Origin of the sequence: Streptomyces sp. NPDC059371 (assembly GCF_042751995.1) — a bacterium.
In the GTDB taxonomy this organism is placed as follows: Bacteria; Actinomycetota; Actinomycetes; order Streptomycetales; family Streptomycetaceae; genus Streptomyces.
In genome coordinates this window covers 6,156-47,517 of sequence record NZ_JBHYXD010000028.1, presented here as the reverse complement: position 1 = coordinate 47,517, position 41,362 = coordinate 6,156, and the positions used below count along the sequence as shown (strand labels likewise).

General features: G+C 68.2%; 38 protein-coding genes. 15 read left to right on the top strand and 23 right to left on the bottom strand.

The annotated features are described in order from the left end of the window. Positions 1-278: 278 nt before the first annotated feature. From ACFXGX_RS18315 to ACFXGX_RS18245, 15 genes are all read right to left on the bottom strand, one after another. On the bottom strand, positions 279-1,655 hold the full coding sequence (locus ACFXGX_RS18315; protein ID WP_384791789.1) for a CpaF family protein: 1,377 nt from the start codon (positions 1,653-1,655) through the stop codon (positions 279-281). Positions 1,656-1,743: 88 nt separating this feature from the next. Further along, positions 1,744-2,565: a hypothetical protein gene (locus tag ACFXGX_RS18310; RefSeq protein ID WP_384791786.1), complete on the bottom strand. Its 822-nt coding sequence runs from the start codon at positions 2,563-2,565 to the stop codon at positions 1,744-1,746. After that, on the bottom strand, positions 2,565-3,155 hold the full coding sequence (locus tag ACFXGX_RS18305) for an SAF domain-containing protein (protein ID WP_384791950.1): 591 nt from the start codon (positions 3,153-3,155) through the stop codon (positions 2,565-2,567). The genes ACFXGX_RS18310 and ACFXGX_RS18305 overlap by 1 nt, the downstream gene beginning before the upstream one ends. A 1,005-nt stretch (positions 3,156-4,160) precedes the next feature. Next, complete coding sequence (locus ACFXGX_RS18300) at positions 4,161-4,769, bottom strand: hypothetical protein (RefSeq protein WP_384791783.1); 609 nt, start codon at positions 4,767-4,769, stop codon at positions 4,161-4,163. A gap of 208 nt (positions 4,770-4,977) precedes the next feature. After that, a complete protein-coding gene (locus ACFXGX_RS18295) occupies positions 4,978-5,904 on the bottom strand; it encodes a replication-relaxation family protein (protein WP_384791780.1) in 927 nt (308 codons plus the stop codon). Beyond that, positions 5,901-8,534 carry an ATP/GTP-binding protein gene (locus tag ACFXGX_RS18290; RefSeq protein ID WP_384791777.1) on the bottom strand — a complete coding sequence of 878 codons (2,634 nt, stop codon included), beginning with the start codon at positions 8,532-8,534 and terminating at the stop codon, positions 5,901-5,903. Before ACFXGX_RS18290 ends, ACFXGX_RS18295 begins: the two co-directional genes overlap by 4 nt. Beyond that, entirely contained in the window at positions 8,510-9,136 is a 627-nt protein-coding gene (locus ACFXGX_RS18285; protein WP_384791774.1) for a hypothetical protein, read from the bottom strand. Before ACFXGX_RS18285 ends, ACFXGX_RS18290 begins: the two co-directional genes overlap by 25 nt. Next, positions 9,133-10,230: a C40 family peptidase gene (locus ACFXGX_RS18280; RefSeq protein ID WP_384791947.1), complete on the bottom strand. Its 1,098-nt coding sequence runs from the start codon at positions 10,228-10,230 to the stop codon at positions 9,133-9,135. The genes ACFXGX_RS18285 and ACFXGX_RS18280 overlap by 4 nt, the downstream gene beginning before the upstream one ends. A gap of 50 nt (positions 10,231-10,280) precedes the next feature. Further along, the gene (locus tag ACFXGX_RS18275; RefSeq protein WP_384791771.1) at positions 10,281-13,055 is read right to left on the bottom strand and encodes a hypothetical protein; all 2,775 of its coding nucleotides are present in this window, start codon (positions 13,053-13,055) and stop codon (positions 10,281-10,283) included. 1 nt (position 13,056) lies between these two features. Further along, positions 13,057-13,410, bottom strand: a complete 354-nt coding sequence (locus ACFXGX_RS18270; RefSeq protein ID WP_384791768.1) for a hypothetical protein — start codon at positions 13,408-13,410, stop codon at positions 13,057-13,059. Then, positions 13,407-16,091, bottom strand: coding sequence for an ATP-binding protein (locus tag ACFXGX_RS18265; protein WP_384791765.1), 2,685 nt, complete (start codon positions 16,089-16,091; stop codon positions 13,407-13,409). The genes ACFXGX_RS18270 and ACFXGX_RS18265 overlap by 4 nt, the downstream gene beginning before the upstream one ends. Beyond that, positions 16,088-16,600, bottom strand: coding sequence for a hypothetical protein (locus ACFXGX_RS18260; RefSeq protein WP_384791762.1), 513 nt, complete (start codon positions 16,598-16,600; stop codon positions 16,088-16,090). Before ACFXGX_RS18260 ends, ACFXGX_RS18265 begins: the two co-directional genes overlap by 4 nt. A 62-nt stretch (positions 16,601-16,662) precedes the next feature. Continuing rightward, positions 16,663-17,001: a hypothetical protein gene (locus ACFXGX_RS18255; protein ID WP_384791759.1), complete on the bottom strand. Its 339-nt coding sequence runs from the start codon at positions 16,999-17,001 to the stop codon at positions 16,663-16,665. Next, the gene (locus ACFXGX_RS18250) at positions 16,998-17,939 is read right to left on the bottom strand and encodes a conjugal transfer protein (protein ID WP_384791755.1); all 942 of its coding nucleotides are present in this window, start codon (positions 17,937-17,939) and stop codon (positions 16,998-17,000) included. Before ACFXGX_RS18250 ends, ACFXGX_RS18255 begins: the two co-directional genes overlap by 4 nt. Before the next feature lie 1,059 nt (positions 17,940-18,998). Continuing rightward, positions 18,999-20,309 carry an XRE family transcriptional regulator gene (locus ACFXGX_RS18245; RefSeq protein WP_384791752.1) on the bottom strand — a complete coding sequence of 437 codons (1,311 nt, stop codon included), beginning with the start codon at positions 20,307-20,309 and terminating at the stop codon, positions 18,999-19,001. A gap of 343 nt (positions 20,310-20,652) precedes the next feature. On the opposite strand from ACFXGX_RS18245, the gene rfbB reads away from it, so the two are divergent. The 4 genes from rfbB to ACFXGX_RS18225 are packed head-to-tail and all read left to right on the top strand — an operon-like array spanning position 20,653 to position 24,236. Next, positions 20,653-21,675, top strand: coding sequence for a dTDP-glucose 4,6-dehydratase (gene rfbB / locus ACFXGX_RS18240; RefSeq protein WP_384791944.1), 1,023 nt, complete (start codon positions 20,653-20,655; stop codon positions 21,673-21,675). Beyond that, on the top strand, positions 21,665-22,678 hold the full coding sequence (locus ACFXGX_RS18235) for an ATP-grasp domain-containing protein (RefSeq protein ID WP_384791749.1): 1,014 nt from the start codon (positions 21,665-21,667) through the stop codon (positions 22,676-22,678). The genes rfbB and ACFXGX_RS18235 overlap by 11 nt, the downstream gene beginning before the upstream one ends. Further along, positions 22,675-23,808, top strand: a complete 1,134-nt coding sequence (locus ACFXGX_RS18230) for a DegT/DnrJ/EryC1/StrS family aminotransferase (protein ID WP_384791746.1) — start codon at positions 22,675-22,677, stop codon at positions 23,806-23,808. Before ACFXGX_RS18235 ends, ACFXGX_RS18230 begins: the two co-directional genes overlap by 4 nt. Next, positions 23,808-24,236 (top strand): low molecular weight phosphotyrosine protein phosphatase, encoded by a 429-nt coding sequence (locus ACFXGX_RS18225; RefSeq protein WP_384791743.1) that lies wholly within the window; start codon positions 23,808-23,810, stop codon positions 24,234-24,236. The genes ACFXGX_RS18230 and ACFXGX_RS18225 overlap by 1 nt, the downstream gene beginning before the upstream one ends. Before the next feature lie 13 nt (positions 24,237-24,249). On the opposite strand, the gene ACFXGX_RS18220 is transcribed toward ACFXGX_RS18225, so the two are convergent. Both ACFXGX_RS18220 and ACFXGX_RS18215 read right to left on the bottom strand, forming a co-directional pair. Further along, on the bottom strand, positions 24,250-25,425 hold the full coding sequence (locus tag ACFXGX_RS18220; RefSeq protein WP_384791739.1) for a glycosyltransferase: 1,176 nt from the start codon (positions 25,423-25,425) through the stop codon (positions 24,250-24,252). A 206-nt stretch (positions 25,426-25,631) separates the two neighbouring features. After that, positions 25,632-26,072 (bottom strand): hypothetical protein, encoded by a 441-nt coding sequence (locus tag ACFXGX_RS18215; RefSeq protein ID WP_384791736.1) that lies wholly within the window; start codon positions 26,070-26,072, stop codon positions 25,632-25,634. A gap of 215 nt (positions 26,073-26,287) precedes the next feature. Between ACFXGX_RS18215 and ACFXGX_RS18210 the strand changes: the two genes are divergently transcribed. The 3 genes from ACFXGX_RS18210 (at position 26,288) to ACFXGX_RS18200 (ending at position 29,312) form a co-directional block, all read left to right on the top strand. Further along, positions 26,288-26,773, top strand: a complete 486-nt coding sequence (locus tag ACFXGX_RS18210) for a transposase family protein (RefSeq protein WP_384791733.1) — start codon at positions 26,288-26,290, stop codon at positions 26,771-26,773. Further along, the gene (locus ACFXGX_RS18205) at positions 26,763-27,884 is read left to right on the top strand and encodes a hypothetical protein (RefSeq protein WP_384791730.1); all 1,122 of its coding nucleotides are present in this window, start codon (positions 26,763-26,765) and stop codon (positions 27,882-27,884) included. Before ACFXGX_RS18210 ends, ACFXGX_RS18205 begins: the two co-directional genes overlap by 11 nt. A gap of 270 nt (positions 27,885-28,154) precedes the next feature. Then, positions 28,155-29,312 carry an ISAs1 family transposase gene (locus ACFXGX_RS18200; RefSeq protein WP_384791727.1) on the top strand — a complete coding sequence of 386 codons (1,158 nt, stop codon included), beginning with the start codon at positions 28,155-28,157 and terminating at the stop codon, positions 29,310-29,312. Positions 29,313-29,329: 17 nt separating this feature from the next. Here the strand turns inward: ACFXGX_RS18200 and ACFXGX_RS18195 are convergent, their stop codons facing one another. Continuing rightward, positions 29,330-29,761, bottom strand: coding sequence for a hypothetical protein (locus ACFXGX_RS18195; protein WP_384791724.1), 432 nt, complete (start codon positions 29,759-29,761; stop codon positions 29,330-29,332). 482 nt (positions 29,762-30,243) lie between these two features. On the opposite strand from ACFXGX_RS18195, the gene ACFXGX_RS18190 reads away from it, so the two are divergent. The 3 genes from ACFXGX_RS18190 to ACFXGX_RS18180 all read left to right on the top strand — a co-directional run bounded on the left by ACFXGX_RS18190 (position 30,244) and on the right by ACFXGX_RS18180 (position 32,805). Continuing rightward, positions 30,244-30,555, top strand: a complete 312-nt coding sequence (locus ACFXGX_RS18190; RefSeq protein ID WP_382796441.1) for a CU044_2847 family protein — start codon at positions 30,244-30,246, stop codon at positions 30,553-30,555. Further along, complete coding sequence (locus tag ACFXGX_RS18185; protein ID WP_384791721.1) at positions 30,552-31,379, top strand: serine protease; 828 nt, start codon at positions 30,552-30,554, stop codon at positions 31,377-31,379. Before ACFXGX_RS18190 ends, ACFXGX_RS18185 begins: the two co-directional genes overlap by 4 nt. Before the next feature lie 970 nt (positions 31,380-32,349). After that, positions 32,350-32,805, top strand: a complete 456-nt coding sequence (locus tag ACFXGX_RS18180) for a DUF742 domain-containing protein (protein WP_384791941.1) — start codon at positions 32,350-32,352, stop codon at positions 32,803-32,805. A gap of 168 nt (positions 32,806-32,973) precedes the next feature. Here ACFXGX_RS18180 and ACFXGX_RS18175 read toward each other — a convergent pair whose 3' ends face one another. The 3 genes from ACFXGX_RS18175 to ACFXGX_RS18165 form a co-directional block, all read right to left on the bottom strand. After that, the gene (locus ACFXGX_RS18175; protein WP_384791718.1) at positions 32,974-33,696 is read right to left on the bottom strand and encodes a hypothetical protein; all 723 of its coding nucleotides are present in this window, start codon (positions 33,694-33,696) and stop codon (positions 32,974-32,976) included. Beyond that, complete coding sequence (locus ACFXGX_RS18170) at positions 33,693-34,046, bottom strand: DUF6415 family natural product biosynthesis protein (RefSeq protein WP_384791715.1); 354 nt, start codon at positions 34,044-34,046, stop codon at positions 33,693-33,695. Before ACFXGX_RS18170 ends, ACFXGX_RS18175 begins: the two co-directional genes overlap by 4 nt. A gap of 68 nt (positions 34,047-34,114) precedes the next feature. After that, a complete protein-coding gene (locus ACFXGX_RS18165; protein WP_384791712.1) occupies positions 34,115-34,558 on the bottom strand; it encodes an ATP-binding protein in 444 nt (147 codons plus the stop codon). Positions 34,559-34,783: 225 nt separating this feature from the next. On the opposite strand from ACFXGX_RS18165, the gene ACFXGX_RS18160 reads away from it, so the two are divergent. After that, positions 34,784-36,067: an XRE family transcriptional regulator gene (locus ACFXGX_RS18160; RefSeq protein ID WP_384791709.1), complete on the top strand. Its 1,284-nt coding sequence runs from the start codon at positions 34,784-34,786 to the stop codon at positions 36,065-36,067. Continuing rightward, on the top strand, positions 36,064-36,603 hold the full coding sequence (locus ACFXGX_RS18155; RefSeq protein WP_384791706.1) for a GNAT family N-acetyltransferase: 540 nt from the start codon (positions 36,064-36,066) through the stop codon (positions 36,601-36,603). The genes ACFXGX_RS18160 and ACFXGX_RS18155 overlap by 4 nt, the downstream gene beginning before the upstream one ends. Positions 36,604-37,014: 411 nt before the next feature. Here the strand turns inward: ACFXGX_RS18155 and ACFXGX_RS18150 are convergent, their stop codons facing one another. Beyond that, positions 37,015-38,424 carry a hypothetical protein gene (locus tag ACFXGX_RS18150; RefSeq protein WP_384791703.1) on the bottom strand — a complete coding sequence of 470 codons (1,410 nt, stop codon included), beginning with the start codon at positions 38,422-38,424 and terminating at the stop codon, positions 37,015-37,017. Between the two features lie 172 nt (positions 38,425-38,596). On the opposite strand from ACFXGX_RS18150, the gene ACFXGX_RS18145 reads away from it, so the two are divergent. Both ACFXGX_RS18145 and ACFXGX_RS18140 read left to right on the top strand, forming a co-directional pair. Beyond that, the gene (locus tag ACFXGX_RS18145; protein WP_384791700.1) at positions 38,597-39,181 is read left to right on the top strand and encodes a transposase; all 585 of its coding nucleotides are present in this window, start codon (positions 38,597-38,599) and stop codon (positions 39,179-39,181) included. After that, on the top strand, positions 39,067-39,675 hold the full coding sequence (locus ACFXGX_RS18140) for a transposase (protein ID WP_384791938.1): 609 nt from the start codon (positions 39,067-39,069) through the stop codon (positions 39,673-39,675). The genes ACFXGX_RS18145 and ACFXGX_RS18140 overlap by 115 nt, the downstream gene beginning before the upstream one ends. Here the strand turns inward: ACFXGX_RS18140 and ACFXGX_RS18135 are convergent. Beyond that, positions 39,600-40,007, bottom strand: a complete 408-nt coding sequence (locus ACFXGX_RS18135) for a hypothetical protein (protein WP_384791697.1) — start codon at positions 40,005-40,007, stop codon at positions 39,600-39,602. The genes ACFXGX_RS18140 and ACFXGX_RS18135 overlap by 76 nt on opposite strands. Before the next feature lie 401 nt (positions 40,008-40,408). Here ACFXGX_RS18135 and ACFXGX_RS18130 point away from each other — a divergent pair, with 401 nt between their 5' ends. Further along, on the top strand, positions 40,409-40,918 hold the full coding sequence (locus ACFXGX_RS18130) for a hypothetical protein (RefSeq protein ID WP_384791694.1): 510 nt from the start codon (positions 40,409-40,411) through the stop codon (positions 40,916-40,918). The last annotated feature ends 444 nt before the right edge of the window (positions 40,919-41,362 follow it).

Sequence of the window (41,362 nt, the reverse complement as noted above, 5' to 3'; positions counted from 1 at the left end):
ATCGGCCCGGGGGGGTGTCGCCCGGGGGGTTGTCCCCCCCCGCGCGCCTGGTGGCGGCGGGCGGGGCGCCCCCCCCCCCCCCGGGCGGCCCCCCACGCTGCCCGAAGCCATGACCAGTTCGACTTCTGCACGCTCGACGCGGACCCCAACGCCGAGCCCTTCCACCGTGCGATCGGCGCCCTGCGCACGGCAGACGCCCCGTCGGGCTCCATCCCCGGAAGAGTGCTGCCGCAGATGACCCTCACCATCCAGCGCTGAAACAGCACCACCCGACCACCTCATCGGACCGCCCCCATCTTCAGCGGCAACGGCGCCGCCCACGCCCCGTACGGCTGCTGCAGCAGAGCAGAGTCGAAGCCGACCCGACGCAGGTCATCGATGCAGCCCGGGTCCATCCGCGGCACGGCCCGCAGCTCACCGAACTCACGGCCGGGGGAGAAGACCTCATTCGTCGCCGGCCGGCCGTTCTCACCGATCCCGGTCAGCTCCAGAACATGCGAGACGTAGCGGTGACGGCGGCCGCCGATCTGCGTCTCGTCCGTCATATCGACGTACACGACAAAGTCCAGACCGTTCGCGGTCTGCCGATACGCCAGAGCCTCGGACAGATTCCCCTGGGCGAGCGCATACAGCTCGGCGATCCGGTCGAAGACGATGTCCGCCCGCCGGGCATGGATCGTGCACAGATTCCCGCCGGAGCCGTTCGTCAGCGCCTGCATCATCGCCACGACCTCCGGCCCGCGGACCTCACCGACCACGATCCGCTCCAACGACATCCGCAACGCCGGATGCATCAAATCCAGCAGACTCACCTCGCCTGCGCTGCGCCCAGAGCCGTCGCGTTCCCCGTTGGACTCGCGGCCGACCAGGGAGACGACCTGGCGGTGGTAGCCGTTGGCATGGGCGAACAACTCATCCTCGGTCTGGATGGTCGCGAACCGGCACTCTGGATCGAACTCGCGCAGCATCGCCCGCAGCAGCGTCGTCTTCCCCGCCTTCTGCTTCCCCGCGATCATGATGTTCTTCTCCGCCCGCACACACGCGCCGAGGAACTCCCGAAGGACCGGATCGATCGCCCCCAGACGGACCAGATCGTCCAGGCCGGCGTGGGAGACCCGGTGCCGGCGGATCACGGCGTACGTCATCGGCCCCAGGCCCGTGATCGCCTGCAGCCGGGACCCGTCCTGCAAAGACAACGCCAGCGTCGGACTCGCCGTCGAGATCGTGCGCTCGCCGTGCCCCGATCCACGAGCCAACTCCCTCAACAGCTCCAGGAGTTCTTCCTCCGAATCGGCGACCGGGCCCACCCGCCGGCGCTCACCATCGCCGTAGTCCAACCACACTTCACCCGGCCCCTGGATGATGATGTCCTCGACCCGCTCGTCATCCAGGTACGGCTGCAACCGCCCAGCACGGAACAGCAGGTCATAAACGCCGCGCCGCAGCGCCTCGTCCTGCTGCGGCGTCATCGCCTGAGCATCCGACCACAGCGCAACCGCCTCGTTGATCCAGTCCAGACAGCGCTGCTCCTCACTCGCACGGTCCATGCCCGGCGTGGTCTTCAGCAGTTCCTCACGCTGCTTGGCCACCTGCGCAGCGATATGCCGGGCCACCCGATAGTCGACGGTGACCTGCGGCGCGGAGCGGCCCAGCACGTGAGGAGCTGAAGCAGCACCGGCAGGCACCGCCGTCCCTGGACGGGGACCAGGCGGCGGCGCCACCGTCGGATCGGCGTGCAGAGGCCTACCGCGCACGACGCACCCCCGTAGCCAGCACCGCACGCGGATCGAGACGAGCACGCCGCACAGCAGCCCGCTGCACCAGCAGCGCACCAGCAGTCCGTGCGGTCTTCATCAGCTTCGACTTGGTGAAATGCCGCGGCTGCTCATCACCGTCGGACAGGACACGGGCATCCTTCGGCGCATACGGGAGGGTCGCTACGACCGGTACCTGGAGCACGCGCTGGACTTCGCCTGCTGGGTAGGGGCCTTCATCGATCACCAACAGCCCGACGTCCCCGACTCGTTCGTCCAGTTGACGCACCCGTGCCTGCGCGGACTGCAGACACCGCAGGGTGTTGCGCACCACGACGATCACGGCGTCGGCCCGGTCGGCTAGGACGGCGGAAGGGTCGAACGCACCGCGGCGCCCGAGATCGAGCAGGACATCGTGACCGTGGTCGGCCTCGATGCCCCGGAACATCTGCGACAGGGCCTTCCATACCGAGCCAAGACTCGCGGCCTGCGCGGGATCGGTGATGCCCGGCAGCAACAGCCGATCCGGCGCCGAGTCACGCGGCCCGTCCTCGCCGTTCAGGTCGATCAACTGCCGCCAGAACGCCTCACCGAACTCGCCCTTGCGAGCCGCAACCGACAGATTCGGCAGCCCGTACCGGTCACCAAGAGTGCCCTGCAGCAAACCGTGCAGCACAGCTCCACCATCCGGGTCGCACTCGGCGAGAATCATCCGCCGCCCCGGCTCCAACGGCCAGCCCAGCAGCAACGCGAGCGCACTCGTCGTTACGCCGGGCGAACCGCTGCACCCGGCTAATGCGATCACTGCCATCAGTGGCCGCCGGGGGCCGCGAGAACCAGACGAAGGGTGCCAGCCGATACCCACGCCGCGGCGGTCGGCCCGTCCTCGGCGGACGTGGCGACATCGACGACCACGACACCGGTGCCCGGTGCAGCGTCGGAAGCCTTCACCACGCGTCCGGGCAGCGTCCGGGGCAAGGAGTTGGACGCCTTGTCCGTTTCGGTCTCACCCTGCACAGGGACGTGCACGAGCTGAACCTTCTGACCAGGTACGAGAGCTGTAGCGGGTACCTGGTCAGGCTTGAGCCCGATCGGCACCAGCTGTTCGCCTGCCTTGACGAGATTGTTTCGGGTCACCTGCGAGGGGGCCAGCAACGAGCCGGGCCGCAGCTCCACAGCCGCCCGCTTGCCCACCACCTGGCCCAGGTCATCGGCGTTGACGGCCTTCACCGTTGGGTCCAAGGCGACGGACGCCTTGCCCAGATCCTTCGCGGTGAGGACCTGGCCGACCTGCACGTCGCGGACCACGGTGACAACCTGCGTGCGGTGTCCGACTTGGAGCAGCAGGACTGCCACACCGGCACCACCGGCCGCGATCAGCCCCAGCGACAAGGCGATCATGCCTGGCCGGCGGCGCCGGGCTGACACCCGCGGCGGGCTGACGGAGCCAGCCACGTCGGTCAGCGGCAACCCACGCTCGGCGACCGCTGTCGATTCCTTCCTCTTACTCAATGTGGTGATCCTTCCAGCGGTCCTACCGGACGACCTGAACCTCGCCGATCCTTACCTGCGTCTGCGACTGCCGTGTCTCGGTGAACTGGCCTGTCTCACCAGCGCCGTTGACCTGCCAGTCGACCGTCCAAGTGGCGACGGCGGCCACGGAGTACCTCCCGCCCCTTTGATCGGCCGATGTACGCGTGTAGGTGTGGCCGCAGGTCGGTGACTCCTGCCTGCCGTAAGAGGCCGCGTACCTTGTGCCGGGCCCGTCGCAGATCACTGCGGATCCGTCCCCCATCGCCCAGTTGATGCGGGTGACCTTGGCGGTAGCCGTGACTGTTACGCCAGCCAGACTCGCGGATGCGGAGTTGGGTCCGTATGTGGTGGGGGACTGGCGGACCCACATCCACATCGGCATGCCAACCACGTAGCGGCCTGCGGCGCGTGGGCTGGCGACGTCTGGGCCCGTCAACAGCATCCGATCGACGGCCTCGCGCGCCAGTTGCTCAGGATCCACGTTCGCAGCGGGGTTTCCGGCCGCCCAGAACACCTGAGGGACAATCTGGGCGCCAACCGCGCCCCCGAGAGCGTCGCTGATACATACTCGTGTGTAGATGGCGCCGTCGCCCGGCTTATGCCCCTTCCACACGGGATCGCTCGCGGGGGGTTGGGGGTTGAGGCGTTCCACCGCGCAGATCTGCGGTTTGGGATTTGTACCCTTTGCGGGGTGGCTGCCAGGTCTGCTGTGGTGAGTGCTTCCTGGTGAGCGTGGTTGCTCTCGACACACGGTCACGTACTGGCCCACGCCCTCGCACTCGCCGCCGATGACAGGGTCGTCGCTTGCGGCGCTGGGGGTGATGCAGACGGTGGTCGCGGCAGCTGCCAGGAGCATTGCTGAAACGGGGTGCCTCAGCATGTCTGCTTCCCATCAGGGATGATCTCTGTGATCCGCCACTGCTTTCCCCACTTTTCCGCCTTGGCTGTGGTGATGTAGCGCAGCGGCTGCGCTGATGGGAACGGTTTTACCTGCCCCGTCTTCTTCTTGATCGTGTTCCAGTGGGAGATGTCCAGGCAGTCTCGCACTGTCGCCTTCGGGACCGCTCCGTTCAGGGTCAGGGATGTGACCTCGGCCCGGTGTGTAGGAGCCCCTTCTGTGGCGGTGCCTGCCCGCTGCATGACCAGGACGTCGGCCATCGCTTGGCCAAGTGCCTTCTTGGTGGCGTACTTCTTGAGATCAGTGCCTTTGATGTCCGCCTGGCTGTAAGCCTTCACCTGCTCGACCCAGAACGCGCTGTAAGCCGCCAGTACATCCGTGCGTCCAGCGGTCTGCGGATCTGAGTTGGGGGACGTCGAGGAGCGCGGCGAACTGCTGCTGGCTGACGGCTGTTCTGCGGCACCGTCGGAGTCTCCGCCGCTACTGCATGCGGAGAGCGTCATCAGGCCGCTTGCGACGAACAGGGCCGTTGCGGGCTTCCAGCGAAGAGTGGTGCGCCCTTGTAGGCGTGGTGCTCGTGTCACGGTGTCTCCCCCGTACGGCATGGTGCGAGCTGGTGCGCTGGCGATGCCGACGTCCGCAGAGTGCAGTGCGGTGCAGTCGGCCGGACTGTCTTGCTCTGTTTGCGGAGTTGAAAGACTACGCATATGCACGTCCCTTTTCGGCTTGGCTGACGCGCCACAGGCGCTACTTGGCTTAAATGCAGTCACAATTTGTCTTTGCGTAAGCGAATCATGGGTTGAGGGTGTGCCAGGGGCGGGGTTCGGGGCTGCCGGCGAGCGGGATCCATACGGGTGCGCTGGGGGAGTGGGCCTCGAGATCGTCGAGTGTGGCGGCACCCAGGGGTACCTCGCGGGCGAGGGCGGCGACGTGGGGGTGCTGGGCGGTCATGTCCTGCAGGTCTTCGATCCGGCGGGTAAGCCGCTGGGGTGAGGCGCCGGTGAGGATGAACAGGATGCGGGGGTAGAGCGGATACCAGCGCTGCCACAGCGGGCCGGCCTCGGTACGCGGGCCGGGGTGTCGTCGGTTGGCGGCCGGGGGGTGGTGGGACCAGAGCCGGGCGTAGTCGATCAGCTTTGCTGCGAGGCGTTCGCTGCTCATGGTGGTGCGGTCGATTTCGATGAACGCGCGTAGTTTTCGGCGCTGTCGGCCGTCGTTGAGGGTGTAGTGCAGGACGGCGTCGGCGATGACGCGTTCACGGTCACCGAGAGGGTGGGCCACCTCGGGGGTCCAGTCGAGAGGGCCGTGTTCATCACCGCGGCGGCGGGCGTCGGCCGCGAAGGCGAGGTGGGCGCGGAGCGTCGTCAGAGTGTGTGGGGTCTTCATCGACGCTGCGGTGGCCGAGGTGATCGGGTAGGGCGGGCGCCCGCGCATACCGGGCCAGTCCCGGGTGAGGCGGGCCCCCTCGGATGTGAGGTACCAGGCACGGGTGCGGTTCGAGTTGGGCAGCACGACGTGGTCGAGCAGGCCGCGGCCTCGGAGCTGGTTCAGGGGGCGGGAGACGGTCTGGCGACTCGCGTCGGGGCGCAGCATCAGATGGAGCTGGCTGGTGGTGGCCATGCGGTGCTGGGCGAGGGCGGCCAGCAGCTGGTGGGGGAGCGGCTCGAGGGGACTGGGTGTGAACCGGGACGGTCCGGCTGCTGCTGGCGCGCTGGTCACTGGTATCCCTTCTGGGCGTTGGGACGCGCGGACGATCTCGTGGCCTGCTGGGCGAGGAAGGCGCTGACGCGGTCGAGATGGTCGGCCGTGCGGCGGGTGAGCTGATCGAGCGGCAGAGCATGGGCCGCAGTGCGGGCGGCGTGCTCGAGGGCAGGGACGTTGCGGGGGCGGGCCTGGTCGGTGAATACGTCGTCGAGGTGGGGGCCGCGCAGCTGAAGGGGGCCGATACGCCGGCCGTGGACGGTCAGCGTCGTGTAGTGCTCGTAGCGGTCCAGAGCGGCGACCTGCTCGGGGCTGGGGTGGTCGCCCCACTCGGCGGTGATCGCAGCGACCGCGGTCCGTGATCCAGCGGTGGTCGCCAGACTCGAGGCGTTCTGGGTCAGCGACATCCGCACCGGGCCGGGCAGCCGGGCCAGCAGCTGCGTCATGCCGTGGACGTGCACCTTGTATTTGCGGAAGTCCTCGAACATGGCGGCGATCGTCTCGGGCGCGGCGCCGGTCAGGGCGATCAGCTCGTCGAAGTAGGCGCGGAACGGCACCCGCCGGGCGGCGGGGGTGTCACGGCGGGAGCGCACGGCGCGCAGCAGGTCGTGGGCGAGCAGCGCGGTCAGGAGCCGGTCGGTGGGCCCGTTGCCGCCGGGGCACACCCACACGATCATGCGCCGGTCCATGGCGGTGCGAATGTCGTAGACGCCGGCCGGCTGGCCGAGGAAGGCGCGGGTGACCGGGTTGGCGGCCAGGCGGCCCAGGGGATTGAGAACGACGGCGAACGCATCGGTGGGAAAGGTCGGAAAGACGTTCTGCCACCAGGAGCGGATCTCCTCATCGAGCCGGTCCGCTACAGCGGCCAGTGCCGCGGCCCGAAAGGCGGGGTCGGTGAGCAGGGACCGCACCTGGAAGAGGGTGGCCTGGTCCTCGGGCCGGCCGGCCTGGCAGGCGGCCTGGTTGACGGCCACAAGGACGGACAGCGCAGCGGTCAGGATGGTCAGCGCGCGCGGGGCTGCGGCATCGTCCCAGCCCAGCGCCGCGGCGAAACCGTCGGCAACCGCCTCCACGACCTCATGCGCAGCCGGGCCCTGCCCCTGGTGCACGCCGAGCGGATTCCACGAGCCGACCCGGGGCGTGGAGCCGACCGCGTTGAGATCGACCAAGGCGATGCGATCCATCAGCGCAGCGTGCGCGAGATACGGTGCAGCACGCGGCCAGGAGTCACGATGCGGATCCAGGAACATCAGCCCGCCGCCGGCATGCGCCCAGCCGATCGCCTGGGCCAGGGCACGCTCGGTCTTCCCGCCGCCCGCCTTGCCGACCGCACACTCGAACAAGGTCTCTTCCGCGTAGGTGGCCACCAGCCGACGGCGCCCGTCGGGCGCCCGGTGGATGCCCTGCAGCAGCAGAGCAGGATTGCCGAACTCGAAGGACGGCAACTCCGGCGCCAGCAGCGGCAGACGGCAGTGCACGGTCGGGGGCTTGAGCAGACCCGTGACCTCCTCCAGCCGCACCCAGTTCGCCCGAGGCGGCTGACAGTGCCCGTACCTCCAACGCCGCTCGAAGGCACGGCGGCTGGGCCACCGGTCGGCACCCGCCCGCCACGGCCCGAGCCGCAGACCGCGCATCGCCCATCGCGACTGCGCACCGAACACGTCGAAGGCGGCCTGGAGTTGGCCCAGTCGCGCCTCGGACCGCCCCTCGATGTCGGAGGCGCAGGTGACCAGCAGCTGCACCCGCACCAGTTGATCGTCATGCGCGAGCTTGCCCAGTGCCTCGTCGGGATCGATACGACGCGGCACCGGCGGCATTACCAGCCGCTGCCCCGCCCCCGCCGACCCGCCCCGTGCACCCACCACTTGCCAGAACTGACGGGCCAGCGAGTCATCGATCCCTGCAGCATCCCGGCGCATCCAGTGAACGGAACGCCGGACCTCACGGCGCTCCGTGCGGCGCGCTGCCTGCATCAGATGCAACCGCCGCGCCCGCAAGGCCCATTTCGGAGCCCGCTGGATGTCCAGGCGGACCTCGGCGAGGTCACCGAGATCTGCACGCAGATCACAGACCGCGTCCACCAGAGGCTGGAGCGGGTCGGGTTGCAGCGGCACCTCCCGCAACGGGGCGATCGGCTTGCCCCGCAGCACGAACTCGGCCCGCACCGTGTGCTTGCGCGGCTTGTCGGTGATCGGACGGGCCCGGGTGACGGTGACGGCCGGGCCGAACGGAGTGATGGACAGCAGCCGTTCACCACCGACCGGCCCCTCGATCCGGTAGCGCAAAGGACGCGAGCCATCGGCACGCAGCCTGATCTGCACCGCCTTGGTACGACGCGGCGCCCACCACGGCATGCTGGTCGAGGCGCGGGCCAGCTGGACCCCGCGGCGGAAGATCTCCTCAAGACCCGGGTCGAAATGCCGGGCCGCCTCCAGCTCGAGCGCCATCCGCTCGGCAGATGCCTTCAACGCAAGGCGCCGCACGAGGACTTCACCCGCAGCCCACAGTGCAGCGGTGGCCAACGGGAGCAGATACCAGTGGGTGCAGAGCCAGCCGGCGGCCTCGACCAGGCCGCCCCACAGGCCAAGAAGTCGGCCCGCTGCCATGCCGCCGGGTTGGCTGGTCAGATACGGGGCTGAGGCATCCATACGGTCTCTCCTTTCGTTGACGTGCGGACGAAATGCCAGTCGGCCAGGCGCCGGTCGGTGTCGGTGCCGCCGCGGTCGGCGCCGGCCCACACCAGGTGCACCACCGCCCGATCCGGACCTCCGTCGCGGCGGGCGATCGCAGCCTGGACGCGGAACCGGCTGAACGCCGGTGCGATGGCCCGGTTCTCGTCGCCGAAGATCTGCGGCCAGCGGCTGCGGCCGATGCCGGTGGCGTCGGCCCGCAACAGCGAGCGGCCGGCTGCGAGCAGCTGGGCCTCATCGCGGGCGGGCAGGTCGGCGGGCCAGGCGGTCTCCAGCGACTGCTGGATGACCCGGTCGCCGGCCACCCCTTCCCCGTACGGCGGGAGCTCTGACGCGAGTGCGCTCCTCGCCGGTGCGACAGCCCCTGTCGTCGGTGGCGGAGACGATGCGGGGCGCAGACCGGGGGAGAAGGGGACAGCTGGTCGGGAAGCCTCCGCGGTCACGCCGGACGACTGGGGTGTTCCGTGCGGCATGTCGAGCACGACCAGCCCCACCCAGGCCAGGACCGCGGTGGCGATCAGGAGCAGGCGGGGTGAGCACGAACGGCGGGATGCGGTCATAGCAGGCGGGCCCCTCCCGCATAGCCGGACATGGTGGTGACCGGGTCCAGGCGCACGACAGTGTGCGGCCGTGGCGCGTTGACCATCTGGCCGTCACCGAGGTAGATCCCGACGTGATAGATCGTGGAGTCCCGGCCGGGGACATCAGCGAAGAAGACCAGGTCACCAGGCTTCAACGCGTTCACGCCGAGACCGGCAGGGATCCGCCTGCCCACCTGGGACTGTGCCGCTGCGGTACGAGGCAGCCGGATGCCGGCCTTGGCGAACGCGTACACCGTCAGCCCCGAGCAGTCGAAACCCCTGATGCCCGCACCGCTGCTCCCGCTCGGCGAGCAGCACAAGCCATACGACGGGCCACCGGCGTTGCCGCCTCCCCACGAGTACGGGACACCCCGCTGGGAGAGCGCGGCCTCGATGGCTGCCCGGACCTTCCCCGGCACGTTCTTCAGGTCCGGAGCCTTGGCAGCCGCCGTGTAGTGGTCGATCCAGTCCAGCACGTTCGCGACGTACGCACCCGAGCGGTTGTACTGCAAAACCGCGGTCCGAAGCTGCGAACGCTTGGCCAAGTCCCGTCCGCTGCCGCACAGATAGACTGCGGCGCCCAGGGCTGCGTCGTCGGCGTTGTGCGGATCGGCCCTCCCGTCGCTGTTCGCGTCTTCTCCCGTGCTTGCCCATGTGGAGGGCAGGAACTGGAACGGGCCCACAGCGCGCTCCCCGTCGGCGGCGCCGTCCCACCTCCCGCCGTCGCTGTCTGCGACAACGGTGGTGTTCCCGCCGGCGCCGGAGCCGTTCAGGAGCACCCCATAAATGCGCGGGCGGATGTCACCGTTGGCCGCAATGCTGTGACCGATGGCGTGGTTCGACTCGACCTTGGCGATCCCGGCCAGGACCGGCCAGCGCATCCCCCGGCACGTGGGACGGTACTGTCCGACCTGCTGGACAGCCCTCTTGTAGGCAGTCAGCATCCGGGCTGGGATGTCCGCCGCGCTACCGCCTTCGGTGATGGCGCCGGCGTCCCGCAGACCGGTCCGCAGCGCCACGTAGGCGCTGATCGCATTCGACACCGGTGCGGCACAGCAGACGGCAGCGAACATCAGCACGGCAAGCAGACACACCCATCGCCTCATGCGGCGCCCAGGCGGCCTCACCCGTCCTCACCGCCCACGTCCCGCTGCCGGGCCTGCTCCCGCTTGTGCCGCAGCCGTTCAGCCTCGGGCGCCGTCCGTCGCATCAGCTCCTGCATTCGGATTCGCGCTTCATTACGCGCCGCGGTGCCCGCGCTTCCGATTCCGGGGAGGGCCGGCCCGCTGGGCGAGCTGCCAGCCAGCGGTTGCGGTGCACCACCTTGCTGCCGCGGTGGTGCACCGGCAGACGGAGCCCGCGAAGCACCACTGATCCCGGAGGCCGATGCACGGCCTGGTGGGGCCGACGGGACAGGGCCGCCGCTAGATCCACCAGACCTGGCAGGCCGTGCGGGCCCCGGTGAACGAGTGGACGCGGCGACCGGCAGGCGACGTCCAACGAACGGACCCCTCCCGCCGCTGTCGCTGTTCTCCCGCACGACACCGGCCACATGACGCCCCGCATCTGCCCAGGCCCGGCCATCCTCACGGACCGTGTTGCCCCACACCTGCACCTGCTGGCGCGCATCCTGCGCATACCGCGATCCGGCCGAACGCGTCCGCTCGGCACTGGCCGGCAGACCGGCCGTCGCCCCATAGGCGACCCGTCCGCCCCGATGCAGGATGCGATACCCGCGAAAACGCACCAGCCGGTTGTGCGCCCGCGTCGACAGCAGCGTGCGGTCGGTGCTCTGATCGTGCAGCACCTGCCCCGAGCGCCGGTCCACAATCAGGCCGTCCTTGCCGCGGAAGCGGTCAGGCGGCCCACCCGGCCCAAGCGGCCCCGCACCGCCTAGACCACCACCGGACCCGCCAGGCGACGTCCCAGGCGGACCGCCAGCCTGGGCGCCGTCGTCGGCGGTGGGCTTGCGCCACTTGGCCAGCTGCTCCCGGTCCGGGCGGCGGCCGATCAGCAGCCAGTGCCCGCCCTTCACCCCCAGCCGCGTACCCAGCCCGCCCACGGCCGCCGCCGCGGCCAGCGGGGCAAGCCCACGCCGCGCCTCAGCACGCGCATCGGCCAGCATCCCTCCCGTGTCGACGGGCATGCCCGCGCCGTCGGTGAACGAGGCAAGGGCGCCCATCAGGCGCTGGCGGGTGCCCAGCAGCCCGAATCGGCCGCCGCCCCCGCCGCCGGTGAACGCCCGCAGGCCCCCGCCGTAACCGCCGCCCGCGGCGGGGGAGTTCATGGCCAGCGCGGCGCCGAGTTCGCTGGTGTCGCCGGGCAGGTGGGTGCCGCCGACCTTGGCGTACCGCATCCGCATCGCCGCACGCCGGCCGAAGGAGGTGATGCTGGCCAGCAGGCGCCGGTGCCCGGCGGCACCGGCGATGGCCAGCACATCGATCAGCAGGATCCGCTCGACCATCAGGTCGGGCCCGTTGGTGATGGTGGCGTCGACGGCGATGCCGAAGAACGGTACGAACGCGCAGACGGCGACCACGGCCACGACGGAGATCCCCCACAGCGACAGCCACTTCCACACCGACTGCCGGGCGGGCCCGGGCAGCATGCCCGCGACGAAGGTGACGGCGCCGGCGGCCGCCGCGGCTGCGCAGATGCCCTGGGTGCCCAGCAGCACGATCGCGGACGACAGGAGCATGCCGCAGATGAACCCGGCGGCGACCAGCAGCAGGGCGGCGCCGCCGATCCGCCACCAGGTGGGTTTTTCGGCGTAGGCGGCGCAGGACTTGCCGACGGCGCCGGACCGCTTCATGTCCTGCACGAAGCTGTAGAACTCGCGGTCCTCGTCGTCGACGAGCGCGCTGGAAGCGTCCAGGAGCTGACCGCCGGGAGTGAATGCCGGCAGGCCCCCGCTCTCCTCGTCCGCTTTCGGGATGCCTTCGGCGTAGCCGCTTTCGCAGTGCTTCTTGGCCGGACCGTGGACCTTCTTGCAGGCGGCCCGTCCCTCGTCGGTGACGTGGGCGCCGACCTTGTACCCGCCGGTGATCCATTTCAGGTGGACGGCATAAGCCTTGCGCTCGGACGGCTTGGCGGGATCGAGGATGCGCCCGTACTGCAGCAGCATGTACGGCTTGACGATCAGCGCGTTCGTGATCGAGTCCTGCAGGGGCCGGGCCACCTCCGCCGCGGACACGGGCCCCTCTCCCTCACGCTGCAGACACTTGATCTCGGCGCCGCCGGCCAGGCCGTCACACGGATCAGTGCTGGCGAGCTTTCCTCCCCAGTCGTAGGAGGCGACGCTTTGCCGGGCGACTTCGGCGGCCACCTGCTGGGACTGGCCCAAAGGGCCGTTGGTGCCGAGCAGGGTGTCGGGGCGGATGAGAGTCGAGGAGGCGAGCGCCCCGATGAGCAGCGTGAGGAAGATTTCGCCCAGACCGCGGCCCACCCTTCCGCGCACGATCATGAACCCGGCGAAGACGAACGCCCATGCCAGCAGCAGGCCCTTCAGCCCGAGCGTTTCGACGACCACGCTCGTGTAGGTGTCGGCTACCTTCTGCGCCGGGCGGGCAAGGATCTTCAGCAGCGGGAACCGGAACGCCAGCTCAACAGCCCACCCCGCCAGTCCGACCAGGAGCCGGATCAGGGTGAAGAGGCCGGACAAGGCAAAAGCCAGGGCCTGCGTCTTGAACGCGACGATAGAACCCCCGGAAGCGTTCAGCTCATACCCGCTGATCGGCACTCCCTCGGAGGAGGCGATATCCAACGGGGACAGCAGATCTCCGCTCTCGCCTGTGTTGCCAGCCGCGTAGACGACCTGGCTGTTGACCACGACGAACACACCAGTGAGCAGCACGACGAAACCGGCCGAACGCAAGGCCGCGCGATCTGGACGGAACACGTCAGCGCCGCCTCTGCCCAGAAGCGTGCCGCAGCCGCCACAGCAGCAGGGCAGCCGCACCCGCACTGACGGACCCCAGCCGCCGCCATACCGCCCCGGCCCCGCCCAGCCCGTCGTCGGCGCGGGTGATGCCGCGCTCGCAGTACCCCTTGGCCGGGCCGATGATCAAGGCGCAGCGATCGTGGTGCGTGCTGCGGGTACCGGCGGCGAAGGCCTCTCCGGTGCGCGGCCACCACGGTTCCGGCAGGCTCACCCCAAGGGCCAGGATCACCGCGCAGACGACCACGCCGGTCACGGTGATCGCACTCACCACTGCGGAGATACGCCGGGAACGGTCCCAGGAAGACGTGATCATCCGGCGTTCTCCTTCGGGCAGGGGGCCGCGGCCTCATCGGGCACAGGCGCGGCGGGCGGGGCAGTGCCCGCGCGGCGTCCTGGGGTGGTGGTGATGGAGGCGGTGATCCGCTCGATACGGGGGATGGCGACCTTGATGCGGCCGGTGTTCTGCCGCGGGCAGGTCAGCAGGAACTCGCCCTCTCGGCCCTTGCGCCCGACGGGGGACAGCCCGGTGGTCACCAGCCGCAGCAGTTCGCCGTCGTCCGGGTCGAGTCCGACGAACTCCAGGCCGCGCCGCGCCCGTTCGCGGTCGGTGGTGCGGGCGAGCGCCCGGTAGGCCATCAATCCGCGGTCGGGGCCGAGTTCGACGGCGTCGTGCGAGCCGGCCAGCAGCCCTGCGCCGTGTTTGCGGCCGTCGTGGAGGATCTCGTGGACCAGGGCGGTGCCCTCGGCCGAGGAGGTCAGCCAGTACAGCTCGTCCAGGACCACGGCGGTGAACCGTTCCGGATCCTCGAACGCGGTCTGCCGGGCGATCGCCGCGATCAGATAGAGCACCGCACGGCCGATCAACGCCTCCAGCGGCTGCTGGCGCAGGACTTCGGGCTTGTCGAATGCGGCCGTGGGCGGCAGCGTCAGTCCGGTCGTGGTGATGACGATCATGTCGGTGGTGCTGGAGGCGTCCAGCCGTACCGGCGCCAGCGCCGGATCGAACACCATCCGCGCCAAGGGGCTGGTGGCGACGACCCGGATGAGGCCGGCGAGAGTGGAAGCCGCGTCCTTCCGCTGGCCCGCCTCGGTCGTGGCCATCTCCTCGAGGACCTCAAGGACGCGGTGCATCGACGGGTTGCTGCCCGCGGCGGCCCGGCCGACGGCGTGGTGGAGGACTTCCCCGCTGGTACTCATGGGGCCGATGCCGAGCTGCAGGGTGAGGTAGGACAAGGCGTAGTGGCGGGCTTCGGGCCCGTCGAACATACGCAGCGGATCGATGGACACCTCGGCTTGGGCAGCGTCGATGATCTGCACGCGGCCTGCGGCTGCGGTGCGGGCGAAGGCCGCCCACTCGCGGACCGGAGTGCGGTCGATGCAGATCGCGCAGCCGCCACGTGCCCAGACCGCCTCCGCGATCAGTTTTTGCAGCACGCTCTTGCCTGCACCGAGATCCCCGACGATGCCCATGGAAGCCGAGGCATCAGCCTTGGGCGCGTCCGCCACGTTGATCATCACAGGGCGGGTCGTGCCGCTGTCGAGGTCGATGCCGAGGAGCATGCCGTTCGGGTCGCCGACCTCCGGCGCAGTGAAGGCGCCGTTCAGCGACCAGTCCTCGCTGACCTGGTGCTGGGTGAACTCCCGCACCACGCCTGGCCGGACAGTTCCGGGCAGTCCCAGGGTGAACAGGGACTCCTGCAGGCCAGCTGGGCGCACCGCCCGGTAGTCGGTGCCGCCGAGCAGCGCGGCCAAAGTGCGGGCCCGGGCGTCACAGGCGGCCGCGGTCGGCCCCCACACGGTCAGCACGCTCACCGACTGCACCTCGACCTCCACGCTGGTGCGCGACAGCCGGGCGTCGAGCTCGCCCAGGTCGCGGGCAGCATCAGTGAGCGAGGCAGGCATGCCGGTCGGCCGGGCGTCGTACTGGTCGGCCTGGTCGATCAGTTCGTTCTTCTTGCGCCGCACCTGAGCGCGCGCCTTCTCCGCAGACACGAGGGTGAGGTCGACGGTGTAGTCGACGGGGAAGTCCAGGCTCTCCAGCTGGGCGAACAGATCCGCGGCATCCTGGCTCACCGCGGGCGGGCACTCGGCCAGCACCAGGTGCGCCTGGTAGCCGATCCCGGCGTCGGACTCGACCTGCAGCCAGCGCCGTCCCAGCGGCGAACCCGCCTTCAGCCGCCACCATGCCGTGCGGCCCGACCTGGTGATCCGGCCCGCGCTCTTGAGCTCCTCGACGTCGTCCAGACCAGGTTCGAGGCCGCCTTCCTGCAGACGGACCTGGCCGAGGTCGGCGTAGCTGGGAGAGCGCAGCACACCGTTACGGACCTGTCCTGCGTACAGATCGGAGGTCTCTGCCTCAGCCAGCAAAGGCTCCGCGAGACCGCGGTGCAGGGCGTGCTGGACCATCCACACGATCTCCGCCGGATGGGCCGGGCGGAAGACGACACCGCCGGCGAGTGCGGCCTCCACCCGGGACGCCTGCTCACGGCAGACGCTCACCTCACGCCGTGCCACGGGCACCGGCCGGACGCCCAGCAGCGGCGCGATCTCGGCCCACGCCGCGCCGAGCGACGCAGGCACCCGCACACCCGCGGTCTGGGTCTGCAGGGGTACGGCCAGCCACAGGGTGCGGCGGTGCATCTCCTGGCCGTCCAGCAGATCCAAGGCGGCCTCGACGTTCTCCACCCACGGGTGCCGGCCCGCACCGGGCGCTGGCTCGGCCGGCTCGATGCCCTCGATCATCCGCAGGGCGATCTCACCCGGGTCGATCTGGGCACACAAACCGAACAGTCGCGCCCCGGGCAGTGACCGCACCAAGTGGGTTACCTTCGCCAGCTGTTCGTCCCGGACAGCTGCGGGCACGTAAGTGCCCTGGATGGTCTCCTCGCGCTGCCCCTGAGCGTCCGGCCCCGGATGCAGGCGGTAGAGGGCCCACACGCTGCCCTGCGTCGACCACACCAGGTGCCCGGAGATGTGACGGATCGGAACCCTCACCGCACACCCCCCGTCTGTTGGGCGAGTGCGACCAGCTGCTGCACACCCGACACCGGCCCTGCCAGAACCGCGGGAGCAGCCGGTTGCGTGTGGTGGCGCGCGGACGAGCGGCCGGCGGCCGGTTGGGGGAGCGGTGCCCGAAGGGCGCTGAGCCGAGCCGCCGGGGCCGATACAGCGAGGTCCGGCGCGGGCGCACCCTCGATGGTGAATGCCCCCAGCAGCGGCCGTGGCCCACGGTCGCGCGCCGCCCTGCCGCCGATCCGCCCTCCCCGCGGCTGCCAGCCCAGCAGCACCCAGCCCACGGCAGCCTGCACTGGTGCCCGGCCGGCGATCTTCGGCCGGCGTACCGCCCAGATCGCCAGCACCCACGCGACGATCGGCACCGGCCCCATCCACGACCACCAGTGGATGGTCTTCACCAGCAGGAAGCCGCCGCCGACTGCAACCGCGATCTGCGCAGGCGTGTAGGGGCCAAGAGGGATCCTCCAGTCAGCGACCTTGCCCAGCACCCAGGGATGGCGTCGAGCAGCGGTGTAGAAGCGCCCCACTCGACCCGCTGTTCCAGCGGCGCTCACAGCCGGCCCCCGTCGTCCGGCGGGTGGCTACGGGAGAAGGGGAGTTCGGACTGGACGATGCCGGGGGCAGCGGGTGCGCTCTTCGACGGGTTCTTCACCTCGTCCTCGAACATGCTCGCCAAGTCGTTGCGCGAGTTGTACAGACCCAGCGCGATCACCATCAGGAGCAGGGCACCGATACCGGCCTTGAGACTGAACTTCTGGATCATGATCGTGACGACGAGGCAGACGAGACCGGCCTGCAGCCCCTTGGTCGCCCACTGGCGGAACATGTTGATCCATGAGTCACCGAGGTCGTTGAGCTGCCCGGCGAGCAGAATGTGCACAGTGGTCACCGGGCACCTCCGTCCTGGGCGGTCCCGGACTCAAGCGCAGCAACATCCCAACGGCCCGAGCGGGCCTGGAGCGTGAGCTCGTACGCCAGCGGCCACCGACCCGCGGCATCCCGGGCCTCCACCTGGGCGAGGACTCGCAATTTGGTGCCGTCGGCCGGCACCTTCTCGTCCGCCGCAGCCTCCTCGGTGCCCGATACATCCTGAACGGTGACCGCGGTGTACGCAGCGGGAGAGACGGGTGACAGCCGAACCCCGGGCGCCAGATAGCGGTCCACCTCCCCGGACCCGGTCAGATACGCCCCCAAGAACTCGCCGATGGCTGAGGCTAGGTCACCCTCGGACGGCACACTCACCCGATACGGCGACCGGCTCACCGCCGCGCGCGCCGGACCGGCCACGACACCGGGGGCGCCGGTCACAGTGAAAGAGCCACTGCCCGCGTCGGCGGTCACCGGGACCACGAAGTAGCGCAACCGTCCACCTACGTACTGCGCAGCCACCGTCACCGCCCACACGCCGACACCACGCTGCACACTGCGCACCGCAGTCACCGACGCCAGCTCCGCTTGCGCACCGGCGATGTGATCCGGCAGACCGACGCCAGGCGCGAGAGACTGCACAAGCCGCGCCTGCGCACTGCTCGCATTGTCGGCGCTGCTGCGCAGCCACGCGTCGACGAACAGCTGCGCATAGCCCGCAGGGTCGGCCCCGGGGGCCGCAGTGCCCACAGAGACCGAGGCCCTCTCATCCGACGGGGCGGCAGCCACGGTGGCCTGCCTGGACATCACTGCGACACCCAGGGCGACGGGGCCAGCTGCGATCGCAGTGAACAGGATCAGGCGCGACACACGCACGCGGCGCCTCATCTTCTCCAGCTCTACGCCTGCGACCCGTGATGGGGAACCGCCATGCCGTAGCGCCTGCTTGCCAGGAGACATAGTCAAACCCCCAGGTCAGATCACGTATTTGCTGACCTCGAGGAAACCCGCAGGCCTCGACCCGACCGCCGACCAAGCGGCCCCGACCACGGACACGATGGGGACACAAAACCCATGGTTGTTTCATGGTCGGGCCGACCACAGACCCGACCAAGGCACCGGTAGGCGCTGGCTCCAGGGACGGTCCAAATGCTTGCCCCCGGGACGCAGATGGAGAGACTGCCCGGCACGTCGGGTGCGCGCCGCCTCCAGAAAGAAGCTGAGACGGTCCTGCTTCGTACCGCCGGGTTGAACGTGCAGTTGAAGGCCGAGGGCTTCTCAACGTGGGTAGCGGCCTGAGTGCACCAGCTGCGCAGGACCTGGTGCTCGCCTCTGCACAATCCGGAATTCCGCATTGCTGCCGAGCACTTGGGGACGTCCGTGGTTGGCCCAACCACGAGTCCGACCGCGGCAGTCCAGCGTGCAGTCTGCTGGAGTATTACCGGTAGTAGGGGCACCCTCTCGTAGACTCGGTGATGGATGTAGATCTGCAAGCGAGACTGCACACGGGGGCGTTTTGGCTGATTTGCCGAGATCGGTGAAAGTCAATGGAAACGCTCTGCTGACCCGATAACGTCGCAGGTCGCGCAGTCTGCTCCCCGCACCCGCGGGGATGGTCCCCTGTGGCGTGACAAGTTGGTCAACTGTTGGACCTGCTCCCCGCACCCGCGGGGATGGTCCCCACTTGACGTACGCTCCGCCCCACGGGCACAACTGCTCCCCGCACCCACGGGGATGGTCCCGACCTGATCCGCAAGCAACTGATGCAGGGCGTCTACTCCCTGCACCTGCGGGGATGGTCCCTTGTAGTGCTTCGGGGTGCCGCCGCCACCGGCCTGCTCCCCGCACCCGGGGGGATGATCCCGAGGCCGTGTACAGGAAGGTCGGCTCCTTCGGCTGCTCCCCGCGCCCGCAGGGATGAATCCGGATTGTTCCCGGCGGCCTGCGGGGGAGCGGGCGCGGTTGCGTGAGCGACTGCATGCAAAACGCCGCCATTTTGGGGCGATGCGGTCAACCGCGCTACGCCGCGGCGAGGTGAAGGAATTCAGGAACGCCCGAGGCATGAGAGTAGGGCTGGAATCGCGGCAGGAGGTCGTCAACGAGCTTGACGCAGCGGGGGGCTCCAATACGGCGGGCGAGGAGGAGGGCTTCGGCTGCGGCGGCAGCGGCCGGTTCGGGTTCCTTCTGGTCCAGGTAGCTTGCGGCTCGGTAGGTGAGAAAGACACCGCGGGTCTTGTCCCGGGCGCCGGGCAGCATCTGCTCGCCTTCGGAGATCAGTTGGTGGGCGCGGCGTGTGTCGCCGAGGTCGAGGAGGGTTTGTCCGGAGTCGACGGCGAGGTCGGCTTCGGACATCCAGGCGCACCAGGCGGGCCGGTCGGTGCTGGCGTCGTTCAGGTGTTGTTCGGCTGCGGCCAGGGCGCGGAGGATCGCGTTTCGTTCGCTGGGGCCGTGGCGTGCTGCGAGGGTGCGGGCGAGTCGTAGTTGGAGGAGGCTGCGGGCGGCGGGGTTCTGGGCACGGGTGAGGGCGTGTTCGAGGATGCGGGCTGCGGTGGTGTGATCGCCTTGCCAGGCGGCTTGGTAGGCGAGGTCGCCCAGAAGGCCTGCACCCAGGTTGTGGTCGCTGGCGGCGTGGGCGTTGTGCAGGCCGGCGATCCAGTGCTGGCTGGCGTGGGTGTGGTGGCCTTGGTCGAAGCGGTGCCAGGCGATGGTCTGGGACAGGGATGCCGCGAGGGTGTGAAGGCGCAGGGCGATGCCGGGTGTGTAGCGACCGTGTTCGAGCAGGTCGGTCACGGTGGCCAAGTGGGCGTCCAGCAGTGCGGGTGTGTGCTGCCGTTGCTCGGTGGGCAGGTCGGCGAGGTGCGTGGTGGAGTTTTCCAGGTAGGTGACGAGATCCTCGCCGATCGGTTTGCCGTCGTTGATGGTCCGGGTGAGGGCGTCGGGAGAGCCGGTTGCCCAGTCTGCTGCCAGGGCGGTGACGGCGGCGCCGCTGATTGTCAGGAAGGTTCGGCGTTCCATTGCTGTTCGCAGGGCCTCTCGAAGGGCGGGCACGGAGCTGCGGGGGCCGAGGGTGATCAGCCCGTTCGGCAGCCAGTTCGGCCAGTCGTCGGCACGGACGATGTCTGGTGACCAGCCGAGCGCTTCGGCGATGTAGATCTGGGATTCCTCGCTGGGTGTGACACCGCGCTGCCATTTGCGCACCCGTGCCTCGTCCGTGCCTGAGCGCAGACCGCGCCGGGCGGCAGCGTCATGGATGCCGGAGACGAATGCATCCATCGTCTGGCCGGCTGCAAGGCGCGCAACTGCGAGTGGGTGCTGGGGCGTTGCTTCCACGCCTTCAGTGAATCACTCGGTGGATAACGGCGGTGACTCCTTGGCAAGGGGGACCCCCTGGGGGACCCCCTTCAACTGGTCGACGGACTCGAACGGCTGAGCCCATCCTCGTGGCCAGACGCCGGTACCGGCCGGGCGATGCGCGAGGTGACCGATCGACGCGAGCCGTCGCTGGCCCGGGAGCGCCGAGCGGATTCGTTCATGCCAACTCTTCTCCAGTGAGGTCAGACGTGACAGATGTCCTGGGCATCGCACCGCAGCCGGACCCGCCATCCGGTACATCACTCAGCGCACGGGGGAGGACCCCGTGACCGACAACCCGCGCACCTTCGCGGAGGCATCCCTGGAAAGGGTGCTCGTGACGGGCGGGGCCGGGTTTATCGGCTCGCACTTCGTCAAGCGCATCCTGCAGGCCGACGACGTTGCCCAGGTGACCGTTCTGGACGCCCTCACGTACGCGGGGCACATCGAGAACCTGGGTGAGGCGTTCCTCAGTCCGAAGCTGGCGCTCGTCCACGGCAACATCCTCGACGCCGACCTCGTCGACTCCCTCGTGCAGGAGCACACGGCGATCGTCCATTTCGCCGCCGAGTCCCACGTGGACCGCTCGTTCCTCGCCGCTGGCGCCTTCCTGGCGACGAACGTGCTCGGCACCCAGACCCTCGCGGACGCGGCTATGCGGCACGGCATCGGCAAGTTTGTGCACGTCTCGACGGACGAGGTCTACGGACCGCTGCTGCAGGGCTCGGCGCACGAGACCGACCCGCCGCGCCCGACTGTGCCCTACGCCGCGTCGAAGGCGGCCAGCGACCTGGTCGCGCTGAGCTACTTCCACACCTACGGCGTCCCGGTGTGTGTGACGCGCAGTTCGAACAACTACGGTCCCCACCAGCACCCCGAGAAGATCATCCCGCTGTTCGCCACCCGGCTCCTTCGAGGCCAGCAGATCACGCTCCACGGCCAGGGCCAGCACATGCGGAACTGGCTGCACGTGGAGGACAACTGCGCCGGCGTCGACCTCGTCCTGCGCGCCGGTGTCCCAGGCGAGGTCTACAACATCGGCGGCGGTACCGACTTCACGAACAAAGAGCTGACCGACCACATCCTGCGTCTGACCGGCGCCAGCTGGGACTCGGTCATCTACGTACCCGACCGGCGGTCGAACGACCTGCGGTACTCCATGACCTGCACGAAACTCGCCGACCTCGGCTACCGGCCGGAGCGCGACTTCGAGGAAGGTCTCGCCGAGACCATCGACTGGTACCGGCGCAACCCCGACCGGTGGGCACCGCTGACGCGCAACCCGCACGCGGCCAGCGCCACCGCCGTGTCGGCACCCGCGGGGGAGGAAGCTCGTGCCCACTGACCCGCACGTCCCGCGCCGCATCCTGGTCACCGGTGTCGGAGCCAACCCGGGCTTCGGACTGACCCGCAGCCTGACCCGGCTGGGCCACACGGTCATCGCCGCCGACGCGAACCCTCTCGCCCGCGGGTTCCTGCTGCCCGCCACCGTGCCCCAGGTCATTCCCCTTGCCCACGATCCCGGCTACCGCGACGTCATGACCGGCCTGTGCCGGGACTTGTCCGTCGATGCGGTGGTGGCCGGAATCGAGAACGACATCCCGCCGCTGCTGGCCATGGCACCCCAGCTGGACGCCGACGGCGTGCGTCTGTGGCTCCCGGACGCAGCATCGGTGCACGCCTGCATCGACAAGGCTGCCTTCCACGACGTGCTGACCGGGCACGGCATCACGACGCCGCGCATCTGGCGGCCCGAGGCGATCGGCCAGGTCCCCGACGGGGCGGAGCTGGTCGTCAAACCCCGGTGTGGCCACGGGGCGCAGCACGTTCACTTCGTCGAGCGGCGCGAGCACGCACGCGTCCTGTGTGAGCTCATCCCTCAGCCCATGGTGCAGGAGCGGGTCTATGGCACCGAGTTCACCGCGGACTGCCTGGTGGACCGCAACGGGCGAGCCTCGGTGATCCTGCGCCGCCGGGACCTGGTGAAGGCAGGCCTCGCCGCGGTCTCCACCACCTTCGATGCCCCCGCCGTGCGTGACCTCGTCGCGAGAGTGCTGGCCGCCGTCCGCGCGCAAGGAGTCTGCTGCGTCCAGGGCTTCATCCGCGACGACGGCACGGTCAGCATCACGGAACTCAACGTCCGCATCGCCGGCGGCTTCCCCCTGACAGAAGCCGCCGGAGCCGATCTCGTCGGGCAGATGGTCAACGGCCTGTTCGGCCTCCCGGTCGATCATGGCTGCCTCGCCTACCGGACGGGGGTGTTCTTGACCAACTACGTCGAGACCCTGGCCGTCGGCGACGCCGCCGACCTCGCCCTCTTCGCCGCTCCCAGGAAAGGACCGTCGTGACCCTTTCATCGAAGCCGGGCATCGCACGCAACGCCAGCCCCTACCTCTACGGGCAGGAGGCCGCGGCGGTCGCCCGGACCCTGGCGTCTGGACAGTACGGACACACCGACGTCACCGAGGAGTTCGAGCGGCAGATCGCCGCCTTCCTCGGCGTTCCCGACGCCGTGGCGGTCGCCTCCGGCACCGCTGCCCTGCACAGCGCCCTGCTCGCCGCCGGAGTGGGCCCTGGCAATGAAGTCGTCGTCCCGTCCATGACGTTCTGCGCCACGATCCAGTCGATCCTTGCCACCGGCGCCACCCCGCGGTTCGCCGACATCGACCCCGCCACGCTGTGCGTGAGCGACCAGCTCGTCATGGAGGCGCTCAGCCCTGCCACTGCCGCCGTGGTCCCTGTCCTGTTCGGGGGCAGGGCCATCGACCTCTCCGCCGTCCAGGGTGAGTTGGATGCACGCGGAATCGCTGTCGTCGAGGACGCCGCGCACGCCTTCGGATCCTGTACAGGTACCCGCCGGGTGGGCGCGACCGGGGCCCTGACCTGCTTCTCCTTCGGGCCCATCAAGAACCTCACCTGCGGCCAGGGCGGCATGGTCATCCCCCGCACACCACAGGAAGCCGACACGATCCGCCGCCTGCGGCTCCTCGGCGTCACCCAGTCCCAGAACGAGCGCGCAAACACCACCACCTACCGCGTGGACGGCTTCGGCCTGCGCTACCAGCTCTCGGGCATCAACGCCGCCATCGGCCTGGCCCAGCTCGATCACTTCACCACCACCGAGCACACCCGGCGCAGCCTGTGGCACACCTACCGCGACGCCCTCGCCCCGCTGGACGGCGTGAGGCTCGTCGACGTCGACGCCGACCACGCGGTACCGCACCTCTGCCAGATCCGCGTGGCCCGCCGGGACCGGGTATTCGCCGAACTGCGTTCCCGGAACATCGCCGTAGGCGTCCACTACCCGCCCAACCACCTCCAGCCCGCCTTCGCCGCCTGGCGACGACCCCTCCCGGCCACCGAGCAGGCAGGCGCACAGATCCTGAGCCTGCCCTTCCACCAGCACCTCACCGAGACGGACATCGACCAAGTGGCCGCCGCTCTCGGACAGGCCATCAAGTCCGCCGGAGACACGTGATGCACAAACTGCTGACCGTGTGCCTGGGAAACCACTGCCGCAGCCCCTTCGCCCAAGTCGCGCTCGCCCGCAGGGGCGGCACGGCCGTGACGGTCCGCTCCGCCGGCCTGATCGGCAAATGGCAGGACCACCCCGCCCACCCGTCCATGGTCAACGCCGCCCGCCGCCTCGGACACGACCTCACCCACCACCGCGGTCAGCAGATCACCCTGGACATGCTGCACTGGGCAGATACGGTCCTGGCGATGGACGCCACCGTCCTCGCCACGCTCCAAGCCATCTGCGGCGAGCAGAACGCCCGCAAAATCGGCCTCTACCTCGGCGACCGCGACATCCCCGACCCGATGGGCCACAGCGATGAAGCCTTCAACGACTGCGCCGTACTGATCGAGGCAGGCACGGCGCTGCACATCCGCAGCCGCCCATAGCCTTCGGCGCGTGTCAGCCGGATGCGGCGGACAAGATGACGTCCACGAGTCGGTCCGCCGCATCCGGCCTCCCGTGCTCCCGCGACCTGTCGGCCATCGCTGCGCGCCGCGCGGGGTCGGTGAGCAGGACCCCCACGGCATCCTTGAGCCGGTCGGCGGTGACGTCACCGAGCAGGGCGACGGCGGCTCCGGCCTCCTCCAGGTGGCGGGCGTTGTGCGCCTGCTCGTTGCCAGCGGAGGTGGCGAGCGGGATGAACACGGCGGGCTTTCCGAGTGCGGTCAGCTCGGACAGCGTGCCGGCCCCGCTGCGGGAGATCACGACATCGGCGAGCGCCAGGACGTCGGGCAGTTCCGGTCCGACGAACCCGGCCAGACAGTACCGGCCAGCCAACTCTGCAGACAGGCCGGCCGCGTGGGCCTGCAGGCCAGCGACGTTGTCGGGGCCGCACTGATGGATCACGTTCGCGCGTTCCAGCAGCCACGGGAGCGCATCACCGACGACTCCGTTGATCTGCTGGGCGCCCTGGGCCCCACCCGTGACGTAGACCGTCGGCAGCTGCCGGTCGAAGCCGTGAAGCCCCAGTGCCTCGACTGCTTTGTCCGCGTGCCCGGTCAGTACCTGCGGGCGCACCGGATTCCCGGTGACGACCGCAAGACCGCGTACTGCCTCCGGAAGCAGCGCCACCGTCGACTGTGAAGCGACCGCAATGCGCGTCGCGGAGCCTGCCAGCTTCCGGTTCGCGAGCCCCAGACGCACGGTCTGCTCGTGCAGCACCAGCGGGCGACGGCACAGGCGGGCGGCCAGGCCGGCGGGCACGGCCACGTACCCGCCGGTGGCCAGGACGACGTCCGGCCTGAAGTCAGCCACCAGCTTCCTCGCCTGCGCCACGCCGAGCGGGACCCGGGCCATGTCCTTCATGTTCGCCGTCGACATCATCTTGAGCGGGTTGCTGGACCGGCGGATCTTGCCCGTGGCGACGGTGGCGAACGCGATCCCCTCGGCCGGGGCGATACGCGCCTCCAGGCCGTCAGCCGTGCCGATCCACAGGACGTCAAGAGTCCTGTCCTCGCCCGCCAGCCGCTCCTGAAGGGTGCGGATCGCGGTGAGTGCGGGATAGGTATGGCCCCCGGTACCTCCCCCCGTGACGATCAGGCGGAAGGTGCTGGCAGCTCGGGGTGCATGGTTCACCCGGCGCAGCCTACTGACTTCGCGTGGCGTTTGCGGTGACGTGAAGGCCGCGGCCGGACGGCTGCTCCTCGAGTACGGGCCGTAGCCTGCGATGCCGCTTCTGAGGGCCCAGGTGACGTGACGCCGGGACATGATGAGCCCCCGCGTCACGTCACTTCACGGGCTGCGCTGCGCCCGGCCCGCTACCGGCGCAGGCCGCTCGCCGATCAGAGCGGCAGAGCCTGTTGAGCCTCGCTTTTGGCGGCGCTCTTCTGTTGGGCGAGGAACTCTTTGACGGCCGGGCGGCCCAGCAGCAGTGTCACCGTGCGTGGTTTGGGCCGGTGCCCGCCAGTGAGTTCGGTGAGGAAGTCCGTGACGAGGATTCGGCGTGCCGGTGCGTCGTGGACGTCGTCCAGGATGCCTTGGTTGAGCAGGCGGGCGGCAGTGTCGTCCAGAGCGTTCTCGATAGTGCGGTAGATGTCGGCCGCGTCCTTTTGGATGGCCTGCTGCGCAAGGGCGAGGGCCTGTTGGAGCAGGCGGCGGTGACGCCAGTCGTCGTTGCCGTTCAGGGGAGGGAAGGCCTCCTCGGCAGCGGCGCATCGCAGGCTGTGTGAACCGGCTGAGATGACGGCCGGCATCTGTTGGAGAAGGCCCGCAATCCGTTTCACTTCGAGAGGGTCAGGTTCGTCCGACCCGGACTGCTCGTGGTGTGCCTGCTGTAGTTCGTCTGTGAGCGATGCATGCTGGGCGTGTAGGTCATCAGCCCAGGCGGCCGACACAGGGGCATTGCGTGATTGGGATTGGTCCGGTTCGCCGGTCTCGTGAGTGACGTAGCGTCATGTCCTTTGTGCGCCAAGGGGCCCAGGAGAGCAGAGCAGGCACGGTGCTGGTGATCATGTGGTTGTTGAGACCCATTGATCCCCTCACCTCAAGCGATGTTGCTGACCTGCGGCGTTTCCTGATCCTGGTCGCCGATCCTCGCGATGCGCGAGGACTGCGGTATCCGGCCCTCGCGCTGCTGTGCGCAGCCGTCTCGGCGGTGCTGACCGGGGCTCGCTCGCTCATCGCGATCAGCGAGTGGATCACCGATACCCCGCAGCATGTGCTGGGCGTCCTCGGCTTCGCCGCCGATCCACCACAACCGCGCTGCCCATCCAGCCGCCCGGGCCACCGTGCACCCAGAAGGACAGCGGTTCTCCCACGGCGGCGGATCACCGCCACCGCCGCGGCTAGCGCGGCGAGAACCCGGAGACCGCCTCTGGCATATGCCCTGTCTCGGCTCAGTTACATTGAGCGGTTCACGCGCGGCTGGGCGACAAGCATGAAAAAGTTGAGCAATTGCACCGACTGGGGGAAATATGGAAAATAGCGGACTGATTTCTACGGTAGTCGAAATATTCGTCGGGGCGGCAAGTGGTGCAGCGAGCACAATCGGGCAGGGTGCTGGCACTGCAGTGGTCGACCTGGTCCGCCGGCAGTTGGGCGACTCCGAGGAGGGCGAGACCGCTCTGACGAATGTCACGAGCAATCCCACGGATCCGGCCTCAGCAAATGCGCTTCGTTCCCTGCTCGCACATGAGTTGGATTCCAACAGTGATTTCCACGATAAGATAGTACGCGCGCTGGCCGATCCGCAGTCATCCGATTCACCCCAGTCCTACTCGCACAGCGTAGTAATCGGTGGTTCCTCCCGGGTTCGCAACAGTCATATTTCACTCGGACCGCTGACGATCAACAACACGCGGGGAAGTCGAATCTCACTGGCTGTTTTAGGCGCCGTAGCGGTTGCGCTCATTTCACTGGGAGGCTACGGCGCCGTGCGACTCATTTCCGACAGCGGAAATAAATCCACCGATTCTGGAAATTCTTCAGTTACTAGCAGCGGTCGAGCCGAAAAAACCCCTCCACGGGCGACACCAAAAAGCGGTTCAAAAGCTTCAGATCCGTGCATTGCTGCAGGTGGTACGCCTCCGCATAAGCCGTCTTTGGGTGCGGGTAATATCCGCTCCGGCAGCTATCCTTGCATTCTTGATGCAGGGAAATCTTACGCCTACAGCGATGGGCTCACGCTTAAAGTCGATCCGTTCAAGCGATTTTACGGGACATCGCTCGATGGGCAGCCAATTTCAATCAGGACCAGTCAGGTCGTAATCTCCGTGAGAGTGACCGTTTTGAACGCCAGCAGTAAACATCTCGTGCTTGGGGAAGATTTTTCCTCCGACGGTTACAAATTCGTTTCCGTCGAAGCTGGCGACAATGAATACATCGGAGACTACGTCGGTGGCAGCAACCACCTGGATTCATCCAGTGGAACGCTGGCTCCCGGACAATCCAAGACCTTCGAATATTTCCAAGCCATCGATCCCGAAAAAGACGGAAAGTTGATAAGGCTCGTCCTTACCCGCTCCTGGACACCTCCCAGTGGCTCGGAATTCGAAAATGACGTTGCATGGGACAGTTCGATTCCTGGAGTGAACTGACCGCACTGCCAAGCGATGCCACGAGCCGCGGCGTACGAGAGGTAGAGAGCGGTCCTGCCGGTGTAATTCCGCTCTGCGTTCGAGGCAGGGTCGTTGCGTGAAGGTGCTGCGTTCTGATCTTTCGCTGACGTCCGGTGATGTGACGTCATGTACTGCTTTTGGCTGGCGGGTTGACCCGGGTACAGATACAGGCACGGTGCCGGTGATCATGTGAGTGTCGAAGTCCCATGAGTACCGAGCGAGCCCGTGCCTGCACCCGTATCTTCTCCCATGTCCTGCGCGCTGGACCAACTGGCCCGCGCGAACCGGACTCCACCCCTGGCCGCGGCGGTGGATCTGTTCCAGTTCCTGGCGATCGTCCCGGACCCGCGTGATCCCCGCGGACTGCGGTACCCCCTGGCGGCTCTGCTGTCGGCGGCGTCCGCAGCCGTCCTGACCGGTGCCCGGTCGCTGGCGGCCATCGGGGAGTGGATCACCGACGCTCCCCGCTGGGCGCTTCGGGCGCTCGGCTTCCCTCCAGATCCGCTCACGGGGTCGGTTCCGGTCCCGCATCCCGGGACTGTCCGCCGCCTGCTGGCACGACTGGACGGTGACACCTTCGACCGGGCCGTCGGCAGCTTCCTCGCCACCCGCAGCCCCGCTGGCGAACGGAGGGTGATTGCGGTCGACGGCAAGGCCGTGAGAGGTTCCCGCACCCGTGACCGGCCGGCGGTCACCCTGCTCGCCGCGATGGACCAGCACGGCAACGTCCTGGTCCAGCGGCAGATCGCCGACAAGAGCAACGAGATACCCGCCTTCGCCCCACTGCTGGACACGATCGACCTGAACGGTGCTGTGATCACTGCGGACGCCCTGCACACCCAGCACGACCACGCCCGCTACCTCCGTGGCCGCGGCGCCCACTACATCTCGGTCGTCAAGCCCAACCATCCGACGCTTCACGACCGGATCCGCTGCCTGCCCTGGACCGAGATCAGCCTGGACCACATCGAACGCACCCGGGCCCACCACCGGCACGAGATCCGCCGCCTGAAGACCGCCGCGTTCCGCCACATCGCCTACCCGGGAGCCCGTCAAGCCCTCCAAGTCGTGCGCTGGAGGCGAGACCTTACCGCCGGAAAGCTTACGATCGAACGGGTCTACCTGGTCACCAGCCTGAAGCCCGGCGAAGCGAGCGGAGCACAGATCGCCTCCTGGATCCGCGGGCACTGGGGCATCGAGAACAAGATCCACCATGTCAGGGACCGAACCTTCCGCGAGGACGACTCCAAGGTCCGCACCGACGGTCTGCCCCGCATCATGGCCAGCCTCCGAAACCTCGCGATCGGTCTCCACCGCCAGATGGGCCACCGGAACATCGCAGCAGCCCTCCGCCACACGGCCCGCGACTACCGCCGGCCCTTGACCGCCCTCGGCATCACCGGATGAACCCCGACAAGATCACTTCACGCAAAGAACCTGGCGGCCGACAGCTGCCACTCGTGCACCACGCCCTCCACGACGAAGGCGATCCGTACGGCCTCCAATGCATCCGCACGGCGCCGCGCGTCAGCCAGCAGTTTGTCCGCTCGCTGACGCAGTGCGGCGGGGACGCTGCCTTGCACGCCATCGCCTGTCGGCAGTATCGGCTCGTCCTCCTCGTCGGCGAAAAGGACGTCGAACTCGTTCGCGTCGAAATGGTCGAGGTCCATGTAAAGAATGCGGGCCCCGCAGGCGGCAGCCAGCCGCACCACAGCGTCGACGTCGTAGCGGTCCGGGCTGAGAAAGGCCTGCAGTCCGGTTTCCCCGCCCACCGATGCTGAGATCAGCTGCAACCCGTTTCGGGAAGCCGATCCAGGCAACGCATCGGCCACCTTGCGCAGGTCACGAACCACCATGAAGGCATCCTCTGTTTGTCGACAACATCGAGGACGGCGAATGTAGTCGGCTCCCCTGCTCGTAAGGGCGGGTTCCAGGGAATCCCGTTCACAGGGGTGTTGGGGGTTGGAGAATATGGTGCACCTACCGCGGTGCTGAAACGATTGGCCATCTCAATCGGATTGCCCTCGAGAGCGCGGCTTTGGCCCGTGGGCCGCATCTACCGCTCCGCCCCAGGCCGGCCGATGCCAGTGCGTGTACTGGCCCTCTTCTCTTGGGACGTGCTCGATGCCCGTTTGTGACCGGGTCTCGCTGAGGTGCATCTGGCAGACATCGTCGGCGCTCTTGCCGCCGACTGCTGCTTCAGCCCCTCGGACCTCGCTTTGGCGATGCCGCCAGTTCTCCATGAAGTAGGAGCGGCGGAAGCCTTCGCAGACGATGCGTAGCACGGCTACGCTCCCTGGGAGGTGATCCGCGCGTCGTGGTCGGGGGAAGCGAATCCATGGCCGAAGTCAGAGTTGAGACCGTTGTTCTCGATGCGTCAGGAAGTCGGCAGATCGGCACACGCACGCGTTCGACGGCTGCTCTCGCCGAGCGCGCAACGGAGGTTGAGGAAGCCATCGTTGAGGCGTCTGCCATTACGCAACGAGCGCTGGCGCAGGTGCCGGTGCATCACGGCTGGCAGGTCAGCAGTGTGGACGTGACGTTCGGGCTGACGTTGGCCGCAGAGGCGGGCGTCATTCTCTCCAAGGCGTCCGCAGAGGCATCGTTCGAGGTGACCCTCACCGTGGAGCGCGTTGCGGACCAGCCATGAAGAGCGAGGGCTACTGGGTCGAGCTATACCAGGGTCAGCAGCGGTTGGGGGGCGGCTTTTTGGTGACGCGCCGCTTCGTCCTCACGGCGCTCCACTGCCTGCGCGGACTGAATGCAGTCGAGGAGGAACTGAACATCGTGCTGGCGGACGGCACCCAAGTACGGGGTGAGGTTCGTCGGCGGGACAAAGATGCCGACCTCGCACTGATCGAAATCGACGCCGGTCACGACGTCAGACAGCCGGTACCTGCCGCCGGCGTCGCGCGCGCCGGAATGCACTGGCGCGGTCCGTACCGGCCGGCTGAAAACGACGTCGAACTCACGGGCCAGGTAGACCATGCAGGCGTGAGCTATCTGTGCGAGGGCGGTGCGCTGATCGAAGCACTCCAATTGACGACCGATCAGTACCTCGGTGACTACTCCGGCTACTCGGGTGGGCCCATTGAGACAGGAGACAGGAAACGAAAACCGGTTGTCGCAGGCATTCTGCTGGAGCAGGTTCCCGATCGTTGCGATGCGGGCCGCAACACCAACGTTCTCTTCGCCGCCACTCTGAGAGAGGCGATGCAGCGTTTCGACCATTTCGACGTTGTGCATCTCCTTGACGTACTGCGACCACCCCAGGTCAGGTCCGATGCGTCCCCAGCGTTGCAGCCTGCACCGTCACCGGCACGTCACCAGTCGGACCGAGTCGAGGCGGTGATCCAGGCATTTCAGCAACTCGCAGACGGCAACGTCCTTGATCCCGTGCGCATTGCCGAGCTGCGGTACCTCGCGTTGAAGGAAGTCTTCATGGACGACAGCCGTGCGGTCAGTCATGAATGACGTCCTCAAAGATGCGATCCGTTCCGCCGAGAGAGCGTTACGCGGCGTGGATGCTGAGCGTTCCGTCGTGGAGCGCAAGATGGCGGGCGCGCAAGCCGCCCTGGAACTCCTCAGCCGTCCGTCGGCCGGCGAAGATCTCGCTTACCTAGTCAGCCTGGCGGACGGACTAGGCCTGCACGATGCAGCCGATGATCTCCTGGATCGGGTGTCGCTTCACCTGCGAGGAGATGCCTTTTCGCTGTCAGGCATGGATGCTTCCCAACGCAATCAACTTGCCGTAGCTGTCGCTGAGCGCGGTCACCTGGCGGCCGCCTCCCGCCTGCTTTCGCCGTCGGAGAGCGACGGCGTTCTATCTGTGCTCGCCCTGGCTAACCAGGCAGCTGTAAAGCTTCGTGCAGGGGATCTTGCAGCGGCGGCAGACTACGCGGACCGTGCCCGCCATGCAGCGGGTGACGCCAGCGCGCCCGGTGACTTGAACGCCCAGTTCCTGGCCACGGCCGTTCTGGCGGAGATCCGGCGCGAGGGCAGTCAGCACCAAGAGGCTGACCACTTGCTGGACGAGCTGAGTGATATTGCCCGACGGCTTATCCCGCTCCTTGGGCGCGATCACCCCACATCACTGTCGACCGTGGTCACAGTGGCATCCGCGGAGTGCGAGTCGGCGGCTGCCTCTCACGACGTCGACCGAATGACACGTGCGGCGGATGTCATCGCCATCGCGGTGCAACGGATCTCCGCAGCATTGGGCAGCGAGCATCCACGGGCGGTGTCCGCTCTTCGGTGTCTGGCCGCGGCCGAATACTCACTGGCGCAGGCAACCGACGACGAACGTTGCTTGAAGAACGCCCTCTTGCTTGCGGCGACCGCCGTCGAACGAAGTCGTAGAGGGCAACAGCCGGCACAGTCGGCTGGCACAGCGTTTCGGTCACCCGCTCCCTTCCCAGGAGATCCTGAAGAATCTCCGACAGCGATGTCACGACGCCCAACCCCTGGTCCCGGGTTGCCTCGTGCCGGCGCAACCGTTAACCCGCGTACAGGTCCGGTGCCCTTTTATGGCCCTGGGGCGACGACGATTGGTGATCCTGTCGAGAGCCAAGGCGAGCTGGTGCGTCCCTACGCGATGACCGGAGGTAGGACACGTCCCCGGGAAGTGATCGCCATCGAGGCGCTGGTGAGCACCGCTTCTACGCCAGCGGCCTATGCAGCGACGCTGCCAGAGCATCGGCGGATCCTGGAACTGTGCCAGGAACTTAAGTCCGTGGCGGAGATTTCTGCACTCCTTGGTATGCCTTTGGGAGTGGCCAGAATTCTGGTGGCCGATCTGGCCGAAGCCGGCTTGGTGGTCATCCACCGGCCATCCCATGGAGAAGAAGCCCCCGACGTGTCGCTGCTGCAGCGTGTGCTGGATGGACTACGCCGGCTTTGACCAGCGAACGCAAATGAGCCATGCAGAGATTGCAGGGATGGGCCCGGCGCGGGGAGCGGGGCTGCGTAGCCCGCCCAGGGGAGTGGCGGGTACGTCTCCCCGCGCCGGGGGCTGGTGCCGCCTGGCGGCCGAGGGCCCGAGGAGAGCGTCCGGTCCACCAGGCGGGGTCTATGGGGCGGCGTCGAGATCTCGCATCAGCTCGTCCACGGTGAGGACTGTGAACGAGGAGAGCCGGCGCACGAGTTGGGAGGCCAGGCAGGTGGTCAGGTTGGGGTGTCCGTAGGGCAGCGGCATGTCGGGCTGCGCGACGACGTGGACACCGTGTTCGGGGCTGTAGCCGTAGATGACGCCGACGACTCCGTACAGCGGTGCACTGCGGGCGATGAAGGCCCGTGGTTGGTCTGCGAGGTGGGGGCAGAGCCGTGCGGCGGCTTTGACGTGGCGGGCACATACAGGCGGCTGGTTGGTCAGTACCGTGTCGGCCTCGGGGTCGAGGTCGTGCGGCCCGGCGAGGAACACGGTGCCGAGGCGGGTGCGAGCGGGGCTGGTGCAGACCTGGCAGCGCAGGGACTGCATCGTGATGCGCTGGCGGAAGGGATGCATCATTTTCCACTCGGGTTCACCGGTGGGGGAGCCCTGGTCGTCGACGGGGTTGAAGGAACAGCGGCCCCACAGCACGCCGTGCAGGTCGCGGTCGCGGGGGTCCTCGTCGAGGTAGCGCAACCGGTACCGGCCGGGGCCGGAACGGGTGAAGACGAAGTCGGCCGGCGCGGCCTCCTCGCCGCGGCGCTGGATGACGAAGGGGACCAGGCCCCCTGCGGTCGGCGTGCTCACGCAGTTGCCTTCTTCCGTGCTGGTGATCGTGGTCGTGGCGAGGCATGGACTGGTCATGCCGCCTCCCTCAGGCAGCCCAGGGCGATCAGGCGCTCGAAGAGTTCGTTGACGATCCAGCCCGTCCGGCGGAGCCGCCCCGCCGCCGCCATGTAGTCATCAGGCAGAGCCTTGCAATGCACCGTGCGTGCTCGGGCGATGAGCTGCGCAGTGATCCCATCGGCCGGGTCGGCTTCGGACGCCACGGCGATTTCGACCAGGCGCGAGAGGTGGCCACGCAGCCGCACGGCGAGTACGGCCACTTTTTCCTTGCTCGGCATGCATTCGTCCAGGACAGTGCTGACGTCATCGAGGACGGCCCCGCCATCGAAAGGCTGCCACCGACGGATCTTCGACAGCAGCGACCTCAACTCGGCAGGCTCCAATGGCGGCGTCCACGTTGGTACAGCGCGTGGCCCAAGCTGCGTTGCGGCTGTCATCAGGCGTCCTCGGTTCGGAGTTCAGCCCAGACTTCTTTGCCCCAGGGGTCTTTGCCAGGGCCTTTCAACTCGTAGCCCCAGCGGTCGGCGACGGCGTCGACGAGGAGGAGCCCCCGCCCAGACTCGTCATCCGCGTTCGCCTGGTTGAGCGCCGGCAGATGAGACGGATCCCGATCCACGACCCCGATACGCAGCAGTGTCGGGCTTGGACGACCGAGGACGAGGCGGACCTTGGAGCACAGCGTGTGCCCGGAGGCATTCGCGATCAGCTCCGTGGTGATGAGCGTTGCCCGGTCTGCAAGGCAGTCGAGGCACCACACGCCGAGGACCTCTCGGATGAGCTCGCGGCCCAACTGAGCCGCGGACGGCTCGCAGGGGAGGGTCTGACTGTACGTAGGACGGCCGGCGGCGGTGGCCTTGGCCGGTGTTCGCAGACTCGTCATTGGATGGAGCCTTCGGGTCGTCTCGATGCCCAGCCGCTCAGGGCGCGAAGAGCCGAGCGGGTAAGGCCGTCAACAGCCGCCGTCACGGGCGACCACCAGTAAGACAACTCCGTTTCAGACCTGGGAGGTTAGGACGATCAGCAGCCCCGCGAATGCGGCGACCTAGGGTGATTTGACCTGCCTATTACCTGGTGGGTGGGCGGGGGCCGGAGCTACGGTGAGTGCATGGACACCACGCGCAACACTGTTCTTGAAGCGTGGATGGCCGAGCACGGCTACAGCTCCAACAGCCTTGCTGACGCTGTGAACATGGCGTTAGAAAGGCTGACCGGACGGCCGGGCGGCCTTGATGGCTCATCGGTCCGCTCCTGGAAGGCGGGCCGGGTCACCTGGCCCAAGTCGGCTACACGCAAAGCACTTGAGGACGTCAGCGGCCTACCTGCTGTCGCTCTGGGATTCGTGCCGCACAGTCGGCCCTCTCCCCCGTCCGCAACACTGCAGCAGGAGGACCCCGACATGAAGCGCCGCACCCTGGTCGGAGGCGTTGCTGCGACTGTCGCAGCAGCCGCAGCACCCGGCACCGCCTCGCCACGCCGTATCGGGATGAGCGACGTCAACCGGCTGAATCAGCGATTCGCCGAGATCATCGCCAGCGACCACCGGCACGGCGGACAACTCGGTATCGAGCAACGGGCTGCCGCACTTGCCGACGAGGCACTGAACCTCCAAAACGCTGGCAGCGCCACCCAGCGCGTCCGCAGCAACCTTTACGCTTCAGCAGCTGCTTTTCGTTCCTCGGCGATGTGGGCCGCCATTGACGGCCGCCGCTACGACATTGCCAAAGCACACATGCGAGAGGCGCAAACCCTCGCCGAGATGTCCGGCGACCAAGCGATCAAATTCCGTATCTGGAGCCACGCAGGCACCCTGTACCGCCACATGGGCCGCCCCGCCGATGCCTTCGCCGCCAACGATGTCGCGCGCAACCTGCACCTCACCCGCAGAGACCCTCTGTTCGCGTCCCTCGGCCTTGCGCGACAGGCTGCCATCCACGGCGCTGCGCAGGACCGTACCGGCACCCGCCGAGCATTTGACCAAGCCCAAGCCGCCATGCTGCGCGCCGACCTGGACGACTACCGGCCGGTTTGGTTGCTCGCCTTCTACGACCAGGCCGAGCTGGACCACTTGGCCCTCTCCGCATACCTGGCCCTCGGCGACCACCCAGCTGCCGAGTACCACGCCCACCGCTGCCTCTCTGCTCTCCGGCCTCACATGGCCCGCTCCCGGGCCATCACCACAACCCGGCTGGCCCATGCCCAGCTCGCCCAAGGCGACATCGACGCCGCCACGGCCACCGCGAGACGGGTCCCCGCCGACGCCGCCACCCGACACGCCCGCGTCTCGCGCATGCTCCAAGAGTTCGGGGCCGCGCTGCGCGCCACTGCACCCGGTAGCACTGCGATCCAGACCTGGACCGAGCACACCGCCGCCTGGAAGATGGCCACATGACCACGGCATCCGCCATCGAGCTGCGCACCTTCACCGCCCTCGACGCCATCCGCGGCGACCTCCTCAACGTGTACGCCGAAGTACGCGCACCGCTGCTCCACCTGCCCAACTACGCGGTCACCGCGTTCGGAGAGCGCCTGGACCGGCATAGCGGCGAACCTGGATTCATAGCTGTTCTTGCGTACGCGGACGGCCAACCCGTCGGATACGCCTACGGCAACACCATCGAGTACGGCGACCGGTACTGGCTGCGCACCAGGCCGACGCCGGCGGAGAGGTACACCGAGCGGCCAGCAGTGGCTCTCAAAGAGATCGGTGTCAGCCCGGGGTGGCGGAAGACCGGTACTTCCCGTCGCATCCATGACGCTTTGCTCGCCCGGTGCGACGAGCCGTACGTCACCCTCATGGTCAACCCGGCTGCTGGCGATGGAAAGGTCCACGATCTGTACAGGTCCTGGGGTTATGGGGACATCGGGCAGAGTCAGCCGTCGCTGGCATCGCCAGTCCTGACGGTGATGATCCGCTCTACTGTGTAGCTGCCTCCGGTTCCCGCAGTCGCGGGGATGGTCCCCTCAGCCAGGTTCGGCATCGGCATCACACCAACTGCTCCCCGCCCCGCCGAGGATGGTCCCGCGGCGACCGAGACGACCCGCAAACAGGCGACCTGCTCCCCGCACCTGCGGGGATGATCCCGTCATCGTTGCCGGGTTCTCGACGTCACGCGACGGGAGCGGAGCCGTCGCAGTGGCACGGCGACTCCGCGGTGGGGCTGACTCGCAGCCGGAAGTGAGCGAATCGGATTGATTGCGAGACTCCATGAAGGTGCTCAACACGAGGTCGATCCCGGGCTGGAGTCTCAGTTCATCAAAGCTGCTTCTCGTATGCGCGGAGATGCCCCGTGAGAGGGACATCCCTGTCAGCTCTTCGTGATGTCGAGAGCGGGTAGTTCAGGGTGCCTGAAGCTGCTCGATGATCTGCATGGGGCTCTTCTCCAGGGTGAACCAGTCGGCGGCGACGATCCGCCCTGCGTCTTGCGTGTACTCCAGTGCGGCATCCAGGGCGGGCTGGAGGTCCGTACTCGCTGCGTCCTTTTCGCACATGTGGAGCGGATGCCTCGCCACCACGGCGTGGCGTAGGCCCCTGCCCGAGGTGAAGACCAGCCCGGGCAGATCCCCGTCGAGGAGGGTGGCCTTCAGCATCTTCTGGAGGCCGGCCAGGGACCGACGGGCTCGGTCGGCGGAGGTGCTGGCGAGACCGCCGGAGAGGACGGTCAGCAGGTCGCTTGCGAGCCGCCAGTCGAGCAGGGGATGGTAGGGCATGTTGGAGTAGTCGCGCAGGCAGCGGGGGTACGAGGAGGTGCAGATTTCTGCGTGCTCGGTCTGCCTCAGGGCGTCCAGGTAGGTATGGACGGCCTGCATGAAGTCCGCGATGACCTCCGGGCTGCCGAGATGCGTGCTGAAGCCCGCGCCGTTCTCCAGGGCATCGGCCAGGAAGGCGTAGGCGACAGGGCCATCCGGGTGCGGTCCAGCGTGAATTCCGGCGAGCAGTTCCTGTCGGCCGACGTCGAGGAACTGGGCGGCCGCGCTGCGTAGGAGGAACGCGAGCGAGTACCAGGCGGCCCGCCTGCCCTGGCTGATGTCGCCGCCGTAGGCGGGTGCGGCGGGGGTGAGGTTGAGCCGGTAGCCGTGTGCCTTGTCGATGGCGGAAGCAGGGCCGAGGAAGAAGAAGTCCGTAGGCAAGGCGGCTCCCAGGGCTACCTGCAGCTGGTCCCCGTAGCTCGGGCCTGTGGCGCCGCTGGCGAGGTACCCGCCCCAGGGGCCCGATGCGCGGCGCAGTGAGAACAGGTCCCCGTTGTTGTCGTTGATGACGTACCGCTCGCCCGGTCCGGAGTAGACGTGTGCTTCCTCCCAGGAGGTGAAGCGGAGGGCCAGGAGGTTTGCGGCAGCCCGGGAGGAGACGGTGATGGGGGTCCAGGCGAAGACTCCGTCGAAGTCGCGCGGCTGGCTGGCCCGGAATCCGGCGGGTTCCCGCAGGTCGACGACGTCGTAGTCGTCGGCCTTGCAGATCGGACAGGAGCTCTCGCTGCTGGACGGCGTCTTCTCGACGTGGTTGCAGACGCGGCACAAGCCCACGGTCCGGGGATGTTCCAGTGGCTCTGCGACGGACTTCGGGCCCTTGGGCGTGGGCTCGAAATCGGTGATGCCGGTGACGGTGTACACCTTGCCGTCCTTGACCACCTCGCTGCCCGGCGCGAACTGGATTCCCTTGTGCTTGTGGCGGTCGTTGGACAGGTCCTCGAGCAGACTGCCGAGTTCGGCGCGGAGGGTGCCAGAGTGGCAGGAGTCGATGAGCACCATGACGTGATCGGACTGGCTGTCCAGGACCGCAGTGATCAGCTCGCTCGTGGGGAACGCGGTCGCCAGCAGCCGTTCTTCCTTCGTCTTCGGCAGCGTTACTGACTTCAGCTCTTTGGGGTGAGTCTTCGTGATGCCCCTGATGGGTGTCGGTGGGCGGTTGTATCCGTGGTGTGTGAGATATGCGGATGGGGGCGGGCTGACTCCGACGGGGCGTCGGCGTCGGGAGTCGGTTCGGCTGCAGGCGGTTGAACTGTTCGAGCAGAAGATCAAGCCGTCGGAGGTTGCACGACGGCTGCGGGTGAGCGTGAAGTCGGCTTATCAGTGGCACCAGTTGTGGCGGGACGGCGGTGTTCAGGCTCTGGCCTCCCGCGGTCCGAGCGGGTCACGGTGCCGTTTGTCCCCGCGGTGTCTGGAGAAGCTGGCCGTGTATCTGGAGCAGGGGCCGGCCGCTCACGGGTGGGTGGAGGACCAGGTGTGGACCGCGTCGAGGGTGGCCACGCTGATCGGCCGGAAGTTCCACGTCTCCTACAGCGTCTCCGGTGCCACCCGGTTGATGCACCGGCTCGGCTTCAGCCCGCAGGTCCCCGCCCGGCGCGTTGCCGAGCGCGACGAGCAGGCCGTGAGCGCGTGGCGGGAGGCGACCTGGGCGGAGGTAAAAGGGCCCGGGCGGCCTGCGGGGGCTACATCTGCTTCGAGGATGAAGCCGGGTTCACCCGACGGCCGCCACGGGGGCGGACCTGGGGCCGGCGCGGCGTGACTCCGGTGGTCACCATCAGCGGCCGGCGTTCGGGACGATTGTCGGTGGCCGGGCTGATTGCGATGCGGCCGGGTTCCCGGACCCGGCTGTGCCACCGTCTGCGCACCCACCCTGCGGGCAAAGGCACACGTCGCAGCATGGGCGAGCGGGACTTCGTCGCGCTGGTCGACGGAGTCCACCAGCTTGTCAGGGCACCGATCGTGCTGGTCTGGGACCGCCTGAACACCCACGTCTCCCGCAGGATGCGGGAACTCGTGGCCGAGCGTGAGTGGCTGACCGTGTTCCTGCTGCCCGCCTACTCACCCGACCTGAACCCCGTCGAAGGCGTGTGGGCCCACGTCAAACGCAGCCTCACCAACCTCGCCGTCACGGCACTCGACCAGCTCGAAGTCCTCGTCCGCAATCGCCTCAAACGCCTTCAATACCGTCCCCACACCCTCGACGGCTTCATAGCCGGCACCGGCCTGACCCTCGAGACATCAGCCTCACCCTGACAAGCCGAAGTCAGTAAGTAGTGGCGCTGTGCGAGGCGGCGCGTCCCGTGGCCGGTGATGTATACGACGACGGCTTCCTTGTAGCTGGCCGCTGCGAGGTTTTGTCCATGAAGGAAGGCGCGCAGCTCGTGCACCGACCGCGGCGAGTGCTCCGCCCGCACCACCTCGAAGCGCCGGTCGTCCCCGAGTGCGGGATCCGCCAGCCACCCGGTGATCCGTTCCACTTGGGCGGCGATGCCCTCCTTGAAGCCTTCCTGCCCGTCCTCGTAGCCGTCGACCGCGACGACTACCAGCCGCCTGCGGACGATGCCGTCCGGTTCTTCCGCGCTCAACCCGCTTCCCCCGCTTGGCGACGTCAGCCTAACCCGGGCTGCAGAGGCCGTCGCGGGCGCTGGCTACGATCAGCCAACTGACAGTCAGATGAAGGCGGACGGGGGAGACATGGACGCGCTGCAGATCGTCGGGGTGCACGGAATCAAGCAGGGCTCAGGCGCGACGACAGCAGGGCTGAGCGCCAGCTTCCCGCGGACGCCCACCCGGTACGTACGGGCTCGGCGGCCCAGAGGCGGACCTCCTGGCGGAGGACGCGCCCATCGACGAGGAGGAAGAAGCCTTCATCCTCAGTACGCTGGCCGCCTACGCTCCCTCTGCGGTCGAGGACGAGTCGCCCGAGGCCGGCCTGACCCTCGGGGACGGTCCGCTCACGCTCCGGATCGTGCGCCGGATCCAGGCTGTGGACCGGAAGATGGGCAAGGGCGTCACGGGCCGCCTCCTGTGGTTCGTCCGCGAGGCCCACGCCTACCTGCGCAAGGAGGAGACGGCTGCCGCGGTCCGCGCAGCGGTCGCCGAAGCCCTGACTGAGACGGGCGCGCCCATGGTCGTCGCCCACTCCCTCGGCAGTGTGGTGATTTACGACATGCTCAGCATTTACGACATGCTCAGCCGCGGTGAGGCTCCAGACGTGACCATGCTGGTGACGTGCGGATCTCCGCTGGGCTGGCTGGCCGGCCGCAAGGACATCCACTCGCAGGGCGAGCGGCTCGCGGTCCCTGCCGGAGTGGAGTGGACGAACCTGTACGCCTCGAAGGACTTCGTGACCGGATGCGTGGGCCTGTCCCACCTCGCGGGTGGTATCACAGACATTGAGGTGAACAACGGCGCGTTCCCACCCTCCCACGACGTCCACCGCTACCTTGATAAGCCAGCGCTCAGCGAGGCCATTGCCAAGGCAGGTAGTGCCTGAACAGGGGACCAGTGCGACGGCTGTTCGCTAGTGGGACGCGCCTAACGCACCGTCATGAAGACTGTCCTGTCGACTGATCGGTTGCGACGTTTTGGGTCGTAGCTCAGGTCGGATACGACTGCAGTCGCGCGTGGGACCAGGTCCCGCCTTTGGCACCCTTGGGGGATGAGATGACGTCTTGAACGCATCGCACGAGAGCGAGGAACAAGCGATTAAGTGACAGTCTGCACGAGTGACTGCGCCCGCAGGCCACCTCGCGACAAGGCCGCCGGACCCGGCTGACACGGGTCTACGCAAACAGCGTCGCCATCCCTGCGCAAGCACTCCGCCCTCGGCCGACGACCTGGTCAGATTCCGGCTGGCGATGGCCGGTGCCGCGGCGGCCGGGGGGGGCGCGGGGGGGGGGGGGGGGGGCGCCCCCAAACCGCCCCCCCGCCGCGGGAG

What these genes read in the sequence shown, in the direction of transcription:
- ACFXGX_RS18195 (WP_384791724.1), bottom strand. Translation starts at nt 29,761, where the DNA reads ATGGTGGTTCGTGACCTGCGCAAGGTGGCCGATGCGTTGCCTGGATCG.
- ACFXGX_RS18310 (WP_384791786.1), bottom strand. Translation starts at nt 2,565, where the DNA reads ATGGCAGTGATCGCATTAGCCGGGTGCAGCGGTTCGCCCGGCGTAACG.
- ACFXGX_RS18280 (WP_384791947.1), bottom strand. Translation starts at nt 10,230, where the DNA reads ATGTTCGCTGCCGTCTGCTGTGCCGCACCGGTGTCGAATGCGATCAGC.
- ACFXGX_RS18180 (WP_384791941.1), top strand. Translation starts at nt 32,350, where the DNA reads ATGTCACGACGCCCAACCCCTGGTCCCGGGTTGCCTCGTGCCGGCGCA.
- ACFXGX_RS18155 (WP_384791706.1), top strand. Translation starts at nt 36,064, where the DNA reads ATGACCACGGCATCCGCCATCGAGCTGCGCACCTTCACCGCCCTCGAC.
- ACFXGX_RS18290 (WP_384791777.1), bottom strand. Translation starts at nt 8,534, where the DNA reads ATGGATGCCTCAGCCCCGTATCTGACCAGCCAACCCGGCGGCATGGCA.
- ACFXGX_RS18225 (WP_384791743.1), top strand. Translation starts at nt 23,808, where the DNA reads ATGCACAAACTGCTGACCGTGTGCCTGGGAAACCACTGCCGCAGCCCC.
- ACFXGX_RS18270 (WP_384791768.1), bottom strand. Translation starts at nt 13,410, where the DNA reads ATGATCACGTCTTCCTGGGACCGTTCCCGGCGTATCTCCGCAGTGGTG.
- ACFXGX_RS18205 (WP_384791730.1), top strand. Translation starts at nt 26,763, where the DNA reads ATGGAAAATAGCGGACTGATTTCTACGGTAGTCGAAATATTCGTCGGG.
- ACFXGX_RS18200 (WP_384791727.1), top strand. Translation starts at nt 28,155, where the DNA reads ATGTCCTGCGCGCTGGACCAACTGGCCCGCGCGAACCGGACTCCACCC.
- ACFXGX_RS18165 (WP_384791712.1), bottom strand. Translation starts at nt 34,558, where the DNA reads ATGACGAGTCTGCGAACACCGGCCAAGGCCACCGCCGCCGGCCGTCCT.
- ACFXGX_RS18190 (WP_382796441.1), top strand. Translation starts at nt 30,244, where the DNA reads ATGGCCGAAGTCAGAGTTGAGACCGTTGTTCTCGATGCGTCAGGAAGT.
- ACFXGX_RS18250 (WP_384791755.1), bottom strand. Translation starts at nt 17,939, where the DNA reads ATGTCTCCTGGCAAGCAGGCGCTACGGCATGGCGGTTCCCCATCACGG.
- ACFXGX_RS18175 (WP_384791718.1), bottom strand. Translation starts at nt 33,696, where the DNA reads ATGACCAGTCCATGCCTCGCCACGACCACGATCACCAGCACGGAAGAA.
- ACFXGX_RS18185 (WP_384791721.1), top strand. Translation starts at nt 30,552, where the DNA reads ATGAAGAGCGAGGGCTACTGGGTCGAGCTATACCAGGGTCAGCAGCGG.
- ACFXGX_RS18305 (WP_384791950.1), bottom strand. Translation starts at nt 3,155, where the DNA reads ATGATCGCCTTGTCGCTGGGGCTGATCGCGGCCGGTGGTGCCGGTGTG.
- ACFXGX_RS18160 (WP_384791709.1), top strand. Translation starts at nt 34,784, where the DNA reads ATGGACACCACGCGCAACACTGTTCTTGAAGCGTGGATGGCCGAGCAC.
- ACFXGX_RS18150 (WP_384791703.1), bottom strand. Translation starts at nt 38,424, where the DNA reads ATGGTGCTCATCGACTCCTGCCACTCTGGCACCCTCCGCGCCGAACTC.
- ACFXGX_RS18285 (WP_384791774.1), bottom strand. Translation starts at nt 9,136, where the DNA reads ATGACCGCATCCCGCCGTTCGTGCTCACCCCGCCTGCTCCTGATCGCC.